The organism is Enterobacter sp. Lyrl_3 (assembly GCF_051948675.1).
Taxonomy (GTDB): domain Bacteria; phylum Pseudomonadota; class Gammaproteobacteria; order Enterobacterales; family Enterobacteriaceae; genus Enterobacter; species Enterobacter cloacae.
Genome location: NZ_JAYJLI010000020.1, coordinates 1 through 56,876, shown reverse-complemented (window position 1 = coordinate 56,876; position 56,876 = coordinate 1). Strand labels below are relative to the sequence as shown.

The following is a 56,876-nucleotide window of genomic DNA, read 5'->3' as shown; positions in this document are numbered from 1 at the left end:
GCCGCCGGGCCGATGAACTCAGGGTTCAGGCCAAACTGTGGACACGCGGCGTAGCAAAGACCGCAGTTGATGCACCCGGAGAACTGATGGTATTTCGCCATCTGGGCGGGTGTCTGGGTATTCGGTCCCTGATCCGGCGTGCGCGGGTTGCCAATGATGTACGGCTTAATGGCTTCCAGGCTTTCGATAAAGTGGGTCATATCGACCACCAGATCGCGCTCAATCGGGAAGTTGCCCAGCGCTTCAACCTTGATGCCTTTGGTGTAATCACGCAGGAAGGTTTTACAGGCCAGTTTCGGTACTTTGTTCACCATCATGCCGCAGGAGCCGCAGATGGCCATGCGGCAGGACCAGCGATAGCTCAGGTCCGGTGCCAGGTTATCCTTGATATAGCCGAGCGCATCCAGCAGAGAGGTTTGCTCGTCATAGGGCACTTCATAGAAAGCGCTGTGTGGCGCGGTGTCCACTTCCGGGTTGTAGCGCACCACTTCAACTTTCAGTGTTTGCATCTCAGCCATTCGCCTTCTCCTTCTTCTCGGCGGCTTCTGCTTCTGCGCCGTAAACGCGTTTAGCCGGTGGCAGCGTTGTGATCTTCACGTCGCTGTAGTCCAGACGAGTGGTGCCATCCGCGTCGCGCCAGGCGAGGGTGTGTTTCAGGAAATTGACGTCGTCACGCTCGGTGCAGCCCTCATCAAGACGCTGATGCGCCCCGCGTGACTCTTTGCGCGCCAGCGCAGAGTGCGCCATACATTCCGCGACGTTCAGGCCGTGACCGAGCTCGATGGTATAAAGCAGGTCGGTGTTGAACACGCTGGAGGTATCGGTGATGCGCACGCGTTTGAAACGCTCCTGCAGTTCCGCCAGCTTATCGACAGTTTTCTGCATCAGCTCTGGTGTACGGTAGATACCGCAGCCCTCTTCCATCGACATGCCCATTTCGTCGCGGATTTTCGACCAGTTTTCGTTGCCTTCCTGGTTGACCAGATCCTTCAGCCGTTTCTCAACGTCAGCGACCTGCGCGTCCAGTGCTGCGCCGTTGGCTTCGCCCGCCGTTGCGGCACGCTCCATCGCGCGTTCGCCCGCCATGCGGCCAAAGACAACCAGCTCCGCCAGCGAGTTTGACCCGAGACGGTTGGCACCGTGCAGGCCGACAGAGGAGCATTCGCCGACGGCGAACAACCCTTTGATGCGCGTTTCACACTGCTGGTCGGTTTCGATCCCACCCATGGTGTAGTGCGCTGTTGGGCGTACCGGAATCGGCTCTTTCACCGGGTCGACACCCACGTAGGCTTTTGCCAGCTCGCAGATGAACGGCAGACGTTCCAGCAGTTTCTTCTCGCCGAGGTGACGCAGATCGAGGTAGACCACATCGCCACGCGGCGTGGAGATCGTGTTGCCTTTGCGCCACTCATGCCAGAAGGCCTGAGACACTTTGTCGCGTGGGCCGAGCTCCATGTATTTGTTTTTCGGCTCACCGAGCGGCGTTTCCGGGCCCATGCCGTAATCCTGCAGATAACGGTAGCCATTCTTGTTGACCAGAATACCGCCTTCGCCGCGGCAGCCTTCCGTCATCAGAATGCCGGAACCCGGCAGGCCGGTAGGGTGATACTGGACAAATTCCATATCGCGCAGCGGTACGCCGTGGCTGAGCGCCATGCCCATACCGTCACCGGTGACGATGCCGCCGTTGGTGTTGTAGCGGTAAACCCGGCCCGCGCCGCCCGTTGCCATCACCACCGCGTTAGCGCGGATCTGCACGAGCGTGCCTTCCATCATGTTCATCGCCACCAGACCACGCGCGTGACCGTCATCGACCAGAATATCGAGGACAAAATGTTCGTCAAAACGCTGGATTTGTGGGAACTGAAGGGAGGTCTGGAACAGGGTGTGCAGCATATGGAAGCCGGTCTTATCAGCGGCAAACCAGGTGCGTTCTATTTTCATTCCGCCGAAGCGGCGAACGTTGACGCTGCCGTCCGGACGGCGGCTCCACGGGCAGCCCCACTGTTCAAGCTGGGTCATCTCCGTTGGACAGTGATGTACAAAGTAGTCAACGACATCCTGTTCGCAAAGCCAGTCGCCCCCTGCAACCGTGTCGTGGAAATGGTATTCGAAGCTGTCATGATCCTGCGCAACGGCGGCGGATCCTCCTTCTGCGGCAACCGTGTGGCTGCGCATCGGATAGACTTTTGAAATCAGTGCGATTTTAGCGTTGGGATTAGCCTGTGCTGCAGCAATCGCAGCACGTAATCCCGCTCCGCCAGCGCCTATTACGGCAAGATCGGCTTGAAAAGTTTGCACGACATTCCTCCAGATTTTTGTTATTTCGCAACGCGATAAACTAAAGGTAGCCCACCTGTCCGCAAGGACGATTGCGAAAGCGTTTCCACTGCTCCTTTATGGGTAAAGAAGTATAACCGCGCGAACGGCAGGGAAATTTGACGTGTTCGATTTTTTTGCTGTTCTGTGCGGTGATTTATCATCGTGAATGATGAATTCCGTCACGTGATAGTTGCCCTAAATGAAATGCGATTTTTATTGCGCAAAATTTGTCTCTGTCCGTGCTAACGAGTAGACTTCGTGCCCTTGTCTGAAATCGGAGAATTACCCATGAGCGAAACGGCCACCTGGCAGCCGAGCGCATCCATCCCCAATCTGCTGAAACGCGCTGCAATTATGGCGGAGATTCGCCGCTTCTTTGCCGACCGCGGAGTCCTTGAGGTGGAAACGCCGTGCATGAGTCAGGCTACGGTAACGGATATTCATCTGGTGCCGTTTGAAACCCGTTTTGTTGGCCCCGGCCATTCACAGGGCATGAACCTCTGGCTGATGACCAGCCCGGAATACCACATGAAACGCCTGCTGGCGGCAGGGTGTGGCCCGGTGTATCAGTTGTGCCGCAGTTTCCGTAATGAAGAGATGGGGCGTCACCATAATCCGGAATTCACCATGCTGGAGTGGTACCGTCCGCATTACGATATGTACCGCCTGATGAACGAGGTAGACGATCTGCTGCAGCAGGTTCTCGACTGCTCAGAAGCGGAAACGCTCTCTTATCAGCAGGCTTTCCAGCGTTATCTGGAAATTGATCCACTGTCAGCGGATAAAACCCAGCTGCGCGAAGTCGCGGCAAAACTGGATCTGAGCAACGTGGCGGATACTGAAGAAGATCGCGACACGCTGCTGCAACTGCTCTTCACCTTTGGGGTTGAACCGCAGATTGGCAAAGATCGTCCGACTTTCGTCTACCACTTCCCGGCAAGCCAGGCTTCTCTGGCGCAGATCAGCACTGAAGATCACCGCGTGGCGGAGCGTTTTGAGGTCTATTACAAGGGCATTGAGCTGGCGAATGGCTTCCATGAACTGACCGACGCCCGCGAACAGCAGCAGCGTTTTGAGCAGGATAACCGCAAGCGCGCCGCGCGCGGTCTGCCGCAGCAGCCTATTGATACTAACCTGCTGGAGGCCCTGAAAGCGGGTCTGCCGGATTGTTCTGGCGTGGCGTTGGGTGTGGATCGTCTGGTGATGCTGGCGCTGGGCGCGGAACAGCTGGGCGATGTGATTGCTTTTACCGTCGATCGAGCCTGACGGCAGTACCCCCTCTCCCATGGGAGAGGGGGTACTGGCTGGCTTACAAACTCCCCGCCGGGCGTTTACGCGCCGCAGAGGTTAATGTTTTTCCTGTCTTAAGTCCGTCCAGGCTTTCCAGACGCATCTGGAACGGTGGGAACGGCATATCAATACCGTGCTCACGGAAGCCAGCCAGAATCAGCTGGTGGATCTCATGGCGTAGCGGCATACGGTGCCCCATTTCGGCGGCGTAAATACGCAATTCGAAAATCTGGATACCCTGCTGGAGATCGACCAGGAACACTTCCGGCGCCGGGTTATCAAGGACCAGCGTGCAGCGTTCGGCGGCGGTGTAGAGGATCTGTGTGACCTCTTCACTATTGGCATCCGAGGGCGCCGGTACCGTCAGTACCACACGCGTGACGGAGTCTGACAGCGACCAGTTGATAAACTGCTCGGTGATAAACGCCTTGTTGGGCACGATGATCTCTTTGCGATCCCAGTCGCTGATCGTGGTGGCGCGGGTGTTGATTTTGGTGATGCTGCCTGTCAGATCGCGGATCGTCACCGTATCGCCAATACGAATCGGTTTTTCAAACAGGATAATCAGGCCGGACACAAAGTTAGCGAAAATCTCCTGCATGCCAAAGCCCAGACCAAACGTCAGCGCGGCAACCAGCCACTGCAATTTAGACCACTCAATACCAATCATAGAGAACCCCACCATCCCGCCAAAGAGCAGAATCAGGTATTTGGTGATGGTGGTAATGGCATAGCCCGTACCAGGAGTTAAATCCAGGTGCTGCAACAGCGCCAGCTCCAGCAGTGCCGGGAAATTACGCACCAGCTGCGTGGTGATGATCAACACCAGAATGGCAATCAGCACCGCACCTAAGGTTATGGGCTCCAGGCTCTCCACACCCTGCACCGTGGACGTCACATCCCACAGCGAGATGTTCTCCAGGAAACCAAACGCGGAGTGGATTTCTGACCACAGGAAGATCACCGACAGCAGCGCAATCAGCATCAGGATGGAGCGTACCAGACGCAGAGACTGGGTGCTGATAGCGTCGAGATCCAGCTCAACCTCGTCCGCATCTATCGTGCCTTCGGTGCTGTTGACGTGGTTTGGCTCATCCTCGCCTCGCGCACGCTGGGCGAGGATCTCTGCCCGACGGTGCTTGGCGCGGTCAAACGCCAGACGGCGTCGCTGGATCAACATCCCCCGGCGGATGACGTGATAGATCACCAGCAGCAGGAACCAGATGGCAACGGAGGTTTCCAGTCGCGCCAGCAGTGCCTGCGAGGTCGCCAGGTAACCCACCGCTGCTGCCAGCATGGCAACCAGGGGGGCGCACAGCAGCAGGTTCCAGAGCATGCGGTTAAACATGTTGTCGCCGCTGCCGGTTTTATCCAGATAGAGCGGTATACCAGCCCGTTTCAGGCTGAGCGTGACGATGGCCAGCGCACCGCATATCAACATAAAGCAGAGACGGCCCAGCGATCCCGAAAACTCCCGGTCATTGAGATTATCAAACATGATCAGTGCCATAATCAGCGGCACAATCAGCCCGATGCTCATCAGGTAGTAACGCATGGCGCGCGCCACGCGGTTACGCGGCCAGCCAAAGTGAGCAATGAACAGACCATTCGGTCGCGCAAACGTGGCGCAAATCATCACTACCCACAGCAGGGGGACGGTAGCGGTCACGCCATCGCCAATGGCGACCGCGAGCGGGTAGGGCCAGGCCTCCCGCAGTCCATAACCGAGCGTCATCCACAGGACCGGCAGCGGCGAGGCGACAAGTATTGACCAGAACACGGTACGCAGCGTCAGCCAGAAGTGATCCTGCGTAACCTTACCCACCCGGGCGCTGGAGCGTTCCAGGAAGCGGGTGAAGTGTCTGCGTGAGTAAATGCTAAAGCCCACCAGAATCAACGCGCCCAGAAGAGGGAAAATGGTCTCTTTGCTGGTGAGCATCATCACGCTGGCTTTTCCAAGCTGGCTAAAGGTATCCAGCGAGATCAAACGGCGCAGATCCTGAACGATCTCGATTGGCCATGAGAAGGTCATTGGGCGCACGTCAGAGGTCCAGAAGAGATAACGGTGCGTTGCCTCGTTCACCTCTTTCAGCGCATCTTCCAGCTGACTGTTGGAGACCTTCAGCTTGGTCAGCTCCAGAATCAGCGTATCCCCGCCCTGTAACAGGGAGTTCAGCAGCTCGCGCTGGGTCCGCAACTGGGCTTCCAGAATACGGTTTTGCTCGCTGGTGAGAGGCTGCCCATCGGCCTGACGGATCTGGCGGATTTGCGGCTGTTTATTGAGAAGGTCTTCATAGTGCAGGCGTTGAACACGCAGCTGCGCCATCTCGGTATCCAGCTGCTGCGGTTTTGGCATCTCCGGCAGGCGTGAAACCTGGGCGCGTAATGCCTCTCCCAGCAGGTTGGACGAGCCCAGCCACTGAGACTGCTCGCGCAGGGTGTTGAGCGCCTGGCGAACCTGAAGGGTTTGATTGGTGGCCTGACGTTGCTGGGACGCCACCAGATCCATACGCTGCGCCTGCTGATTCAGTGCAGCAGAGAGTTCACGGTTAACCTTAAACTGGTCAACGATGCCCGCTGGCAGGTTATCGCTGTTTTCTGCCAGCAGCTCGGTGCTTTCCAGCGCGCGCTCAGCTTCACGCTGGCGCTGGCTGTTAAGTTGATTACGTAAAGCCTGCAGGTAAGCATCGAGCTGTTCGCTCTGCTTTTGCGCCAGTTCGGAGCGCATCCGCGACAGCTCCTGGCGGTTGTTTGCCGAGAGCTGCGCCAGCTCCAGTTCATCGACCAGTGCTTTAAGTCTGGCTGATTCAGCCTGAAGCGACAGATTTTGCGCCTGGTTCTGCGGTGTGTTACCCGTTTGGGTACCGATACGGCGCTCAACCTCGTTGAGCTGACGGCGGGCATCGGTTTGCTGTTGCGGAAGCTGGCTCAGCGAGTCGGCGATTTCACGTGCGCGTTCCTGCTCCTGCTGTGCCAGACGGCTCTTTTCCAGAAGCTGACTGCTAACCTGCAGGATCTCCTGATTCAACGCGTCAGAGGTCATGCCAGCAGGCACATCGCGCGGTTCATCGCGCAGATTGCTCAACTGATTGCGTAGCGTTTGCGAGAGTTTGGGGAAGTTGTCGATAACCTGCTGATATTGCTGAGCGCGCTCGAGGGAGCCTTTCCGCTCCTCAAGCGCATTCAGTGCAGACTGGAGCGACTCCACGGTCTCTGGCTGAGCGGGTTTTGCCGCTTTCGCCTGCTCCAGTTCCTGGGTTATCTGTTTTGCGTCGGGGGCTGTCGCTGCGTACGCCCCCATGCTGAGGCACCAGGCCATCAGTAGTACGATAATCGGGCGCACGTCAGCGTTCCTTCTGTTGTTAGCCTTCGTCTTTTTTGTCGTCAACCAGCGGGCTGGCGTCAAGTTCGGCCTTGATCTCTTCTTCCGGGAGCGGTGCAGGCTCTGCGTCCGGCGTCACGAAAGGTTCAGTCGAGACCGCCAGCGGCTGGCCGAGTTTGGTGACCGACAGGCTCTGGAGCTGTTCAACCAGTTTCACTTTGCCAGGGGCAAAGAGGTTGATAACCGTGGAACCCAGCTTGAAGCGACCCATCTCCTGGCCTTTCAGCAGAGCGACCGCGCCTTCTTCTTCACCGGCAGGCCAGGTCCAGCGTTTGATCACGCCTTCACGTGGCGGGGTGATGGTTCCAGCCCAGACCGTTTCGATGCTGCCGACAATCGTTGCACCCACCAGAATCTGCGCCATTGGGCCAAATTCAGTATCAAACAGGCAGATGACGCGTTCGTTACGCGCGAACAGGTTGGGAACGTTTTGCGCGGTCAGGTGGTTCACGGAGAACAGATCGCCCGGCACGTAGATCATTTCACGCAGGATCCCGTTGCACGGCATGTGCACGCGGTGATAGTCACGCGGAGAGAGATAGGTGGTGGCGAAGGTACCGTTGCGGAACAGATCCGCCATCAGGTAGTTGCCCGCCAGCAGCGCTTCCAGGCTGTAGTTGTGGCCTTTTGCCTGCAGGATTTTGTCGTCTTCGATGTTACCCAACTGGCTAATCACGCCATCTGCAGGCATGACCAGCACGTTAGGATCGGTATCAACCGGGCGGACTTCGTCACGCAGTGGGCGCACGAAGAATTCGTTGAAGGTGCGATAGCTGGCGGTATCTGGCTTCTGCGCCTCTTTCATGTCGACCTTGTAATATTTTACGAAAAGGTCGATGACCAGTTTGGTCAGCCAGCCCGCTCGTTTGCTCGCGCCCCAGCCCGCCAGGCGAGTGAGCCACAGTTTTGGCAGAATGTATTGAAGCGAAAGTTTAAATGCGTTTAACAAGGTAGCCTCCAGGCCATTTTTTGTCGTTCCTGATCCGGCTGTAATCAGCCGGAACCTGAAAAAAGGGGACGATTTTAGCGATGCTTAGCTTAGTTGTCAGTTATCAGAATCAGAAAAGTTTTTACGCGTTTTTACCTGATCCATGCTCTCAAGAATGCGGTGGTAGTTATCAAAGCGGGTCTCCGCAATCTCACCTTTCTCGACCGCTTCGCGGATGGCACAGCCCGGGTCGTTATCGTGTTTGCAATCCCGGTATTTGCAAGCCCCTAAATAATCATGGAATTCGACAAATCCGTTGAAGATTTGTTCCGGTTCAAGGTGCCACAAACCGAATTCGCGCACGCCCGGAGAGTCAATCACATCGCCGCCATGCGGGAAGTGGTAGAGACGAGAAGCGGTAGTGGTGTGCTGGCCCAGGCCCGAGACATCAGAGACATCGTTAGTCAGAATTTCTTGCTGGAGACCGAGAAGATTATTCAGCAGGCTGGATTTCCCCACGCCGGACTGACCCGCAAAGATACTGATGCGCCCGGTCAGCGCTTCTTCTAAGGGTTTCAGGCCATCTTTGGTGTAGCTGGAGACCATCAGCACGCGATAACCGATCTTGCGGTAGATATCCATCTGCTCATTCACGAAGTCCATACCTTCATCATCCAGCAGATCGATCTTGTTCAGAACAATGATTGGCTCAACCTGTAACGTTTCGCAGGCAACAAGGTAGCGGTCGATAATATTGAGCGACAGCTCGGGCAAAATCGCCGAGACGATGACGATCTGGTTGATATTGGCGGCAATGGGTTTTACCCCGTCGTAGAAATCGGGACGGGTAAGTACCGACGTGCGCTCGTGAACCGCTTCAACGATACCTTTGACCGTTACGCCTTCCGCCGCCTCTTTACCTGGACGCCAGACAACGCGATCGCCGGTAACCAGCGAACGAATAGTTCGTCGAATGTTGCAACGGTGGATCTCACCGTCGGCGGATTCCACGTCGGCATGCATACCGAAACGGCTGATGACGACGCCTTCCGTCGGCTCACCAAACAGGTTGTCGTCGTAATCGACCTTCTCCGAAGTGGTTTTAAGACGGCGCTGGTGATTGGCATTCACGCGGCGCTGCTGCCCTTTGGAGAGTTTATTTTTACTCAATCGCGCTGGCTCCTGGTCGCCCGTAAGGGGCAAAACCTCTATGATACACTCTAATTAATACTAGTTAACCTGCTACAGCCGGTTATGCGAGAAGGGTGGAAAATAACATGAGCGCGGATGAAAACAACCTGATTTGGATCGATCTTGAAATGACCGGGCTGGATCCCGAGCGCGATCGCATTATTGAGATTGCCACGCTGGTCACCGATGCAAACCTGAATATTCTGGCGGAAGGGCCAACCATTGCGGTGCACCAGTCCGACGATCAGCTGGCGTTGATGGATGAGTGGAACGTGCGTACCCACACCGGCAGCGGGCTGGTTGAACGGGTGAAGGCGAGCACGATGGGCGACCGCGAGGCGGAGCTGGCGACGCTTGAGTTTCTGAAAAAGTGGGTCCCGGCGGGCAAATCCCCTATCTGTGGTAATAGCATTGGCCAGGATCGTCGTTTCCTGTTTAAGTACATGCCGGAGCTGGAGTCTTACTTTCACTACCGTTATCTGGACGTGAGCACCCTCAAAGAGCTGGCGCGCCGCTGGAAACCCGAAATCCTCGATGGCTTTAAAAAGCAGGGTACGCATCAGGCGATGGACGATATCCGTGAGTCCGTCGCGGAGCTGACGTACTATCGCGAAAACTTTATTAAGCTGTGATTTTGAGACCTGGCGCCTTGCGTGGCCGGGTTTTTGTCGTTAAATTGTTCAGCTTGCCGATTAAATAAGCACTTGAACTGATTTTCGAAAAAATCGCGTTGAGGGGGGTTGCAGCTAAAAGGATTTCTCGTATAATGCGCCTCCCGTAACGACAGAGAAATACGCGTTACGACAGCAACAAAAGCAGTACAAATTTGCGGGAATAGCTCAGTTGGTAGAGCACGACCTTGCCAAGGTCGGGGTCGCGAGTTCGAGTCTCGTTTCCCGCTCCAAAATTTGAAAAGTATCGCAAGATACGCCAGCACCAGAACACCCAAGCGGGAATAGCTCAGTTGGTAGAGCACGACCTTGCCAAGGTCGGGGTCGCGAGTTCGAGTCTCGTTTCCCGCTCCAAAATTTGAAAGTATCGCAAGATACGCACAGCTTCAGAACACCCAAGCGGGAATAGCTCAGTTGGTAGAGCACGACCTTGCCAAGGTCGGGGTCGCGAGTTCGAGTCTCGTTTCCCGCTCCAAATTCTTCTTGATATCAAAAATATCCACAGCGGTAAGATTCGTTGGGGACGTTTTCTATTACTTCCGAAATACTCTTGTAAACAGAGTTATCCACAGATTTTGGGTGTGGCCGAAACCGTGTAAAAAGTTAGCAGGGTGAATAGTATCTCTGTAACTTGCTGTATATGCTTGAGAAAATTTGATTTCAAAATGTTATTGAGATCACTTGACCTCATCTCCAGCCCTGATGCTGCTTGAGTTTGTAATTTTATTCACAGGCTGTGAATAGTTCACGCATCCCGCGGAAGCCCTTTTTCTATCACTCTCACCAGGCGTTGTTTTTGCGGTGGTTGTACCTCAACCACGCAGGCATTTCGCTTCTCGATTTGCTGCGCAATCGCCCATTCTATGTGTTCGTCGAGAAGTGGGTGCTCACCTCTACGGCTCTCAAGCGCCCGGATATTCGCTTCATCCCACGGGGCATTTCCCAGCGCAACGGCGACATTACGCAGCCAGCGCAGATGGCCAATACGGCGAATGGCCGAACCTTCCGTCACTTTCAGGAACCAGGCTTCACTCCAGGCAAACAGTTCAATGAGCTGTGGCGCATGCAGCGCCTTACGCGGGCTAAAATCCTCTTCGTCCGTGAGTTGCGAGTAGCGGTTCCACGGGCAAATTAACTGACAGTCGTCGCAGCCGTAGATGCGATTGCCAATAAGTGGTCGGAATTCTTCAGGGATCGCCCCTTCCAGTTCGATGGTGAGGTAAGAGATGCAGCGTCGGGCATCCACCGTATAGGGCTCAACGATAGCGCCCGTCGGGCAGATAGTCATACAGGCCACGCAGCGCCCACAACCTTCTTCTACCGGGCCGTCTACCGGCAGTGGTAAATCAATCAGCAGTTCACCAAGGAAAAAGAACGATCCTGCGTCGCGGCTCAGAATAAGTGAGTGCTTACCAGTCCAGCCAAGCCCGGCTTTTTCAGCGATAGGGCGCTCAAGAACAGGCGCGGAGTCGACAAACGGTCTAAAATTCAGCGAAACACAGTGCTGCTGAATAGTTTCGCCGAGTTTTTTTAGCCGGTTACGCAGAAGCTTATGGTAATCACGCCCCAGGGCATACCGGCTAACGTAACCGAGAGAGGGGTTTTTTAACGTACGCGCAAAAGCCGCGTTGGCGGGAAGATAATTCATGCGTACGCTGATAACGCGTAACGTACCCGGCAACAGCTCGTGTGGACGGGCCCGCATCATGCCGTGACGCGCCATCCACTCCATTTCGCCGTGGTATTGTTTATCCAGCCAGGCCTGCAGTTTTGGCTCGCTGGCGGAGAGATCGGTGTCGGTGATCCCCACCTTCTGGAAGCCCAGTTCAGCACCCCACTGTTTTATTTTTTGCGCTAACTGATTGAGATCGAGGGGCTGTGACATGACGGACCATACTGTGAAGAAAAACCCCGCAAGTATACCACATTCCATCTGGCATGCGGATGACCTCAGACGCGCCGAAAAAGAGGCTGCAGACAGTCTTGGCATTACCCTTTATGAGCTCATGCAACGGGCGGGCGAGGCGGCATTCAACATTGCTCGTAGTGCGTATCCGCAATCCGGCCACTGGCTCATTTTATGCGGACACGGCAATAACGGCGGCGATGGTTACGTTGTCGCCCGGTTGGCGGTCGCGGCAGGTCTCCGCGTTACGTTACTGGCGCTGGAGAGCGATAAGCCGCTGCCGGAAGAAGCCAGCGCCGCGCGGGAAGCCTGGCTTAATGCAGGCGGAGTGATTCATGCATCCGATATCGTCTGGCCAGAGGATGTTGATCTGATTGTTGATGGTCTGCTGGGCACGGGGTTACGTAGTGCGCCCCGTGATAACGTAGCCGCTCTGATTGCGCGCGCCAATGCCCATACCGCGCCGGTGGTGGCACTGGATATTCCCTCTGGTCTGATGGCGGAAACCGGTGCGACGCCAGGAGCGGTGATCCAGGCCGCGCATACCGTCACGTTTATTGCCCTAAAGCCCGGGTTACTCACCGGGAAAGCGAGGGATGTGGTGGGCTCGTTGCACCATAACGCCCTGGGGCTGGAGAGCTGGCTTGCCGGGCAGGAGACACACCTTTCCCGCTTTGATGCTACTCAACTTAGCCACTGGCTGCCGCCGCGTCGGCCAACGTCGCACAAAGGCGACCACGGCAGGCTGGTCATCATTGGCGGCGATCACGGCACGGCCGGCGCTATCCGGATGACGGGGGAAGCTGCGTTGCGCAGCGGGGCGGGGCTGGTCCGGGTGCTGACACGCAGTGAAAATATCCCGCCCATTATTACGGCCCGACCAGAGCTGATGGTGCATGAGCTTACGCCGCAGACCCTTGAAGAGAGTCTTGAGTGGGCGGATGTGGTGGTGATTGGCCCGGGACTCGGGCAACAGGCCTGGGGTAAGCAGGCGCTGCAAAAGGTCGAGAATTTTCGTAAACCGATGCTCTGGGATGCCGATGCGCTGAACCTTCTGGCAATCAACCCGGATAAGCGTCACAATCGCATCCTGACGCCACACCCCGGCGAAGCCGCGCGGCTGCTTAACTGCAGCGTGGCAGAAATTGAAAGCGATCGCTTACTTTCTGCTCGCCGTCTGGTAAAACGTTACGGAGGTGTTGCCGTTCTCAAAGGGGCGGGAACCGTCATCGCAAGCGATGAGGCACTGGGCATTATTGATGCCGGAAATGCGGGCATGGCGAGTGGCGGAATGGGCGATGTGCTTTCAGGTATCATCGGCGCATTGCTCGGGCAGAAACTTCCCCTTTATGATGCAGCCTGTGCCGGCTGCGTGGCTCACGGTGCGGCGGCTGACAGCCTGGCTGCACGGTATGGCACACGCGGTATGCTGGCCACCGATCTTTTTTGCACGCTGCGGCGTGTTGTTAACCCGGATGTGATTGACGTAGAAAATGACTAATCGAGCGATTCCTTTACCTGATGAACAAGCCACTTTAGAACTCGGCAAGCGCGTGGCGCAGGCCTGTCAGGGGGCGACTGTCATTTATCTTTATGGTGATTTAGGTGCGGGTAAAACCACCTTCAGCCGGGGTTTTTTGCAGGCGTTAGGCCATAACGGGAATGTGAAAAGCCCAACCTACACGCTGGTAGAGCCGTACACTCTTGAAAATCTCATGGTGTATCACTTCGATTTATACCGACTTGCGGATCCTGAGGAGCTGGAATTTATGGGGATCCGTGATTATTTTGCCAATGATGCCATCTGCCTGGTGGAGTGGCCGCAACAAGGTGCGGGTGTGTTGCCTGACCCGGATGTCGAAATTCACTTAGATTACCAGGCACAAGGGCGTGAGGCGCGCATCAGTGCTGTTTCCTCATCAGGCAGTTCCTTACTGGCGCGTTTAGCCGGTTGAGCGTAGGGATGACGGGATGATAAATCGCGTTAAAGGTTGGTTATTGGCTGCCACAGTGCTGCTGTGCGCGCAGGCTGGTGCGGCAAGCCTCTCGGATATTCAGGTGTCTAACGGGGAGAGCCAGGCCCGGATCACGTTCAGTTTTATGGGCGACCCTGAATATGCTTTTTCTCAACCAGACAGCCGCAGCGTGGCGCTGGATATCAAACAGACGGGTGTGATCCAGGGGTTGCCCTTGCAGTTCAGCGGTAACAACCTGGTCAAAAGTATTCGTTCCGGTACGCCAAAAGACAGTCAGTCATTGCGCCTGGTGGTCGATCTGACCGAAAAGGGTAAAACGCGGGCGGTGAAGCAGCAAAACGGCGCGAATTATACGGTGGTCTTTACCATCAATGCCGATGCCCCTCCGCCACCGCCACCGCCGCCGGTTGTGGCGAAACGGGTGGAAGAGCCGGTTTATACCCCGCGCCCGTCTGAACCTGCGCGGAATCCGTTTAAAACCGACAACGATCGCATCACCGGCGTCACCAGCAGTAATACCGTGACACGCCCGGCGGCCAGCGCGCGTCGTGTGGTCAGCGGTGATAAAGTGATTATCGCCATTGATGCCGGTCATGGCGGGCAGGATCCGGGTGCAATTGGTCCAGGTGGTACGCGCGAGAAAAACGTGACCATCGCCATTGCCCGTAAGCTACGGACGCTGTTGAACAATGACCCGATGTTTAAGGGCGTAATGACCCGTGACGGCGATTATTTTATCTCCGTGATGGGACGCTCAGACGTGGCGCGTAAGCAAAATGCTAACTTCCTGGTCTCCATTCATGCGGATGCCGCACCAAACCGTAACGCCACGGGGGCATCGGTGTGGGTGCTGTCAAACCGTCGGGCGAACAGTGAAATGGCTAACTGGCTTGAAGAGCATGAGAAGCAGTCCGAACTGTTGGGTGGTGCGGGCGATGTGCTGGCCAACAGCCAGTCTGACCCGTATCTCAGCCAGGCGGTGCTCGATTTACAGTTCGGTCATTCTCAGCGCGTCGGGTATGATGTCGCCACCAACGTACTGAATCAGCTGCAAGGCATCGGGGCATTGCATAAACGCCGTCCGGAGCATGCGAGCCTTGGGGTTCTGCGTTCGCCGGATATTCCATCGATCCTCGTGGAAACGGGCTTTATCAGTAATAACAGCGAAGAGCGTTTGCTGGGCAGCGACAGCTATCAGCAGCAAATTGCCGAAGCGATTTATAACGGTCTGCGTAAATATTTTGAGGCTCATCCGCTGCAGTCTGCGCCGCAGGGCGGTGCAGCCCAGACGGCCAGCGCCGTGCTGCCGGGTGAGATGACCGCGACCAACTAAGGAGAATTCATGCCGATTCAGGTTCTACCGCCGCAGCTTGCGAACCAAATCGCCGCCGGTGAGGTGGTGGAGCGCCCTGCGTCGGTGGTGAAGGAGCTGGTCGAAAACAGTCTTGATGCGGGAGCCACCCGCATCGATATTGATATCGAACGTGGTGGCGCAAAGCTGATTCGCATTCGGGATAACGGGTGCGGTATCAAAAAAGAGGAGCTGGCGCTGGCGCTGGCGCGTCACGCGACCAGTAAAATCGCCTCTCTGGACGACCTGGAAGCGATCATCAGCCTCGGGTTTCGCGGCGAGGCGCTGGCCAGTATCAGCTCGGTTTCCCGTTTAACGCTAACCTCCCGTACGGCCGAACAGCAGGAAGCCTGGCAGGCCTATGCCGAAGGGCGCGATATGGACGTCACGATTAAACCTGCGGCGCATCCTGTTGGCACGACGCTCGAAGTATTGGATCTCTTCTACAACACTCCCGCCCGCCGTAAGTTTATGCGCACCGAGAAGACCGAATTCGGTCATATCGATGAGATTATCCGCCGTATCGCGCTGGCGCGTTTCGATGTCACCATCAACCTCAGCCACAACGGCAAGGTGATGCGCCAGTACCGCGCAGTAGCGGAGGGCGGGCAGAAAGAGCGTCGTCTGGGGGCAATCTGCGGCACGCCGTTTCTGGAACAGGCGCTGGCCATTGAATGGCAGCACGGTGATTTGGCCTTACGCGGTTGGGTTGCCGACCCGAACGCCAGCAGCGCCGCCTTCGCGGAGATCCAGTATTGCTACGTAAACGGCCGCATGATGCGCGACCGTCTGATCAACCACGCCATTCGTCAGGCCTGTGAAGATAAGCTCGGCGCGGATCAGCAGCCTGCGTTTGTGCTTTATCTGGAAATCGACCCGCATCAGGTTGATGTTAACGTCCATCCTGCCAAGCATGAAGTTCGGTTCCATCAGTCGCGGCTGGTGCACGATTTCATCTATCAGGGCGTGCTGAGCGTTTTGCAGCAGCAGGTTGAACCCACGCTGCCGCTGGAAAAAGAAGAGCCCGCTCCGCGTCCAATACCGGAAAACCGTGTTGCGGCGGGGCGTAACCATTTTGCCGAGCCCGCTGTCGCGCGTGAACCGGAAGCGCCACGTTTCTCGTCGGCAGGAAGCGCGCCGCGACCCACCGGTGCGAACTATCCCAACGCTCAGCCCGGCTATCAAAAGCAGCAGGGGGCGTTGTACCGTAAACTGCTGGAAACCCCCGCAGTCACGCGTAAAGAGCACAGTGAGGTACAAGCGCCTTCGCTGGAAGGGCATAGTCAGAGCTTTGGCCGGGTGCTGACGATTATTGCGCCGGATATGGTGTTACTCGAACGCGAGGGCAAGCTCATGCTCCTGGCCCTGCCGGTTGCTGAACGCTGGCTAAAACAGGTGCAACTGACCCCAGGAGAAAACGCGGCTTGTGCGCAACCGCTTTTGATCCCGGTTCGACTAAAAATATCCACTGAAGAAACAAGGGTACTGCAGCGCGCAGAGGCCCAACTGGCGCAGATGGGGATTGAAATGGTACTGGAATCACAGCATGTGACAATTCGCGCAGTGCCTTTACCCTTACGCCAACAAAATTTACAAAACTTGATTCCTGAACTGATAGGCTACCTGGCGCAACAAACAATGTTTGATGCCGCCAACACCGCGCAGTGGATCGCCCGCCATTTGGCCAGCGAACATACACCGTGGAGTATGGCGCAGGCGATTAGCGTGCTGGCAGAGGTGGAACGCCTTTGCCCGCATCTGGTGAAAGCACCGCCGGGTGGATTATTACAACCTGTTGATTTACAAACGGCGATGACTGCCCTTAAAGATGATTGATGTCAGTAAGGCGAGCCTGCCTAAGGCGATTTTTTTGATGGGCCCTACGGCCTCCGGCAAAACGGCGTTAGCCATTGAGCTACGTAAAGTTTTGCCCGTAGAGTTGATTAGTGTCGATTCTGCCCTCATCTACCGAGGAATGGACATTGGTACGGCGAAGCCCGACGCAGCCGAACTGCGCGCGGCTCCGCATCGTTTGCTGGACATTCTCGACCCGGCGCAGGCCTACTCCGCAGCGGATTTTCGCCGCGATGCCTTAGCCGAGATGGCCGAGATAACGGCGGCGGGACGTATACCGCTGTTGGTTGGCGGCACCATGCTCTATTTCAAGGCGTTGCTGGAGGGGCTCTCTCCTCTGCCATCGGCGGACCCTGAGATAAGAGCAAAAATTGAACAGCAGGCGGCAGAGCAGGGATGGGACGTTTTGCATCAGCAACTGGCAGAGATTGACCCGGTTGCCGCAGCACGGATCCATCCAAATGATCCGCAAAGGCTTTCCCGGGCACTGGAAGTTTTTTTCATTTCGGGTAAAACTTTAACGGAACTGACGCAAACGTCAGGAGACGCTCTGCCGTATCAGGTGCATCAGTTCGCTATCGCCCCGGCGAGCCGTGAACTGCTCCATCAACGAATTGAGCAGCGTTTTCATCAGATGTTGGCTTCAGATTTTGAAGCAGAAGTGCGGGCGTTATTTGCCCGTGGAGATTTGCATACGGACATGCCTTCCGTTCGTTGTGTGGGATACCGCCAGATGTGGTCATATCTTGAAGGCGAGATTTCATATGATGAAATGGTTTATAGAGGTGTTTGCGCCACGAGACAGTTAGCGAAGCGCCAGATCACCTGGTTGCGCGGTTGGGAAGGGGTTCACTGGTTAGACAGCGAAAAACCGCAACAGGCGCTAAACGAAGTGATTGAGGTTATTGGTGATATCGCTCACTGAATGTGTACAATTGAGACGTATCGTGCGCAATTTTTCAGAATCGCAAGGTTCTAAGTACAAAACAAGCATATAAGGAAAAGATAGAATGGCTAAGGGGCAATCTTTACAAGATCCGTTCCTGAACGCATTGCGTCGGGAACGTGTTCCAGTTTCTATTTATTTGGTGAATGGTATTAAGCTGCAAGGTCAGATTGAGTCTTTCGATCAGTTCGTGATCCTGTTGAAAAACACGGTCAGCCAGATGGTCTACAAGCACGCTATTTCTACTGTTGTTCCGTCCCGTCCGGTATCTCATCACAGCAATAACGCTGGCGGCGGCACTGGTAGTAACTACCATCATGGCAGCAACGCGCAGGGTTCTTCTGCTCCTGCGCAGGACAGCGACGAGACCGAATAAGGTTTCGCACTGTTATCCACACGGGGAGCCAGGGATCCTGCGTTCCCCGCTGATATTTTTAGAGGGTTTTACGCTTGTTTGACCGTTATGATGCCGGTGAGCAGGCGGTGCTGGTACACATCTATTTTTCGCAAGACAAAGATATGGAAGACCTCCAGGAGTTTGAATCTCTGGTCTCTTCCGCCGGTGTCGAAGCAATGCAGGTGATTACCGGTAGCCGTAAAGCGCCGCACCCAAAGTATTTTGTTGGTGAAGGTAAAGCAGTAGAAATTGCGGATGCCGTAAAAGCAACCGGTGCGTCAGTCGTGTTGTTTGATCATGCGCTGTCTCCGGCTCAGGAGCGTAACCTGGAAGCGCTTTGCGAATGCCGTGTTATCGATCGCACGGGGTTGATTTTAGATATTTTTGCTCAGCGTGCACGTACCCACGAGGGTAAGCTGCAGGTTGAGCTGGCGCAGTTGCGCCATCTGGCCACGCGTCTTGTACGTGGCTGGACCCACCTTGAACGACAAAAAGGCGGGATTGGTTTGCGCGGTCCGGGTGAAACCCAGCTCGAAACCGACCGCCGTTTGCTGCGCGGCCGTATTACTCAGATCCTCTCTCGTCTGGAAAGAGTCGAGAAACAGCGTGAGCAGGGACGTCGGGCGCGTACGAAAGCCGACATCCCGACGGTGTCGCTGGTGGGGTATACCAACGCCGGTAAATCCACCCTGTTTAACCAGATTACCGAGGCCCAGGTCTATGCCGCAGACCAGCTGTTTGCGACCCTGGACCCGACGTTGCGTCGTATCGACGTGGCGGATGTGGGTGAAACCGTGCTGGCGGATACCGTAGGGTTTATTCGCCACCTTCCGCATGATCTGGTGGCCGCGTTTAAAGCCACCCTGCAGGAGACGCGTCAGGCGACCCTGCTGCTGCACGTGATTGATGCTGCAGATGTCCGCGTGCAGGAAAACATCGACGCGGTGAATGTGGTGCTCGAAGAGATCGAGGCCCACGAGATCCCAACGCTGTTGGTGATGAACAAGATCGACATGCTGGATGATTTTGAGCCGCGTATCGATCGTGATGAAGAGAACAAACCAATTCGGGTCTGGCTTTCCGCCCAGACCGGTATTGGCGTGCCACTGCTTTTCCAGGCTTTGACAGAACGTCTTTCCGGTGAGGTAGCCCAGCACACGCTGCGACTGCCACCACAGGAAGGCAGGCTGCGCAGCCGGTTTTATCAGCTTCAGGCGATAGAAAAAGAGTGGATGGAGGATGACGGCAGCGTGGGGATGCAGGTGCGTATGCCGATCGTTGACTGGCGTCGCCTCTGTAAACAAGAACCTGCGCTGGTCGACTATATCGTCTGATCGGAAAGGGGATGCCTGAATAATTCGCCCTTGCATAACAAATATGGAGCATATACATGGCGTGGAATCAGCCCGGTAATAACGGACAGGACCGCGACCCGTGGGGAAGCAGCAATAATCAAGGCGGCAACTCTGGGGGAAATGGCAACAAAGGTGGTCGCGATCAGGGGCCGCCGGATCTGGATGATATCTTCCGCAAGCTAAGCAAGAAGCTTGGTGGGCTTGGTGGAGGAAAAGGGTCTGGCTCGGGTGGCAATTCTACCCAGGGTCCGCGCCCGCAAATGGGTGGTCGCATCGTGGGCATTGTGGCCGCTGCCGTGGTCATCATCTGGGCTGCCAGCGGGTTCTACACCATTAAAGAAGCCGAGCGCGGCGTGGTCACCCGTTTTGGTAAGTTCAGCCATCTGGTTGAGCCGGGCCTGAACTGGAAACCGACCTTCATTGACGACGTCACTGCTGTGAACGTGGAGTCGGTGCGTGAGCTGGCCGCTTCCGGCGTGATGCTGACCTCTGATGAGAACGTAGTGCGCGTTGAGATGAACGTGCAATATCGTGTTACGGACCCAGAACGTTATCTGTTTAGCGTGACCAGTGCCGATGACAGCCTGCGTCAGGCGACCGACAGCGCCTTGCGTGGCGTGATCGGTAAATACACCATGGACCGCATTCTGACTGAAGGTCGTACCGTTATTCGTAGCGATACCCAGCGTGAGCTGGAAGAGACCATTCGTCCGTACAACATGGGTATCACCCTGCTGGACGTCAACTTCCAGGCTGCTCGTCCGCCGGAAGAGGTGAAAGCCGCGTTTGATGACGCGATTGCCGCGCGTGAGAACGAACAGCAGTACATCCGTGAAGCGGAAGCGTACGCCAACGAAGTTCAGCCACGTGCTAACGGTCAGGCGCAGCGTATTCTTGAAGAAGCACGCGCGTATAAGACCCAGACCATCCTGGAAGCGCAGGGTGAGGTGGCTCGTTTCGCGAAAATCCTGCCGGAATATAAAGCGGCTCCGGAAATTACCCGCGAGCGTCTCTATATCGAAACCATGGAAAAAGTGCTGAGCCATACACGTAAAGTGCTGGTTAACGACAGCAAAGGTGGAAACCTGATGGTACTGCCGCTGGATCAGATGCTGAAAGGCGGTTCTGCACCGGCAGCAAAAGATAACAGCGGTGCGAATAACCTGCTGCGTCTGCCACCTGCATCGTCCGGTAGCTCCAGCGCAACAACCACGCCTTCTTCGAACGATGGTGACATTATGGACCAACGCCGTGCTAACGCGCAGCGTAACGACTACCAGCGTCAGGGGGAATAAGGATGCGTAAGTCAGTTATTGCGATCATCGTCATCGTACTGGTCGTACTTTATACCTCTATCTTTGTGGTGAAAGAGGGCGAGCGCGGGATTAAGTTCCAGTTCAGCAGCGTCGTCCGTGACAGTGACAAGCGTCCGGTGATTTATGAGCCGGGTCTGCACTTCAAGGTTCCTTTTATCCAGTCAGTGAAGACGCTTGATGCGCGTATCCAGACCATGGATAACCAGGCCGACCGTTTCGTGACCAAAGAGAAGAAAGACCTGATCGTTGACTCTTATATCAAGTGGCGTATCAGTGATTTCAGCCGTTACTTCCTGGCAACGGGCGGCGGTGATGTTTCTCAGGCGGAAGTGCTGTTGAAACGTAAATTCTCTGACCGTCTGCGTTCTGAGATTGGTCGTCTGGATGTGAAAGACATCGTAACCGACTCTCGTGGTCGTCTGACGCTGGAAGTGCGCGATGCGCTGAACTCCGGCACCGCGGGTACGGAAGACGAAGTTGAAACGCCAGCAGCGGACGATGCAATTGCTAAAGCTGCGGAACGTGTTCAGGCTGAAACCAATGGTAAAGTGCCTGTAATCAACCCGAACAGTATGGCGGCGCTGGGTATCGAAGTGGTGGATGTGCGTATTAAGCAGATCAACCTGCCGGCTGAAGTGTCTGAGGCGATCTACAACCGTATGCGCGCCGAGCGTGAAGCGGTAGCCCGTCGTCACCGTTCACAGGGTCAGGAAGAAGCGGAAAAACTGCGTGCAGCCGCGGACTACGAAGTGACCAAGACGCTGGCGGAATCTGAGCGTCAGGGCCGTATCCTGCGTGGTGAAGGTGATGCGGAAGCCGCGAAGCTGTTTGCCGATGCGTTTAGCCAGGATCCAGACTTCTACGCCTTTATCCGTAGCCTGCGTGCTTACGAGAATAGCTTCAAGAGCAACCAGGATGTGATGGTGCTCAGCCCGGACAGCGATTTCTTCCGTTATATGAAGACGCCGACTAACGCAACGCGATAAACTCAGTCTCGTTTGAGTATTCAAACCACCGCTCTTAACGGAGCGGTGGTTTTCTTTTATAAGGATTAAAAATGAATTCAACGATCTGGCTGGCACTGGCGCTAGTTTTGGTCCTGGAAGGCCTGGGCCCGATGCTCTATCCGCGCGCCTGGCGTCGCATGATCGCCACCCTGAGCCAGTTGCCGGATAATATTTTGCGCCGATTCGGCGGCGGTCTTGTGGTTGCTGGCATTGTTATCTACTACATGTTGAGGAAAACGATTGGCTGATCAAAAAGTGATCGGTTTCGGCATATTTTGGGGTCAAAAAGTGCTGTATATCTGAAAAAGCGATGGTAGAATCCATTTTTAAGCAAACGGTGATTTTGAAAAAAATGGGTAACAACGTCGTCGTACTGGGCACCCAATGGGGTGACGAAGGTAAAGGGAAGATTGTTGATCTTCTGACTGAACGGGCTAAATATGTTGTACGCTACCAGGGCGGTCACAACGCAGGCCATACTCTCGTAATCAACGGTGAAAAAACCGTCCTCCATCTTATTCCATCAGGCATTCTCCGCGAAAACGTCACCAGCATCATCGGTAACGGCGTAGTGCTGTCTCCGGCTGCGCTGATGAAAGAGATGAAAGGTCTGGAAGACCGTGGTATCCCGGTTCGCGAGCGTCTGCTGCTCTCCGAAGCCTGCCCGCTGATCCTTGATTATCACGTGGCGCTGGACGTTGCGCGTGAAAAAGCGCGTGGCGCGAAAGCGATCGGCACTACCGGTCGTGGTATCGGCCCGGCTTATGAAGACAAAGTGGCTCGTCGCGGTCTGCGCGTGGGCGACCTGTTCGATAAAGCCACCTTCGCTGAAAAACTGAAAGAAGTGATGGAATATCACAACTTCCAGCTGGTGAACTTCTACAAAGCAGACGCTGTTGACTACCAGAAAGTGCTGGATGATGTCATGGCGATTGCAGACATTCTGACCGGCATGGTAGTTGATGTGTCCGATCTGCTGGACCAGGCGCGCAAGCGTGGCGATTTCGTCATGTTCGAAGGTGCGCAGGGTACGCTGCTGGATATCGACCACGGTACCTATCCGTACGTAACCTCCTCTAACACCACCGCAGGTGGCGTGGCGACCGGCTCTGGCCTGGGTCCACGTTATGTGGATTACGTTCTGGGCATCATCAAAGCGTACTCCACTCGCGTGGGTGCGGGTCCATTCCCGACCGAGCTGTTTGATGAAACCGGCGAGTTCCTGTGCAAGCAAGGTAACGAGTTTGGCGCGACCACCGGTCGTCGTCGTCGTACCGGCTGGCTGGATGCAGTGGCTGTGCGTCGTGCAGTGCAGATCAACTCCCTGTCTGGCTTCTGCCTGACCAAACTGGACGTCCTGGACGGCCTGAAAGAGGTGAAAATCTGCGTCGGCTACCGCATGCCAGATGGCCGTGAAGTGACCACCACTCCGCTGGCTGCTGACGACTGGGAAGGTATCGAGCCAATCTACGAAACCATGCCAGGCTGGTCTGAGACCACTTTCGGTGTGAAAGAGCGTAGCGGCCTGCCACAGGCAGCGCTGGATTACATGAAGCGCATTGAAGAACTGACCGAAGTGCCGATCGACATTATCTCTACCGGCCCGGATCGTACTGAAACGATGATCCTGCGCGACCCGTTCGACGCATAATCTTCGTGACTGCTGGCCTGCGGGGAAACCCGTAGGCCGGATAAGCGTAGCGCCATCCGGCGACCGCTCCTGGATATCCGCTTTTTCGCCCCGTCTGTCAAATAAATTAGCCCCTAACTATCTGGCTGGTTTATCATCATTAATGAATATCTCTGCGGTTTTACCGCGTTTTCCCTTTTTTCCTGAGGTTGATGTGCAGTTAACAAGTTTCACCGATTACGGCTTACGCGCGCTAATCTACATGGCGTCGTTACCCGATGGGAAAATGACCAGTATCTCTGAAGTGACAGAGGTCTACGGCGTGTCCCGTAATCATATGGTCAAAATAATCAATCAACTTAGTCGTGCCGGATACGTTGCTGCCGTCCGCGGGAAAAATGGTGGGATCCGTCTCGGTAAACCGGCGCAAAGTATTCGTATTGGGGATGTGGTGCGTGAACTGGAGCCTTTGTCTCTGGTGAACTGCAGCAGTGAGTTCTGCCACATTACACCCGCTTGTCGCCTGAAACAGGCGCTTTCTCTGGCCGTGCAAAGTTTTCTTAAGGAACTGGATAACTACACGCTGGCCAATTTGGTTGAAGAGAATCAACCGCTTTATAAATTATTGCTGGTGGAATGAAGAAAATTTCCACCGGAGCTGACAACGGAGGAACCGATATGTCACATGATCCTTTCCAGGAACGCGAAGCTGAAAAATACGCGAATCCTATCCCCAGCCGCGAGTTCATCATTGAACACTTAACAAAACGCGAAAAACCCGCCAATCGTGAAGAACTTGCTGTTGAATTAAACATTGAAGGTGAAGAGCAAACTGAAGCCCTTCGCCGCCGCCTGCGCGCCATGGAGCGCGACGGGCAACTGGTCTTTACCCGTCGCCAGTGCTATGCGCTGCCAGAACGCCTCGACCTGTTGAAAGGGACCGTCATTGGTCACCGCGACGGTTACGGTTTTTTGCGCGTAGAGGGCCGCAAAGACGACCTCTACCTCTCATCCGAACAGATGAAAATGTGTATTCACGGCGACCAGATCCTGGCGCAGCCGCTGGGTGCCGATCGTAAAGGCCGTCGCGAAGCACGCGTGGTTCGCGTGCTGGTGCCAAAAACCAGCCAGATCGTTGGCCGCTACTTTACCGATGCCGGTGTAGGCTTTGTGGTACCGGATGACAGCCGTCTGAGCTTCGATATCCTGATCCCGCCTGAAGAGGTGATGGGCGCGCGCATGGGCTTTGTGGTAGTAGTGGAGCTTACCCAACGTCCAACGCGTCGCACCAAAGCGGTAGGTAAAATCGTCGAAGTGCTGGGCGATAACATGGGTACCGGCATGGCTGTTGATATGGCCCTGCGTACACATGAGATCCCCTACATCTGGCCAAAAGCGGTTGAAGAGCAGATTGTGGGTCTGAAGGAAGAGGTTCCGGAAGAGTCCAAAGCGGGACGCGTGGATCTCCGCAGTTTGCCGCTGGTCACCATTGATGGTGAAGATGCCCGCGACTTCGATGACGCCGTATACTGCGAGAAAAAACGCGGTGGCGGCTGGCGTCTGTGGGTTGCTATCGCCGACGTGAGCTATTACGTTCGTCCCCATACGCCGCTCGATAACGAAGCGCGCAGCCGTGGTACGTCGGTTTACTTCCCGTCTCAGGTGGTACCGATGCTGCCGGAAGTGCTTTCCAACGGCCTCTGTTCCCTGAACCCGCAGGTTGATCGCCTGTGTATGGTTTGCGAGATGACCATCTCCAGTAAAGGTCGCTTAACCGGTTATAAATTCTACGAAGCGGTAATGAGCTCCCATGCGCGTCTGACCTACACCAAGGTCTGGCATATGCTGCAGGGCGATCAGGATCTGCGTGAACAGTATGCGCCGCTGGTGAAGCACATCGAAGAGTTGCATAACCTCTACAAAACGCTGGATCAGGCGCGCGAAGAGCGTGGCGGGATCTCGTTTGAGAGCGAAGAGGCGAAGTTCATTTTCAACGCTGAACGCCGCATTGAGCGTATTGAACAGACCCAGCGTAACGATGCGCATAAGCTGATCGAAGAGTGTATGATCCTGGCGAACATCTCGGCGGCCCGTTTTGTCGAGAAAGCTAAAGAGCCGGCGCTGTTCCGTATCCACGATAAACCGTCGACGGAAGCCATTACCGCGTTCCGCTCCGTACTGGCTGAACTCGGTCTGGAGCTGCCTGGCGGTAACAAGCCAGAGCCGCGCGATTATGCTGAGCTGCTGGAATCCATTGGCGATCGTCCGGATGCAGAAATGCTGCAGACCATGCTGCTGCGCTCCATGAAGCAGGCGATTTACGACCCGGAAAACCGTGGTCACTTCGGTCTGGCGCTGCAGTCTTACGCGCACTTTACATCGCCGATCCGCCGTTATCCGGACCTGTCTTTGCACCGTGCGATCAAGTATCTGCTGGCGCAGGAGCAGGGCCATAAAGGGAACACGACTGAAACCGGCGGGTACCACTATTCAATGGAAGAGATGCTGCAGCTTGGCCAGCACTGTTCCATGACCGAACGCCGTGCCGATGAAGCGACGCGCGAAGTCTCTGACTGGCTGAAATGCGACTTTATGCTGGATCAGGTCGGTAACATTTTCAAAGGTGTTATCGCCAGCGTGACCGGGTTTGGTTTCTTTGTTCGCCTTGACGAGCTGTTTATCGACGGTCTGGTGCATGTCTCCAGCCTCGATAATGACTATTACCGTTTCGACCAGGTTGGACAACGTCTGATTGGTGAATCGGGTGGACAGACCTATCGCCTTGGCGATCGGGTGGAGGTCAAAGTCGAAGCCGTCAACATGGACGAGCGTAAGATTGACTTCAGTCTGATCTCCAGCGAGCGCGCGCCACGTAACGTAGGTAAAACCGCGCGTGAGAAGGCGAAAAAAGGCGGTAACGGCAACGCGAGCGGCAAACGTCGTCAGGCGGGTAAGAAAGTGAACTTCGAGCCAGACAGCGCCTTCCGCGGTGAGAAAAAGCAGAAGCCAAAAGCGGCGAAGAAAGAGGCTCGCAAGGCGAAAAAGCCGTCCGCGAAAACGCAGAAAATTGCTGCTGCGACCAAAGCGAAGCGCGCAGCGAAGAAACAGCAGGCGGAGTAAATTCTCCCCTCACCCTGACCCTCTCCCCACTGGGGAGAGGGGGAAATACCTATTATGAGAATCATCAATGAGTGAAATGATTTACGGCATCCACGCGGTGCAGGCCCTGCTGGAGCGCGCACCGGAGCGTTTTCAGGAAGTGTTCATTCTGAAAGGGCGTGAAGACAAACGTCTGATGCCGCTGATCCACGCACTGGAAGCGCAGGGCGTGGTGATCCAGCTGGCCAACCGCCAGTTCCTGGATGAGAAAAGTGAAGGCGCGGTTCACCAGGGGATTATTGCCCGCGTGAAGCCAGGCCGTCAGTATCAGGAAAACGATCTGCCGGATTTGATCGCTGCACTGGATAACCCGTTCTTCCTGATCCTTGATGGCGTAACCGATCCGCACAACCTCGGCGCGTGCCTGCGCAGCGCCGATGCGGCGGGCGTGCACGCGGTGATCGTACCGAAAGATCGTTCTGCACAACTGAACGCAACGGCGAAGAAAGTGGCCTGCGGTGCAGCGGAAAGCGTTCCGCTGATCCGCGTCACCAACCTGGCGCGCACCATGCGTATGCTGCAGGAAGAGAATATCTGGATCGTCGGTACCGCCGGTGAAGCGGATCATACTCTGTATCAGAGCAAAATGACCGGCCGTCTGGCGCTGGTAATGGGTGCGGAAGGTGAAGGCATGCGTCGCCTGACGCGTGAGCACTGCGACGAGCTGATCAGCATCCCGATGGCGGGCAGCGTGTCGTCCCTGAACGTTTCTGTTGCAACGGGTATTTGCCTGTTTGAAGCGGTACGTCAGCGCGGCGAATAAACAGCAAGGCCGTCCTGTGGACGGCCTTTTGTGTTTTATCTCTCTCCCGGTGGGTGAGGGCACCAGACGGTGACAACCTTACTCCTCTAACGCCCGCAAATGGTCATCCTTCCTGAGCGTCATCAGCGCCACAATACTCACGACCGCCGTCGCCATCACGTAATATGCCGGAATGTCGAGGTTTCCCGTCTCCTTAATCAACCCGGTAATAATAAGCCCCGCACACCCCGAGAAAATGGCATTCGACAAGGAATACGCCAGACCAAGCCCGGTATAGCGTACACGCGTCGGGAACATCTCTGAGAGCATTGCCGGCCCTGGACCTGCCAGCATGCCCACCAGACCGCCAGCTATCAATACCACGATCGCTTTTACCGCGAGGGTACTGGACTCCGCCTGCAGAATTTTCAGCAGCGGCAGGGCGAGGATCAGCAGTAACGCGGTGGCGATAATCATCACCGTGCGGCGGCCAATCCTGTCGCTCAGGATCCCCGACGGAATAATGGTGAGCGCAAAGCCGACATTCGAAATCACGGCTATCAACAGTGCCTGGTTAAATCCGGTGTGCAGTGCCGATTGCAGATAGGTTGGCATAATCACCAGATAGGTATATCCCGCCGCCGACCAGACCATCACCCGGCCAATTCCCATCACGATCGCTTTAATTGTGGCGACGGTACTGGCCTGCGCGATCAGCGGTTTTTCCTGCTGCTGCACGAAGCTCGGCGTCTCTTCCATACTCACCCGCAACCAGAGCGCCACCACCCCCATAGGCAGGGCCAGGAAAAATGGGATACGCCAGCCCCAGTCATGCAGGGCTTCCGGTGTCAGTAAGGCAGAAAGCAAGGCGACAATACCCGCGCCCGCTAATAGCCCCAGCGCCACCGTGAACGATTGCCATGCGCCATACAGACCACGTTTACCGCGTGGTGCAAATTCCGTCATCAAGGAAACCGCACCACCGTACTCACCCCCCGCGAACAATCCCTGCAGGATGCGCAGCAACGTAACGATCAGCGGCGCAGCGATACCGATGCTGGCATAGACTGGCACAACACCGATGGCGGCGGTGGCGAGCGTCATCAGCACCAGCACAATAATCAGCGTCGGTTTGCGGCCAATCCGGTCACCGATGCGGCCAAACACCACCGCCCCCAGTGGGCGGAAAAAGAAAGCGATGGCAAATGAGGCATAGGTGAGGATCAGGCTGGTCAGCCCCGACTCGCCTTCAAGCTGGAAGAAGTTTTTCGCAATCACGGTGGCCAGAAAGCCGTAGACCGCAAACTCATACCACTCGATGAAATTACCAATGGAGCCTGCAATTAACGCACGCTTATGCGCATTCGGTTGCATAACTTTCCTCACTGAAAGGGGTAAGAATAAATTATTCAATAAAAGTGAAGTGATGAAATAGTTTATTCTTATGTTCTGTGAGCTATTTCACGAATGATATCAGCGGGATCGCTACCGTGTGACCTTACTCCCATGCAGCGTGCACAGGGTCTGTCCATACTTATCTTCATTGCCACTGAAGGAGGGAGACAGCATGCACTGGCAAACACATACCGTTTTTAACCAACCCGCACCGCTTTCGAACAGCAACCTTTTTCTCTCTGATTGTGCCCTGCGTGACGCGGTGGCCCGCGAAGGCGCGGAGTGGGATAGCGAACTGCTGGCCAGTATAGGCCAGCAGTTAGGTACGGCGGAGTCGCTGGAGCTTGGCAGGCTGGCGAACGTCAATCCGCCGGAGTTACTTCGCTATGACCCTACCGGTGAGCGGCTGGATGATGTCCGTTTTCACCCCGCCTGGCATCTTCTGATGCAGGGGCTGTGCGCTAACCGGGTGCATAACCTGGCGTGGGAAGAGGAGGCGCGTAAAGGCTCCTTTGTCGCTCGCGCCGCGCGCTTCGTGTTGCATGCTCAGGTTGAGGCCGGAACGCTGTGCCCCGTGACCATGACGTTTGCCGCCACGCCGCTGCTGCAACAGGCGCTCCCTGAACCTTTCCAGAACTGGCTCACGCCGCTACTGAGCGATCGTTATGATCCTCACCTTGCTCCTGGAGCCCAAAAGCGCGGCCTGCTGATCGGCATGGGGATGACGGAAAAACAGGGCGGCTCGGACGTGCTCAGCAACACTACCAAAGCAGAAAAGTGCAGCGACGGCAGCTACCGGCTGGTGGGTCATAAGTGGTTTTTCTCCGTGCCACAAAGCGATGCGCATCTGGTGCTGGCGCAGGCGAAAGGCGGGTTGTCCTGCTTTTTTGTTCCTCGCTTTTTGCCTGACGGGCAGCGCAACGCCGTGCGCCTGGAGCGGCTGAAAGACAAGCTCGGCAACCGCTCTAACGCCAGCAGTGAAGCGGAGTTTCTGGATGCGTCCGGCTGGCTGTTAGGGGAAGAGGGGGAAGGGGTACGACAGATCCTTCGCATGGGCGGGTTAACGCGTTTTGACTGCGCTCTGGGCAGCCATGGGTTGATGCGTCGGGCATTATCCGTGGCGCTGTACCACGCCCATCAGCGGCAGACGTTCGGAAAAAACCTCATCGATCAGCCGCTGATGCGCGACGTCCTGAGCCGCATGGCGCTGGTGCTGGAGGGGCAAACGGCGCTGCTGTTTCGTCTTGCCCGGGCGTGGGATAAACGCGCCGATCCGCAGGAGGCGGCCTGGGCGCGGCTTTTCACACCAGCCGCGAAATTCAGCGTCTGCAAAGCGGGTATCCCGTTTGTGGCAGAGGCGATGGAGGTGTTGGGCGGCATCGGGTACTGTGAGGAGAGTGAACTCCCCCGGCTGTATCGCGAGATGCCGGTGAACAGCATCTGGGAAGGCTCAGGGAACATCATGTGTCTGGATGTTCTGCGCGTTCTGGCGAAGCAGCCGGGTATGTTCGATCTGCTTGCAGAGGATTTTGCGCAGGTGAAAGGTCAGGACAGACACTTCGATCGCAGCTGGCGGCAGCTGCAGCAAAAACTGCGTAAACCGCAGGAGGCGCAGGGGCGGGAGATTGCGCATCAGCTATTCCTGCTGGGCGCCGGAAGCCAGATGCTGCGGCACGCCTCTCCGCCCGTCGCGCAGGCGTGGTGCCGCATGATGCTGGATACCCGTGGCGGCACGCTGATGACAGAGCAGGTTCAAAGCGATCTTCTGCTACGCGCCACGGGCAGGGTAGGCTAGTTTTTAAGCTGGAACAGGCTCACCAGTTGAGTGAGGTGCGACCCTTTCTCGCGCAGTGATTGTGCGGTTTGCTCGCTGCGCGAGACGCGATCGGCGTTGATGTGGGAGGCTTCACCAATATGGGTCATGGCCAGATTCACCTGACGGATCCCCGCCGACTGTTCGCGGGATGCATGGTTAATCTCGGTCACCAGTTGGTTGATGTTATCGATGTGCGCGATGATGGCATCCATCGCCAGACGCGTCTGCTCTGAGAGCGCATGGCCTTCACTCACCTTGTTCAGCGTGTCGCCAATCAGCTGCTCAATCTCTTTCACCGCATTAGCGCTGCGTGCCGCCAGGGCGCGCACTTCCTGCGCGACCACAGCAAACCCTTTTCCGTGTTCGCCGGCGCGTGCTGCTTCAACCGCTGCATTAAGCGCCAGAATGTTAGTCTGGAAAGCAATCGACTCAATCACGCGCGTGATGTCCTCGATGCGCTTTGAGGCGTCGCGAATATCGTCCATGGTGGAGACTGCGTTCGTCACCGTCTCGCCCCCCTGATGCACCGCGCGTGAGGTTTCCCCCACCAGCTGCTGCGTCTGTTCCATATTGGCCGCGTTTTGCTGCACGGTTGCGGCGAGTTGTTCCATACTCGCGGAGGTCTCTTCAACGCTACTGGCCTGTTTGTTGATCTGCTCTGAGATCTCACCGGTATCAGAGGCCAGGGCGTTAGTGCCCAGATGGATCTCGCCTGCGGCCTCGCGTACCTGCAGGACAATCTTTTGCAGACCGCCGCCGATCCCGTTGATGGCGTCGATAAGCTGGCCAACCTCATCCTGGCGGGTAACGGACAGGCTGGCACGCAGATCGCCTGCCGCATATTGTCGGGCAAGGTGAATGACGTTACGCAGCGGACGCGTCAGCATGCGACGAATGATGATGACAAACAGCGCGGCAAACAGGACTGACAGCGCCACGCCTGCCAGCAGGAAGCGATCCCGCATCGTGGTGACGCTTGAAAGCAGGACCGATTTATCCACTTCCCCCACAATGGTCCAGTTCCAGCCTGGCAGCGGCGTATAGGCCATTTTCAGTATGCGACCATCCTCACTTGCGCGTTCCAGCGTGCCCGGGGTATTGTTCAGCAACTGCTGCTGGATGGCGCTGTCCCACTCAGGAAGCTGGCCTTCCCGGTTCGAGTGGAACAGGAACTGTCCGCGCGTTTTACCGTTGCTGCGATCCAGCACGAAGAAGTGTCCGCTGTCACCTAAACGACGATTGAGGATTTTTTCGCGCATCACGTTCCAGGAGTGGGTAATATCCACACCAACAAAAATGATCCCAATGACCTGGCCTTCTGCGTTTTTGAACGGCTGATACTGGGTGATATAGCGCTTGCCGAACAGCAACGCCAGACCGCGATAGACCTCGCCTTTGGTGACGGCCGCATAGGCCGGGCTGGCAGTGTCCAGAATGGTACCCATTGCCCGATCGCCGTTCTCTTTGCGCAGGGAGGTGGCGACACGGACAAAGTCATTACCGCTGCGCACAAACAGGGTCGAGATTGCCCCTGTACGCGTCAGGAAGTCGTCAGAAAGTGCATTGTTTTCATGCAGGCCTGTTTCACCCCCTTTCAGAAGGGGAACGCTAAGCCCGTTAATGGTCTGGAGTTGACTGCTGTCGACGCTCAAAGGCTGCGGTAAAAATGTGGTGAACAGCCGGGTATAGCTCTCGACCTCTTCGCTCAGGCTGGTGTTAAACATCTGTACCATATCAACCATACCGGTGGACTGGTTATGCAGGTCTTCTACCGCAAGGGCTTCAAGCTGCTGGCTGGCTTTATGGCTGAGCAGAAAAGTGAAAAGCAGAAACAGCGTGGCGACACTCACGCCGGTAAGAAGCGATAGCTTTGCGCCCAGACCCGCACGGCGAAAAAAGGTGATCATAAATTGCTCATTATTGAAAAGGTATGGCTTTTCAACGGCAGGACAGAACTAACATTTACTTAAATAATGTAACAAAATGTTATTGAATTGTTTTTAATGGGGTTGAAAGAAGATAAAAAATTTGCAAAAACGAAAAGCCACTAAAAATAAGTGGCTTTTATCGGAGGTGATTAGACGTAGAGAATAGCCTGTACGCGCCAATGATCGCTGCGGTTATCTTCCTGCATCTGAATAATTCGATACCAGGAAGCGCCCTGTTCATCGGCTTTTAGTGCCACGACACGTTCAACATCTTGCGGGCTCCCCGAAATGTTATTGACGGAGATCTGGCCAATTTCATTAAGGCCAGTGACGCAATCAGCACTGGCGAATTCTGCTGACTGTGCAGTCGTGCTCACAAGGCCTACTGAGAGCAACAGAGAGGTCAAAGCAAGAGTTCGTTTCATTGTCAGCTCCATTTCACATTTCTCCGGTATCCGCCGGGCACTCCTTCGCAAATAAACTCACTTCCATTGTCGCGGGCATGGAGTTTATTGTGGACAGGAAAATGTCTATGGACGCAAAGCAGTGTAAATGTCGTTCAAATGAAGATCGTTATTTACGGTACAAAATAGCCTGTGAATACCACTGTCCCGTAATGATGGTTTCATCGATCATAATGATGACGTAGTAATCTGCTTTGGCGGCGGCAGCTTGCGCCTTTATTGACTCCTCTGCGTCATCCGGGGATCCGCGAACCAGCGCGGAGACGGTACCCATTCGTTGTAATCCTTCCGTCTGATTACGACGAATCTCCTGCGGATGGTCGGCGACCGGGGGAGCGGGTTGCGGTGTCCCCTGTAGCGCACTACAGCCACTGAGCAGTAACAGCAACAATAAAGTAGCAAACCTGCGCATAACCATATCTCGTTTCCTGATAGCCATAGTGTAGTTGTCTGCGAATTTAGTTTTGGGGGAATGTTCCCGAAGTGTTATCTGGTACGTATATTTCGAATGAAAATATCGTGAAAGCGTAATCCAGTTCTCAACATTATGAATCATTCATCAGCACAGGGTCGACAATGATTGAAATTGAAACTCGCCGCCTCGGCAATCATGAAATATTACACGCTATCCCTGCGGGAAAAAGTGCACACCCGCTGCCTGTTGTGGTTTTTTATCATGGCTTTACTTCATCGAAGCTGGTGTACAGCTACTTTGCGGTGGCGCTGGCGCAGGCCGGTTTTCGGGTAGTTATGCCGGATGCGCCCGATCACGGTGCACGTTTTACCGGTGATGAACAGGTGCGACTGGGGCAGTTCTGGCAGATTTTGCACGGTAGCCTTACCGAATTTGCCGGGCTGCGCGATGCGCTTTACCAGGCGGGGCTGGTGGCGAATCAACGGCTGGCGGTGGCCGGCGCATCGATGGGGGGAATGACGGCGCTCGGGATCATGGCTCGTCACCCTGAGGTGACCTCCGTGGCGTGCCTGATGGGCTCGGGCTATTTTACGTCATTGTCAAAAACGCTGTTTCCACCGCAAGACGCGACGGAGATTGATGCGTTGCTGGCCGAATGGGAAGTGACCCGGGCGTTACCGCGTCTGGCCGATCGCCCGTTGCTGTTGTGGCATGGTGACGCGGATGATGTGGTGCCCCCTGGCGAAACCTTCCGTCTCCAGCAGGCACTACAGCGCGAAGGGCTGGACGGCAACCTGACCTGCCTGTGGGAAGCGGGGGTTCGCCACCGTATCACGCCAGCGGCGCTGGACGCGACGGTGGACTTTTTCCGCCAGCATCTTTAAACGCGCAGAATTTTGACGCCCTGATCTTCCAGCTTCTGCAGGATCTCTGGATTGGCATGTTTGCCGGTGATCACCATGTCAATCTGTTCGGCGCGGCTGAACAACATGCCAGCTCGCTCGCCGACTTTGCTGCTGTCGACCAGTACGACGAGCTTGCCCACGACGTTAAGCATATTTTGCTCTGCCATCGCGGTTAACATGTCGGTTTTGTAGAGCCCGTCCGCTGTCAGGCCTTTGCCGCTGGTAAACATCCAGTGCCCGGCATAGAGGCTGTTTTCGCTATCCTGGGGACTGAGGGTAATGGACTGGCTCTTATTATACTGGCCGCCCATGATCACCACGCTTTCATGTTCCTGATCGATAAGATAGTTAGCCAGCGGCAGATAGTTGGTGATGATTTGCACCGGTTTACCGCACATCTCGCGGCCCAGCAGAAATGCCGTGGAGCCGCAGTTGATCACCACGCTCTCACCCGGGTTGACCAGCTGTGATGCGGCTCTGGCAATGCGCACTTTTTCATCGTGGTTTTGCGCCTGATGGATGTTCATCGGCGTCCAGCGGGGGCGCTGCTGGCTGATGGCTTCCGCGCCGTTACGGACTTTTTTCAGCTTACCGCTCTCATCCAGCTTGTTGATATCTCGTCGTGCCGTCGCGGGGGAAATCCCTAAACGTTCGATCACTTTCTCGACGGTGATAAACCCTGTTTGCGCCAGGAGTTCCAGTAATATTTGATGCCGTTGCGCTTCCGTCATGAGCTATTCCGATAAGAATTGATTTGAAAAGATGATATTTGAAATAGCGTGAAATTACTAAAATAAATATGAAATCGCCAGACGCAAGGTCTGGCGATGGGGTTTCACAATCAGAGGAATGACTTGAACGGCAGGTCTGGCTCAATGGTGAAGCAATCATCGAAACCGCGTGGGTAGTGATACTCGAGATTGTCTTTGTCCAGCGGCCAGGTGAACTTGCCGCCAACCTGCCAGATAAATGGCTTGAAGCCATACTTCAGACGGTCTTTTTTCATCTCCCACAATACGCGGATTTCCTGCGGATCGGCCTGGAAGTTTGACCAGATATCGTGGTGGAAAGGAATCACCACTTTGGTGTTCAGTGCTTCCGCCATGCGCAGCATATCGGCGCTGGTCATTTTGTCGGTGATGCCGCGTGGGTTCTCGCCGTAGGAGCCCAGCGCCACGTCAATCTGATGCTCGTTACCATGCTTCGCATAGTAGTTGGAGTAGTGAGAATCACCGCTGTGATACAGGGAACCGCCAGGGGTTTTAAACAGATAGTTCACTGCTCGCTCATCCATGCCGTCTGGCAGGACGCCTGCGGCTTTCTGGTCAGCAGGCAGGGTGATCAGCGCGGTGCGGTCAAAGGCGTCCAGCGCATGGATTTCAATGTCTTTAATTTTCACCACGTCGCCTGGCTTCATGACGATGCAGCGCTCTTTCGGCACGCCCCAGCCAATCCAGAGATCCACGCAGGTCTGCGGCCCGATAAACGGCACGTCGTCCGCGCAGTTTTGCATCACCGCTGCCGCCACGTTTACATCGATGTGATCGTTATGATCGTGGGTGGAAAGGACGGCGTCGATCTGGCGAATGGCAAAAGGATCAAGAACAAACGGCGTGGTACGCAGGTTCGGCTGCAATTTTTCTACACCTGCCATGCGCTGCATCTGATGACCTTTTTTCATCAGTGGATTGCCGTGGCTCTGTTTGCCGGTACCGCACCAGAAATCAACGCAAATATTGGCGCCACCCTCGGATTTCAGCCAGATGCCGGTGCAACCCAGCCACCACATTGCAAACGTACCAGGAGCAACCTGTTCCTGCTCAATCTCTTCATTCAGCCAGCTGCCCCATTCCGGGAAGGTGCTCAGAATCCATGATTCACGGGTGATGGTGTTCACTTTACTCATCGTTTTGACTCCTGGTTTAATCAAAAGTAATCATTTGGTGATTTGTTATGATTAATGCTGGCACTCTTTGAATCGGTTTGCAACGAGTAAATTGAGGAAATTTATCTTCGCCATGTCACAGATAATCCATTTCTACGTTGTTAGAATATCCGCTATCAATGATTAATTGTATGAATTATAAGAAATAATTTATGCGTGGGAATCGGTAGTGAAAATCATTACTAACACCATGGAAATAATTTGCGTGATACGTCACAAATAATCAAATGCAATCTTGTGGTGATTATTTGTGATTAATAGAGTGATGGCACCAACCGAACAGGGATTACCCCCTCGTGTTCTCATTTCTGGAGAGAGTTATGGAGATCCTCTACAACGTCTTTACCGTGTTCTTTAATCAGGTAATGACTAACGCCCCGCTTTTGCTGGGTATCGTGACGTGCCTGGGCTACATCCTTCTGCGCAAAAGCGTCAGCGTCATCATCAAAGGCACAATCAAAACCATCATCGGTTTCATGCTGTTGCAGGCGGGTTCAGGCATTCTGACCAGCACCTTTAAGCCTGTGGTTGCGAAGATGTCGGAGGTGTATGGCATCAACGGCGCCATCTCTGACACCTACGCGTCGATGATGGCCACCATTGACCGCATGGGAGATGCCTACAGTTGGGTGGGGTACGCGGTACTGCTCGCGCTGGCGTTGAACATCATTTACGTTCTGCTGCGCCGCATTACCGGCATCCGCACCATCATGCTGACTGGCCACATTATGTTCCAGCAGGCCGGGCTGATTGCGGTGTCTCTCTATATCTTCGGCTACCCCATGTGGACCACGATTATCTGCACCGCCGTGCTGGTATCGCTCTACTGGGGTATCACCTCCAACATGATGTACAAGCCGACGCAGGAGGTCACCGACGGCTGCGGTTTCTCCATCGGCCATCAGCAGCAATTCGCCGCCTGGCTCGCTTACAAGGTCGCACCGTACCTGGGTAAAAAAGAGGACAGCGTGGAAGATCTCAAGCTGCCGGGCTGGCTGAATATCTTCCACGACAACATCGTTTCAACCGCCATTGTGATGACCATCTTCTTCGGCGCCATTCTGCTCTCCTTCGGGATTGATGTGGTGCAGGCGATGGCGGGGAAAACGCACTGGACGGTTTATATCCTGCAGACCGGTTTCTCCTTCGCGGTAGCCATTTTCATCATTACCCAGGGCGTCCGTATGTTTGTTGCCGAACTGTCTGAAGCCTTTAATGGGATCTCCCAACGCCTGATTCCTGGTGCGGTGCTGGCCATTGACTGTGCGGCTATCTACAGCTTTGCGCCAAACGCGGTGGTCTGGGGCTTCATGTGGGGCACCATCGGCCAGTTGATTGCGGTAGGCATTCTGGTCGGCTGTGGCTCATCCATTCTGATTATTCCTGGCTTTATCCCAATGTTCTTCTCTAACGCCACCATTGGCGTCTTTGCTAACCACTTTGGCGGCTGGCGCGCGGCGCTCAAGATCTGTCTGGTGATGGGCATGGTGGAGATCTTCGGTTGCGTGTGGGCGGTCAAGCTCACCGGCATGAGCGCCTGGATGGGCATGGCGGACTGGTCAATCCTGGCACCGCCAATGATGCAGGGCTTTGCGTCCGTCGGGCTGGTCTTTATGGCCGTCATCATCCTGATTGCTCTGGCTTATATGTTCTTCGCTGGCCGTTCTCTGCGAGCTGAAGAAGATGCGGAAAAACAAACAGCAGAAGTTTCTGCTCACTAAGGAGTTTCGATTATGACCGTACGTATCCTGGCTGTGTGTGGCAATGGGCAAGGTAGCTCCATGATCATGAAGATGAAAGTGGACCAGTTTTTAACCCAGTCAAACATTGACCACACGGTGAACAGCTGCGCGGTGGGTGAATACAAAAGTGAACTGAACGGCGCCGATATCATCATCGCGTCTACCCATATCGCCGGTGAAATTAGCGTTTCTGGCAACAAGTATGTCGTGGGGGTACGCAATATGCTCTCCCCTGCGGATTTCGGCCCAAAACTGCTGGAAGTGATCAAAGCGCACTTCCCCCAGGACGTGAAGTAAGGACGTCACATGAAACTACGTGATTCGCTGGCAGAGAATAACTCCATCCTTTTACAGGCCGAGGCCAGCACCTGGCAGGAGGCGGTCAAGCTGAGCGTGGACCTGCTGGTTAAGGCTGATGTTGTCGAGCCGCGGTATTACCAGGCCATTCTTGATGGTGTGGCGCAGCATGGTCCTTATTTTGTCATCGCGCCAGGCCTTGCAATGCCGCACGGTCGCCCGGAAGAGGGCGTGAAGAAAACCGGCTTCGCGCTGGTAACGCTGAAAACGCCTTTGGTGTTTAACCATGAAGATAACGACCCGGTCGACATCCTGATCACCATGGCGGCCGTCGATGCCAATACCCATCAGGAGGTTGGCATCATGCAGATCGTTAACCTGTTTGATGACGAAGCGAATTTTGATCGTTTACGCGCCTGCCGCACTGAGCAGGAAGTGCTGGATTTAATTGATAACGCCACAGCGGCGGCAGTTTAAGAAGGAATTGAAAATGTCATTACCAATGTTGCAGGTTGCGCTGGATAACCAGACTCTGTCCGATGCGTATGAAACCACCCGCTTGATTGCGGAAGAGGTGGATATTATCGAAGTTGGCACCATTCTGTGCGTAGGCGAAGGCGTGCGCGCCGTTCGCGATCTGAAAGCGCTCTACCCGCATAAAATCGTGCTGGCCGATGCCAAGATTGCCGATGCAGGCAAAATTCTCTCCCGCATGTGTTTTGAAGCCAATGCCGACTGGGTCACTGTGATCTGCTGTGCAGATATCAACACCGCGAAAGGCGCGCTGGATGTGGCGAAAGAGTTCAACGGCGATGTGCAGATTGAACTGACCGGTTTCTGGACCTGGGAACAGGCCCAGGCGTGGCGCGATGCTGGCATTCAGCAGGTCGTTTATCACCGCAGCCGTGATGCGCAGGCCGCCGGCGTGGCGTGGGGAGACGCGGATATCAGCGCCATTAAACGTCTTGCTGACATGGGCTTTAAAGTGACCGTTACCGGTGGCCTGGCACTGGAAGATCTGCCGCTGTTTAAAGGTATCCCTATTCACGTCTTTATCGCGGGTCGCAGCATTCGTGATGCCGCGTCTCCGGTGGAAGCGGCACGTCAGTTCAAACGTTCAATCGCTCAGCTTTGGGGCTAAGGAGCGGGTATGTTGTCTAAACAGGTCCCGCTTGGCATCTATGAAAAGGCACTCCCTGCGGGGGAGTGCTGGCTGGAGCGGCTGAAACTGGCGAAACAGTTGGGCTTCGATTTTGTCGAAATGTCCGTGGATGAGACCGATGAACGTCTTTCTCGCCTCGACTGGAGCCAGGAGCAGCGTCTGGCGCTGGTGAGTGCGGTCGCCGAAACGGGCGTACGCGTGCCGTCCATGTGCCTCAGTGCCCACCGTCGTTTTCCGCTTGGCAGTGAAGATGATACGGTGCGCGTGCAGGGGCTGGAGATCATGCGTAAAGCCATTCGTTTTGCGCAGGATGTGGGTATTCGCGTGATACAGCTTGCCGGGTATGACGTTTACTATCAGGAAGCCAATGACGAAACGCGTCGTCGTTTTCGTGATGGCCTGAAAGAGAGCGTTGAGATGGCTAGCCGCGCGCAGGTGACGCTGGCGATGGAGATCATGGACTATCCGTTAATGAACTCGATCAGCAAGGCGCTGGGCTACGCGCATTACCTGAACAATCCGTGGTTCCAGCTCTATCCTGATATCGGTAACCTGTCGGCGTGGGATAACGACGTACAGATGGAACTGCTGGCGGGGATGGGCCATATCGTCGCGGTTCATGTCAAAGATACGCGTCCTGGGGTATTCAAAAACGTTCCGTTCGGCACCGGGGTGGTGGATTTCGAACGGTGCTTCCAGACGCTCAAACAGGCGGGGTATTGCGGACCTTACCTGATTGAGATGTGGAGCGAAACGTCAGATGACCCGGCAGGTGAAGTGGCTAACGCTCGCGGCTGGGTACGGGAACGTATGGCACGGGCCGGCTTACTGGAGGCTGAATATGCTTAAGCTTAAGCAGCAGGTCTTTGACGCTAATATGGATCTCCCGCGCTATGGGCTGGTGACCTTCACCTGGGGAAACGTCAGTGCTATCGACCGAGAGCAGGGACTCGTGGTGATTAAGCCTAGCGGCGTGGCATATGACGCTATGAGCCCTGACGATATGGTGGTGGTTGATCTTGAGGGTAACGTTGTCGACGGCAAATGGCGCCCTTCTTCAGATACAGCCACCCATCTGGCGCTCTACCGGCGTTACCCTTCTCTGGGCGGCGTAGTGCATACGCACTCTACGCATGCCACAGCCTGGGCACAGGCGGGGCGGGCCATTCCGGCTCTGGGAACCACGCATGCGGATTACTTCTTTGGTGACATTCCGTGCACGCGGGCACTCACGCAGACAGAAGTGGAAGGCGAGTACGAGCTCAACACCGGCAACGTCATTATCGAAACGCTGGGTGAGAGCGAACCGCTGCATACGCCGGGCATTGTGGTCTATCAGCACGGTCCGTTCGCCTGGGGAAAAGATGCGCATGACGCTGTCCATAACGCGGTAGTCATGGAGGAGGTGGCACGTATGGCGTGGATCGCTCGCGGCATCAACCCACAGCTTCAGGGCATTGATGATTACCTGATGAACAAGCATTTCATGCGCAAGCACGGTCCAAACGCCTATTACGGGCAGAAGTGAATAAGTGCTCTGGAATACCGAAAACAGTTGTAACCGGTGGTATTTCAGAGCCATTCATAAAAAAAAGCCCCCGGGCAGGGGGCAAGTAAAACGATGGCTATATTCTTTTTGTTGGCTTTCCTGGTGCTAGCGTCAAAGCGTTATCGGTAAATATCTGCACTGGCGTGCATGTTGCCGTTGCTGCCGGGCTCACGCATCAGAATAACGTGGTAGTAATTTGCCCCCTGAGCATCGGTTTCTTTATTAAGCGCCTGATCTGCTTCGCTCTCTGTGGCGAAATGGTGATTGATGTAAATAACGCCTAAGCTCTGCACATCATCCATGTTTCTGGCCTGTCGGCCGTCTATCTTGATGGCTGCCATCGCGTTTGCACTGAGCAAAAGCGCAGCCATTACGGCAATTGCGATTTTTTTCATGATATGCGCTCCACGACTGGGTGCTGTGAGACGGTTGTTTGCTCCCCTCCGGTATTTATATGGTCTCTGATTAAAGTGTAATCACTTATCCGGCGAGGATGCGTGACCATTTCTGATGCAGTTGTTCAAAAAAACAACGCTTCCTGATGTGGTTAATTTTAAATCACCCACTTAGACCAGCTTTGCGGTTTGTGCGAATTATTTGTGCAATCAGCTTGAGTTTCCTGGGGGGCGCAAGTATTATGACGCGTCAATTTTTCAGCCGACCTTTAACACGTTCCTTGCCTCCCCGGGCCTCGGCTGACCCAGACAGGAGGCTGAATAATCCGTAAGGAGCAATTCGATGCGTCATTACGAAATCGTTTTTATGGTCCATCCTGACCAGAGCGAACAGGTTCCGGGTATGATCGAGCGTTACTCTGCTGCCATCACTGGTGCAGAAGGTACGATCCACCGTCTGGAAGACTGGGGCCGCCGTCAGCTGGCTTACCCGATCAACAAACTGCACAAAGCACACTACGTTCTGATGAACGTTGAAGCTCCGCAGGAAGTGATCGATGAGCTGGAAACTACCTTCCGCTTCAACGATGCCGTTATCCGCAGCATGGTTATGCGTACCAAACACGCAGTTACCGAAGCATCTCCGATGGTTAAAGCGAAAGACGAGCGCCGTGAGCGTCGCGATGATTTCGCAAACGAAACCGCAGATGATTCTGATGCTGGGGATTCTGAAGAGTAATTTCTGATGACCAACCGTCTGGCGTTGTCCGGCATCGTATGCAGGGCTCCCCTTCGAAAGGTCAGTCCATCAGGAATTCCGCATTGCCAGTTCGTGCTTGAGCATCGTTCTGTGCAAGAGGAAGCCGGGTTTCACCGGCAGGCGTGGTGCCAAATGCCCGTTATCATTAGCGGACACGAAAACCAGGCCATTACTCACAGTTTAACGGTCGGTAGTGCAGTAATCGTTCAGGGGTTCATCTCTTGCCACAAGGCAAAGAACGGTCTGAGCAAAATGGTTCTGCATGCCGAGCAGATTGATTTGATAGATTCTGGAGACTAGCCATATGGCACGTTATTTCCGTCGTCGCAAGTTCTGCCGTTTCACCGCGGAAGGCGTTCAAGAGATCGACTATAAAGATATCGCAACGCTGAAAAACTACATCACCGAAAGCGGTAAGATTGTCCCAAGCCGTATCACCGGTACTCGTGCAAAATACCAGCGTCAGCTGGCTCGCGCTATCAAACGCGCTCGCTACCTGTCTCTGCTGCCGTACACTGATCGTCATCAGTAATCGGGCACGGTCCATTAATACGACTTTAAGAGGATAAGGTAATGCAAGTTATTCTGCTTGATAAAGTAGCAAACCTGGGCAGCCTGGGTGATCAGGTAAACGTTAAAGCGGGCTACGCTCGTAACTTCCTGGTTCCACAGGGCAAAGCTGTTCCTGCTACCAAGAAAAACGTAGAGTTTTTCGAAGCACGTCGTGCTGAACTGGAAGCCAAACTGGCTGACGTTCTGGCGGCTGCTAACGCTCGCGCTGAAGCAATCAACGCACTGGGCACTGTTACCATCGCTTCCAAAGCTGGCGACGAAGGTAAACTGTTCGGTTCCATCGGTACCCGCGATATCGCTGATGCAGTTTCTGCAGCAGGCGTTAAAGTGGCTAAGAGCGAAGTTCGTCTGCCGAACGGCGTCCTGCGTACCACTGGTGAGCACGAAGTTGACTTCCAGGTTCACAGCGAAGTGTTCGCTAAACTGGTTGTTAACGTTGTAGCTGAGTAATTTTTTACTCTGCTCGCGTCGAAGCGCCGGCCTTGTGCCGGCGTTTTGCTTTTTAAAACCTGACGAACCTCTCTTTTAGCTTGTATGGTCGCGATTCCTGACGCATTCTCTGATAATAAAATGAAACGCAATTTTATCTTTGAGATTTGCCATGGAAACCGCTCTGTCTACGCCTGTCTTTGCCCGTCGCAATGTGGCCTACGCCTGCGCCACACTCTGCTGTCTGCTCTGGGGTAGCTCTTACCCGGCCATTAAAAGTGGCTATGAACTCTTTCAGATCGCAACCGATGATATTCCGTCAAAAGTCGTCTTTGCCGGATACCGTTTTCTGTTTGCCGGAGCACTGCTGCTGCTGTTTGCGCTGGCACAGCGTAAACCCATCGCCAGGCTCACGCCCACGCAGTTTGGCCAGCTTACTATCCTGGGACTGACGCAGACCACCATTCAGTACACCTTCTTTTATATCGGGCTGGCATACACCACGGGCGTTAATGGCTCGATCATGAACGCCACCGGCACCTTCTTCAGCGTACTGCTGGCGCATTTTATCTACCACAACGACAAGCTCAGCTATAACAAAACGCTGGGCTGTATTCTGGGGTTTGCAGGGGTGATGCTGGTGAATTTCCACAGTGGTATTCGTGATTTCCGCTTTGTCTGGAATGGTGACGGGTTTGTGGTGCTGGCGGCGTTCATCCTCTCCGCCGCCACGCTTTACGGCAAACGGATTTCCCAGACGGTTGATCCCACGGTGATGACCGGCTGGCAGCTGGGCATTGGTGGTCTTGCGCTGGTGGCAGGGGGATATGCCACGGGCGGGACGCTGGAGGTGCATAGCCTTACCGCGGTGGCGGTATTAGGGTATCTGACATTGCTCTCATCCGTCGCCTTCGCCCTGTGGAGCGCGCTACTGAAAGTGAACCGCGTCAGTATGATTGCCCCGTTCAACTTTGTGATTCCCGTCGCCGGGACGGTACTGTCCGCTATTTTCCTTGGCGAAAACATCCTTGAGATTAAATACGCGATTGCGCTGGTGCTGGTCTGCTCGGGGATCTGGTGGGTGAATAAACGGAGTGCCTGAGAACAAAAGTGCCGGGTGGCGGCTTTGCCTTACCCGGCCTACGCCATTACCGTGCTCTGATAAAACTGCCGTCTGGCTGGCGGGTAAACAGCACCTGTTGGCCATTACCCGTATCAATCGTTAGCCCGGTGACCACGCCGCTGGCATTCTGGCGGATCTGCACCATCTGGCCGTTCTGCAGGTTACTGAGCGGCTTGCCCGCACCTTCAACCTGAGCCATCGCATAGACATCGGTTGGCGGCAGGTTATGGTCGCGGAACAGCTGAGCAAGCGTTTTGCCCGCCTCCACGCGGTAGGAACGCCATTGCTGCTCAATGCCGGTTGGCTGCTGCGTCTGCGGTTCAGACGGGGCTGCGGCCTGCTCCTGCGGCTGTTCTTCCTGAATAGGCTCTGGCTCAACCGGTGCAACCTGTCCCGGATCGTTAGACGGCGTCACAAGCTGTGTCTGCATGGGTTGCGTGTCAGGCTGCGGGCGCGTTTGCGACTGAAGATCCAGTTGCGCATTGCGGGTAACCGGTGCGGTATCGACATCATCGCCGCCAGAAGGGAGCAGGAAACCGACGATCACCAGCAGCGCGCCTATGATAATCCCTCTGCGATGCAGAGGAGGTAGCGGGTCCATAATGCGAAAATTGTCCGGCGCATGCCAGATTTTCGCCAGGGTAGGTTTCAGTTCAAATCGCCCGGGCATGGCTCTCCTCCTGCTCCGCGTCTTTTTTATCCTGTGCTCCGAAGTATAGTTCGCTAACTGCCTGAACGGCGTAGCAAACCCGACATCCGTGACATCCATTCGGGATTAATCCTGGTTACCTCTATTGTTTCTGTTTCGTCGCAGTTTGTCACCTTAACTTCAGACAAAGTTTTACCCATAAGGGCATGGCTGCTATGCTGCCCGCTACTTTAAATGTGATGGAAGGAAAACCCATGACCACCCCGACTTTTGACACTATCGAAGCGCAGGCAAGTTACGGTATCGGCCTGCAGGTAGGACAGCAACTGAGCGAATCCGGCCTGGAAGGTCTGTTACCAGAAGCGCTGGTGGCGGGTATCGCTGACGCGCTGGAAGGCAAACAGCCAGCCGTTCCGGTTGATGTTGTGCACCGTGCGCTGCGTGAAATCCACGAACGTGCGGACGCTGTGCGTCGCGCGCGCTTCGAAGAGATGGCGGCAGAAGGCGTGAAATATCTGGAAGAGAACCGTGAGCGTGAAGGCGTGAACAGCACCGAGTCTGGCCTGCAGTTCCGCGTGATCAACCAGGGCGACGGCGCTATCCCGGCACGCACTGACCACGTTCGCGTGCACTACACCGGTAAGCTGATCGACGGTACCGTGTTCGACAGCTCTGTTGCACGCGGCGAACCGGCTGAATTCCCGGTTAACGGCGTTATCGCAGGCTGGATTGAGGCTCTGACCCTGATGCCAGTCGGCTCCAAATGGGAACTGACTATCCCACACAACCTGGCGTACGGTGAGCGTGGCGCTGGCGCATCCATCCCACCATTCAGCACCCTGGTGTTTGAAGTCGAGCTGCTGGAAATCCTGTAATCGGCTTTTCTTATTTCCTCTCTCCGTCCGGGGAGAGGAAAATAGTGTTAAAACCTATAGTTACGTCGGAATCAATATTTTATCTTGCAAACGAAACTGTTGCGTGTATTTTTGTGAGCTGTTTCGCGCTGTATGAGTGATATGACACTCACTTCCAACATATTATTAACATAATATCTAAATCATAGTATTCATCCCGCCGATTCTTACCTAATATCGATAAACCCTTACAAAGGGACCGTCATTTATTTGACGTTTTTAAAGGCCAGAAGAGCCTTAACAACACAGACAGGCATAAACAGGAAAATTACATGGTAGATCAGGTCAAAGTCGCCGCGACAGAAGAGGCGACGTCTGAACAGTCGCTACGGCGCAATCTCACAAACCGTCATATTCAGCTTATCGCCATCGGGGGTGCCATCGGTACCGGGCTGTTTATGGGCTCAGGCAAAACCATCAGTCTTGCCGGGCCGTCGATCATTTTTGTTTATATGATCATCGGTTTTATGCTCTTTTTTGTGATGCGTGCAATGGGTGAATTGCTGCTCTCCAACCTCGAATACAAATCTTTCAGTGATTTTGCTTCCGACCTGCTCGGTCCCTGGGCGGGTTATTTCACCGGCTGGACCTACTGGTTCTGCTGGGTCGTAACCGGCATGGCGGATGTCGTCGCCATTACTGCCTATGCGCAGTTCTGGTTCCCGGGGCTGTCGGACTGGGTCGCCTCGCTGGCGGTGATTATTCTGCTGCTGAGCCTCAACCTCGCCACCGTTAAGATGTTCGGTGAGATGGAGTTCTGGTTCGCGATGATCAAGATTGTCGCTATTGTGGCGCTGATTGTGGTGGGCCTGGTAATGGTGCTGACGCACTTCCAGTCGCCAACCGGCGTACAGGCTTCGTTTACCCATCTGTGGAATGACGGCGGCTGGTTCCCGAAAGGCATCAGCGGCTTCTTTGCCGGCTTCCAGATTGCAGTGTTTGCCTTTGTGGGGATTGAGCTTGTCGGAACCACCGCTGCGGAAACCAAAGACCCGGAAAAATCCCTGCCGCGTGCAATCAACTCCATTCCGGTTCGTATCATCATGTTCTACGTCTTTGCGTTGATCATTATTATGTCCGTGACGCCGTGGAGCTCGGTTGTGCCAAGCAAGAGCCCATTCGTTGAACTGTTCGTGCTGGTGGGACTGCCTGCGGCAGCGAGCCTGATTAACTTCGTGGTGCTGACATCTGCAGCGTCATCGGCGAACAGCGGTGTGTTCTCAACCAGCCGCATGCTGTTTGGCCTGGCGCAGGAAGGCGTTGCGCCGAGCGCGTTCGCGAAGCTCTCTAAGCGTGCTGTTCCGGCGAAAGGGCTGACGTTCTCCTGCATGTGCCTGTTGGGTGGGGTGGTAATGCTCTACGTGAACCCGAGCGTTATCGGTGCGTTCACCATGATCACCACCGTTTCGGCGATCCTGTTTATGTTCGTCTGGACGATCATCCTCTGTTCGTACCTGGTGTATCGTAAACAGCGTCCGCATCTGCATGAGAAATCGATCTATAAGATGCCGCTGGGCAAGCTGATGTGCTGGGTGTGCATGGCGTTCTTCGCGTTCGTTCTGGTTCTGCTGACGCTGGAAGATGACACCCGTCAGGCGCTGATCGTCACGCCGCTGTGGTTCATCGCCCTGGGGCTGGGCTGGATGTTTATCGGTAAGAAACGAATGGCAGGCGTAAGGTAAAAGCAAAACGGCAACTTCGGTTGCCGTTTTTAGTTTTTGCACCCTCTCCCCGTGGGAGAGGGCCGGGGTGAGGGCATCAGGCTTCATTGGCCTTTTTATTCACCCGCTAATGCACGCGGGAACAGAACGTTATTCTCAAGACTGATGTGTTCCATCAGGTCATCGATCATCTCGTTAATGCCGTTGTACATCGCTTTCCATGTGGTGCAGGCTTCTGGCGGCGGCGTGACGTTATTGGTCGTGTGTTTGATGACTTCCAGCAGTTCACCCGCGTCGTCATGTTCGCTTTCCATCACGCTAATTGGCCCCATCGCCTGGCTGCCCATTCCCTGTTTAATCATCGGGAAGAGGATCTGCTCTTCTTTCATCATGTGGCTGGTGAGTTCTTCATGCAGCATGGTCAGGTATTTCGCCAGGCCGCGCGGCACGGAAGGCTTGTCGGCATGAACGCGCTCCACTTTGGTGGCCTGCAGGATCAGCTCCGGCAGTTGTTCGCGGTGGCGATCGTGGTAACGCACGATAATGTGGTCGATGATTTCGGCAAGCGGGGCCGTGCGCCACTCTTTGTCGATGGGTTGCTCTGCCAGCAGAGCCAGCTCCGCTTCAATAACCTTTACATCCAGCTCTTTGCGCGAGGCCGCACGTGCCAGGGTTTGCTTACCGCCGCAGCAGTAATCCATGTCGTATTTACGAAACAGCGCAGAAGCGCGAGGGATGGAGAGCGCCAGCTCGCCGAGGGGTTGGTCGCGGAAGGCCATAGCAGTTACCTCATCATCAAGAATATAAGATGCATATTAAATGCATCTTTAAGGCGGCGCTATAACCCTTTAGAGGCAAGGGTGAAAATGAGATGTAAGTCACAAAAAATTAGCGTGTTTAACTCACTGAATGAATGCAGAAAATAACTTTAGAAACTTTTTTAACGTGGAGAAACAGTAAACAACCCGCCGCGCCTGCCGATATATCCACGTCAGACAAACCTGCATATTACAAAGGCAACGCATGTTTAAACGTATAAAAGTCATTACCCTTTTGATTTCGGTGCTGCTTGTGCTCGGCATCATGCAACTCGTTTCCGCCGGTATCTTTATCAACGCGCTGAATAACGATAAAGACAATTTCACCGTGTCGCAGCTATCCAGCAAGAACGTGGCGGAGTTTACCGATGCATGGATCAGCCTGAACCAGGCGCGCGTCACCCTGAACCGCGGCATGCTGCGTCTGCAAAGCAGCATGGCCTCGCAGATTAACGGCGGACAGCTCAATGAGCTGGTAAACACGGCGAAAAACCTGCTGGCCAATGCCCAGTCTCATTACGACAAATACTATGCTTTGCCGAATACCCCAGGGCTGGATCCCAACCTGGCAAATCGCCTGGAAGAGCAGTACCGCAATTACTCCGCGACGCTGACCCAAATGAACGTTTTGCTCTCTCAGGGCAATCTGGAAGAGATGTTCAAGCAGAATGCAGAGCAGAAACAGACCGCGATGCAAAACGTTTACCGGGAATGGCGTGAAGCCCAGGCCGTGCTTACGGATAAAGGGATCAAAGATAACGAAAGTGATTACAAGCGTATCCTGTGGATCCTCTCTGCGGTTATGCTGCTGGTGATTATCGTGATTATCTCCAGCTGGATTGCCATGCGCCGCGTGCTGCTGTTGCCGCTGCAGGATGTGATAAGCCATATCCGCGCCATTGCCGCCGGTGATTTAACCCAGCCGATCCATGCAGAGGGTAAAAACGAGATGGCCGTGCTGGCGCAAAACGTCCAGGAGATGCAAACCGCGCTGGCAAACACCGTGGGCGTGGTTCGTGAAGGTGCGGATACCATTTACACCGGTGCGGGGGAAATCTCTGCGGGCAGTAACGATCTCTCTTCCCGTACCGAGCAGCAGGCTGCCTCGCTGGAAGAGACGGCTGCCAGCATGGAGCAGCTGACGGCAACGGTGAAACAAAACGCCGACAATGCCCGTCAGGCTTCCCGTCTGGCGCTTGATGCCTCTTCAACGGCGAAGAAGGGCGGTAACGTTGTAGAAGGCGTGGTGCGCACCATGGACGAAATCGCCACCAGTTCCAGCAAAATTGCGCAAATTACCAATGTCATTGACGGCATTGCCTTCCAGACGAACATCCTGGCTCTTAACGCGGCAGTTGAAGCGGCGCGCGCAGGTGAGCAGGGGCGTGGCTTTGCGGTGGTAGCCGGAGAAGTGCGTACGCTCGCTCAGCGCAGCGCCCAGGCGGCGAAAGAGATTAAAGCGCTGATTGATGACTCTGGTGAGCGAGTTAACGCAGGCTCGCAACTGGTGAACGAAGCCGGGGCCACTATGGCGGAGATTGTTAACGCTGTTACTCGCGTCACCGACATTATGGGTGAAATTGCCTCTGCGTCTGATGAGCAGAGCCGCGGGATCGACCAGGTGGGCCAGGCGGTGGCAGAGATGGATCGGGTTACCCAACAGAACGCCTCGCTGGTGGAAGAGTCTGCTGCCGCAGCGGCCGCGCTGGAAGACCAGGCGGCACGCCTGAACGACGCGGTGGCGGTGTTTAAAATTGCCCGCAGCCAGGCAGTGAAGGCGGCTCCGGCGAAAACCTATGCGCCAAAAACGCAGCCCGTTGCTTCTGCGTCTGAAGCCAACTGGGAAACGTTTTAAAAGCTTGCCCGGAGGCGGCTACGCCTGACCGGGCCTACGTTTTTGCAGGCCCTGCAAACGCCTCACATCTCCGACGCCGGAACGACCATCGGTTTTTCCGGCTTAGCTCTTACCGCCATCACTACCCCCATCACCAGCAGCACTATTCCACAGGCCGTTAACAGCGGCGGTACGCTCTGGCGCATCAGGAAGGTGTACAGCAACCCGGCCAGCGTTTCGAAGACAATCAGCGGCCCTAAGATCACCGTTGGCAGTTTCTGGCTGGCGATATTCCAGCACAGCGCGCCCACCCAGGAACAGAGCACAGCGATAGCGATCATCAGCCCGACAAAGACCCATGGCCGCGGTCCGAAGGGCAGGGCGAAGTCTGGCTGTTGCTGCGCAGACCATAAGCACGCCCCGGCATAGCCCACCAGCGAGACCGGCAGCGTTACCAGCGCCTGTGCCGTTGCCCACATCATCGGATGTTTATCCGGGTTCTCCCGCAACCATCGCGCATTACGCAGGGCATACCAGGCCCAGCAGGCGACGGAAATAAATGCTAAACCGATCCCCGAACCGTAACGCCAGACGCTGAAATCAGCGAGCCCGTGGCGAAGCTCGGCAATATTCACACAGACCAGCCCGACGCCCGTGCAGATCAGCGCGGGCACCATTTTTGACCATGCCAGTTTGCCATCGCGCTGGCTGTACAGCAGGTTCGCAAAGACGGGGATAACGACAGGCAGCGTGCCGATAATCATGGTCGATACCGGCGCGCCGGTACGCTGAATGGCGCTCGCCAGGCAGACGTAATAGATAAGGTTGCCCATCATGGTCAGCGCCAGCGCGGTCATCCAGTCCTGGCGGTTGAGCTGACGTAAACGCGTACGACCGAGCCAGGCCAGCGGCAGGGCAATCAGCCCCAGCGCCAGATAGCGTCCGGTTGACTGCAGGGCCGCCGGATACTCGGGCACAATCAGCGGGCCGACAAAAATCAGCCCCCACATCAGCCCTGCCAGCAGGGCATACAACACGCCACTAATCATTATTCCATCCACATCAATTGACTTTGTACTCAGTGTAGAAGGGGGGATTGCGCGCGTATTGTATGAGATTGCGCATCAGCGCCCGATAACTTGTTTCTGGTAGCGGACAGGCGTAATCCCGTAGCGGCGGGTAAACGCGCGGGTTAAATGCGACTGGTCGGTCAGCCCGGTCGCGGCGGCCACTTCGGCGGCGGGCATACCGTGCGTAAGGAAGCCTTTGGCGCGCCACAGGCGAATAGCCATCAGCATCTGGTGCGGCGTGACGTGGAAATGGGCTTTAAACTGGCGCTGAAAATGGTATGGGCTGAGAGAAACCACGTTGGCCAACTCGTCCAGCGTCACGGCGTGCATGTAGTTGTCGTGCAGATATTCGCGTACCCGTTCGAACCGGTGCGCGCCTTCCTTAATTATTGGGGCGTGATGGGCCAACGGCTGGAAGGTCTCAATCAGATCTAGCAGCAGTCCTTTTTGCGCAAGCGGGTCCTGGGTATGCCACAGGCCGTAGATCAGCTGGCCGATTTGCTGCGAACGCAGCGGGTCGTGGCGGGTCACGTCGCTGAACCACCAGTGGCGCAGGCCAGTCACCTCTTCCAGTAAAGCGGGTTCGATGTAAACCATCCGGTAGCGCCAGCCGCCTTCGGTGGCCGATTCACCGGTGTGGATCTCGTCCGGGTTCATGGTGACAACGGATTTTTCAGCGGCCAGGTGCTGGGTACCGCGATAGCGAAAGCGCTCGGCACCGGTTTCGATGGTGCCGATGCCGAAGGCTTCATGAGTGTGAGGCTCAAAGGCGTAGTCAGCGATATGCGCGTGATAAAGTTCCAGACCCGGCAACTGCGCCAGATGGCGAAAGCGCGCGCTGTCTCTCTCATCGCTAAATTGTTCCGGTACGCCTTGCACACTGATTCTCCTCGGGGGCTATCTTGTGATTATCAGAGATGATCCGGGATTATGCACTAAACATCTTTGCGCGAACGGTCTTACGGTAATCCCCCGGTGAAACCGTGGTTTTATGTTTAAACTGGCGATTAAAGTGCGCAATATCCTGATACCCAACCGCGTTGGCGATCTCCTGAATACACAGGTTGGTTGATTGCAACATATTCATGGCTAACTCAATTCTGGCGGTTAATAAATATTGCAAAGGGGACATGTCAGTGGCGTTTTTAAAACGACGATTAAAGTTGCGCAAACTCATGCCAGCCATATCGGCAAGATTTTGCATTGATATATCTGAGGCGCAGTTGGCTTTAATCCAGGTCTGAATTTGTACAATATCTTCATCGGGATGGGGTTTGTTTTCTTCGCTGTAGCACTGACGATCAAACTGGCTACGAATTTCATGGAAAAATGTCCGTTGAGTATGTGTGGCTACCCGTTTTCCATATATCGTTTCAATAAAATGAATTGTCAGATCTGACAAGGCCTTAACGCTGGCGGCGCAGTAAATATTTTCGGCCTGGGTGAGAAAATGTTTAGTTTGTAATTTAACGCTGGGGTAATCGCGTGAGAATTGCCGGAAGTAGTGCCAGTGGGTGGTGGCGGGTTTCCCGTTAAGCAACCCTGATTCCGCCAGAAAACAACAGCCGGTTCCGACGGCAGCGATGCGGGTGCCTCGTGCGGCCTGCTCAGAAAGCCACGCCAGCAGCTCAGGCTGTTGTCTGACTACCGCGCGAGGGTTGCGCCACAGGGCCGGAATATAAATAACATCGTAGTGTCTGTCGTCGGCAAGTGTGGTGTCGGCAGTAATACTGAAGCCACTGTGCGTGCGGATCGGCAAACTGTTTATGCCGATGGTATTGACCTTCAAAATGCTTTCCGGTCGACAGAGCCTGAAACGCGATCGCTTTGCCGGGGACGTATCTGTGTTGGCGTTTGTTTTTTGCTCAGCTAAATAGCTACTGGCCGCTGATTTCCACATTTCAATCGGTAGACTGAGGCCGGAACTTAGCATGCGTTCGCATAACACAAATCCTATTTGTGTATTTGTCATTTTTGATTAATACCTGTTTTGACTATTATTTTTGGTAGCTCATCTTTAACCTGGCCAAAAAAGTCAGCATTTTGGCTGGATTTTCATATTAGCTTTTGTTGGCGATTTGTAAACTAATATCTGTAAATTGTCTTAGCTTGATAACAAAATAAATTCACGACCAATACAGGATGGATTATGGTGAAATTACCCGTAATAACAGCATTTGGTGGCTATGGTCCGGCTGGTCGTAGTTCTTCACATCATGCATTTCGCCGAATGGTTATAGAGTCATTATCCGAAGAGGAACGGCAGCAGACGTTATTATCGCTCGCCATCCTGATGGGCCTTCTTAAATATGATGAAGGCGGATATTGTGACATTTCCGGTAAAAGATTCACACCCGATCAGGCTGCCGCGACGATAAAGAACGAGGCGCTTGAAGGATCCCTTATCAGAAAAATCACGGACGATTATTTTGATGTTGATGCCATCGTTAGTCATGCAAAATTGAATATGGCTTCGGACAAAAACGGTTTTAGTTTTAATATCTCTTCCAGACAATTACCTCAACCCTTACCGCAGGGATGGCATGCTGAGGAATTAACGGATCAGCGCGTGCGCATTACCGTCCGGGGTGATATGGACTGTAGAATTGAGACGCTGTTGCGCACGGAAGTTCAGGCCGCAGGTTTGCTACCACAAGGATTCCGGCCGGGTGACTATTACAATTCACAGTTTCACCCGCGGGCGTTGCAAATGGCCGTTGTCGGGGCGTCAGATGCGATCAACGCTTTGGGGATCCCGTGGCGGGATATACAGGCGAAAATTTCGCCGGATCAGCTGGGTATCTACTCGGGCAATATTATGGGACAGCTCGACGAGTATGGCTTTGGCGGAATGTTGCAGTCGCGTCTCAAGGGCCATCGCGTCAGCGCCAAGCAGTGTCCGCTGGGCCTGAACAGCATGTGCGCTGATTTTCTCAATGCCTATGTGCTGGGTAGCGTGGGCCACACCAGCGCCACGCTGGGAGCATGCGCCACGTTTCTTTATAACCTGAACGCGGCCGTCGAAGACATAAAAGCAGGGCGCATTCGCGTGGCCGTGGTAGGCAGCGCAGAAGCACCGGTTACGTCAGAGGTGATTGAAGGTTTTGATGCCATGGGCGCGCTGGCGACAGAGAGTAAACTCAGGCATATCGATCAGACGGAGACGGCCGACTGGCGCAACAGCAGCCGTCCGTTTGGCAACAGCTGTGGGTTTGTGATCGCCGAGTCCAGTCAGTATATCGTGTTGATGGACGACAAACTGGCGATGCAGCTCGGCGCAGAGATTCACGGTTCTGTGGGAAACATCTTTATCAATGCTGATGGCTATAAGCGTTCGATTGCTTCACCGGGGCCGGGGAATTACATCACTATGGCGAAAGCTGTCGCCTCTGCAGTGTCGATGGTTGGACTGGAGACGGTGCAAAAGGGATCGTTTATCCAGGCCCATGGTTCAAGCACGCCGAAAAATTGTGTCTCGGAAGCGGATATTTTTGACCGTGTTGCGCAAGCCTTTTCGATTCACGACTGGCCGGTGACGGCGGTGAAATCTTACCTGGGACACTCCCTGGGGCCTGCCAGCGGGGACCAGTTGATAAGCTGTCTCGGTGTCTTCCGCTATGGCATTTTACCGGGCATTAAAAGTGTGTCGCACATCGCGCCACAGGTGAATAACGCGCGTTTACACATCCCTGTTAAGGACTGCAAATTAGAGGATGAACAGGGGCAAATTGCGTTTATTAATTCAAAAGGCTTCGGCGGTAATAATGCCACGGGGGTGGTTTACTCGCCGAAGCTTACTCAACAATGGTTGCGCAAACGCTATGGCGAACCGGCCTTTGCAGATTATCAGCAGCGTAACCGCCAGGTGCAACGACAGGCCCGTGCTTACGATGAAGCTGCCTCTCACGGCGAATTAAACGTTATTTATCTGTTTGGGCAGCAGGGGATAAATGAAGACGATATCAATATTGATATGAATGGCATCACTATTCCCGGCTTTGAAAAGCCTATTTCGTTTGCGAGGAAAAAAGAATATAGCGATTTTTAATTTCTACCTGCGACGTAAGCGGGGTTAACAGGAGTCACATTTATACAGGCGCAAATTAATTTGAATACTATGTCAGCGGCAGGATTGAGTGCTTTATAGCGACTCTCTTTCGCAAAAGAATAGATTGAGCTGTGCTCTTTAAGCCCTAATCGAGTCGGTGGCGAGGTATTCCGCTTTTTATTTTACCCCGCCATCCGTAATAATAGTCTTCCCGTTACAAAATGGTTTTAACGCTTTCAGCCAGTGACGTGGTTGCTCGCCCAATCAGTTTGCTCAGCGTATGGCTATCGTCAAAGAGTCCGCCTTTAGATGCGCCCACATCAGAGTCCGCCAGCATATCCGCCAACCCGGCAGGCAGGCCGACACTCTTCAGCGCAGCGGCGAAATCCGCTTCGCTCATGTTCTGATAAACTACCGGTTTACCGCTCTGCTTGCTCAGTTCAGCCGCCAGATCGCTCAGCGTCCACGCGCTGTCGCCTGCCAGTTCATAGACCTTGCCAGCGTGGCCCTCTTCCGAAACCACTTTTGCCGCCGCCGCCGCGTAATCCGCACGGGTGGCTGAGGCGATTTTGCCTTCACCTGCGGCACCGATAAACACGCCGTGTTCCAGCGCAGGCGGCGCGCTCGCCAGGTAGTTTTCGGTATACCAGCCGTTGCGCAGCAGGGCATAAGGAATGCCGGATGTTGCCAGCGCTTTTTCCGTAGCAACATGCTCAACGTGCAGGCCCAGCGGTGAGTTATCTGCATGTAGCAGGCTGGTGTAGGCGATAAATGTCACGCCAGCCGCTTTGGCAGCGTTGATGACGTTCTGGTGCTGCGTGGCGCGCTGACCCACTTCGCTGGATGAGATCAGCAGAAGTTTCTTCACACCCTTCAGCGCTGTGGTCAACGCGGCCTGGTCGGTGTAATTGCCCTGACGAACCACAATACCCTGCTGGCTCAGGGCTTCCGCTTTCGCCGGGTTACGCACAATGGCGACAATCTGGTTTGCCGGGACGGTTTTTAACAGCTGTTCGATAACGAGGCGGCCAAGCTGGCCGGTAGCGCCGGTAATCGCGATCATGATCAATCTCCTTCGTGTTTGTCTGGTGTTGTGGCACACTAGCACCATAACTAACTTTTAGTAAGTACGTACAAAAAGGTAAGTATTAAATGACGATACCGACACTCAGCGAACAAATGCGCGATGGTAACCTCTTCGCGGAGCAGTGCCCGTCCAGAGAGGTGCTCAAACATGTCACCAGCCGCTGGGGGGTTCTGATCCTGGTGGCGCTACGTGAGGGAACGCATCGCTTCAGCGATCTGCGCCGTAAAATGGGCGGCGTGAGCGAGAAGATGCTGGCCCAGTCGCTGCAGGCACTGGAGCATGACGGTTTTGTCGATCGCGTTTCGTATCCTGTTGTACCGCCGCACGTTGAGTATAGCCTGACGCCGCTTGGCGTAGAGGTGAGCGAGAAAGTGGCCGCGCTGGCGGACTGGATAGAGGTGAATACGCCAAAAGTAATGGCGAACCGGGATGAGCGGGCAGCGTAAAACCCGGGAATGTGCGGTCTGATGCCCC

The 56,876-nt window shown here is 54.9% G+C and carries 53 protein-coding genes and 3 tRNA genes (1 of these 56 running past the window's edge); 37 read left to right on the top strand and 19 right to left on the bottom strand.

The window, feature by feature from the left end:
* Positions 1-518: the 5' portion of a fumarate reductase iron-sulfur protein gene (frdB, locus tag VF709_RS22330; RefSeq protein ID WP_013095274.1), read on the bottom strand. The gene continues 217 nt to the left of window position 1, outside the view; 518 of the gene's 735 nt are visible here — the first part of the coding sequence; it begins with the start codon at positions 516-518; its stop codon lies off the left edge, out of view.
* The gene (gene frdA / locus VF709_RS22325; protein ID WP_013095275.1) at positions 511-2,301 is read right to left on the bottom strand and encodes a fumarate reductase (quinol) flavoprotein subunit; all 1,791 of its coding nucleotides are present in this window, start codon (positions 2,299-2,301) and stop codon (positions 511-513) included. Before frdA ends, frdB begins: the two co-directional genes overlap by 8 nt.
* 309 nt (positions 2,302-2,610) lie before the next feature.
* Between frdA and epmA the strand changes: the two genes are divergently transcribed.
* A complete protein-coding gene (epmA, locus tag VF709_RS22320) occupies positions 2,611-3,588 on the top strand; it encodes an elongation factor P--(R)-beta-lysine ligase (protein ID WP_014830371.1) in 978 nt (325 codons plus the stop codon).
* Between the two features lie 43 nt (positions 3,589-3,631).
* On the opposite strand, the gene mscM is transcribed toward epmA, so the two are convergent.
* From mscM to rsgA, 3 genes are all read right to left on the bottom strand, one after another.
* Positions 3,632-6,955 carry a miniconductance mechanosensitive channel MscM gene (gene mscM, locus VF709_RS22315; protein ID WP_029883866.1) on the bottom strand — a complete coding sequence of 1,108 codons (3,324 nt, stop codon included), beginning with the start codon at positions 6,953-6,955 and terminating at the stop codon, positions 3,632-3,634.
* Between the two features lie 19 nt (positions 6,956-6,974).
* On the bottom strand, positions 6,975-7,943 hold the full coding sequence (asd, locus tag VF709_RS22310; RefSeq protein ID WP_038984051.1) for an archaetidylserine decarboxylase: 969 nt from the start codon (positions 7,941-7,943) through the stop codon (positions 6,975-6,977).
* A gap of 96 nt (positions 7,944-8,039) precedes the next feature.
* A complete protein-coding gene (gene rsgA, locus VF709_RS22305) occupies positions 8,040-9,092 on the bottom strand; it encodes a small ribosomal subunit biogenesis GTPase RsgA (protein ID WP_013095279.1) in 1,053 nt (350 codons plus the stop codon).
* A gap of 107 nt (positions 9,093-9,199) precedes the next feature.
* Here rsgA and orn point away from each other — a divergent pair, with 107 nt between their 5' ends.
* The 4 genes from orn (at position 9,200) to VF709_RS22285 (ending at position 10,259) form a co-directional block, all read left to right on the top strand.
* The gene (orn, locus tag VF709_RS22300; RefSeq protein ID WP_029883867.1) at positions 9,200-9,745 is read left to right on the top strand and encodes an oligoribonuclease; all 546 of its coding nucleotides are present in this window, start codon (positions 9,200-9,202) and stop codon (positions 9,743-9,745) included.
* A gap of 196 nt (positions 9,746-9,941) precedes the next feature.
* Positions 9,942-10,017: transfer RNA gene (locus VF709_RS22295), tRNA-Gly, on the top strand.
* A gap of 45 nt (positions 10,018-10,062) precedes the next feature.
* A tRNA-Gly gene (locus tag VF709_RS22290) sits at positions 10,063-10,138 on the top strand.
* 45 nt (positions 10,139-10,183) lie between these two features.
* Positions 10,184-10,259, top strand: a tRNA-Gly gene (locus tag VF709_RS22285).
* Positions 10,260-10,529: 270 nt separating this feature from the next.
* On the opposite strand, the gene queG is transcribed toward VF709_RS22285, so the two are convergent.
* Positions 10,530-11,669 (bottom strand): tRNA epoxyqueuosine(34) reductase QueG, encoded by a 1,140-nt coding sequence (queG, locus tag VF709_RS22280; protein WP_013095281.1) that lies wholly within the window; start codon positions 11,667-11,669, stop codon positions 10,530-10,532.
* Between queG and nnr the strand changes: the two genes are divergently transcribed.
* From nnr to rlmB, 14 genes are all read left to right on the top strand, one after another.
* A complete protein-coding gene (nnr, locus tag VF709_RS22275) occupies positions 11,668-13,191 on the top strand; it encodes a bifunctional ADP-dependent NAD(P)H-hydrate dehydratase/NAD(P)H-hydrate epimerase (RefSeq protein WP_023619488.1) in 1,524 nt (507 codons plus the stop codon). The two genes, queG and nnr, sit on opposite strands and share 2 nt — an antisense overlap.
* Positions 13,184-13,645, top strand: coding sequence for a tRNA (adenosine(37)-N6)-threonylcarbamoyltransferase complex ATPase subunit type 1 TsaE (gene tsaE, locus VF709_RS22270; protein WP_013095283.1), 462 nt, complete (start codon positions 13,184-13,186; stop codon positions 13,643-13,645). The genes nnr and tsaE overlap by 8 nt, the downstream gene beginning before the upstream one ends.
* A 16-nt stretch (positions 13,646-13,661) precedes the next feature.
* Entirely contained in the window at positions 13,662-14,999 is a 1,338-nt protein-coding gene (gene amiB, locus VF709_RS22265) for an N-acetylmuramoyl-L-alanine amidase AmiB (RefSeq protein WP_149896988.1), read from the top strand.
* 9 nt (positions 15,000-15,008) lie between these two features.
* Positions 15,009-16,853 carry a DNA mismatch repair endonuclease MutL gene (mutL, locus tag VF709_RS22260; RefSeq protein WP_440232301.1) on the top strand — a complete coding sequence of 615 codons (1,845 nt, stop codon included), beginning with the start codon at positions 15,009-15,011 and terminating at the stop codon, positions 16,851-16,853.
* On the top strand, positions 16,846-17,796 hold the full coding sequence (miaA, locus tag VF709_RS22255; RefSeq protein ID WP_020688973.1) for a tRNA (adenosine(37)-N6)-dimethylallyltransferase MiaA: 951 nt from the start codon (positions 16,846-16,848) through the stop codon (positions 17,794-17,796). The genes mutL and miaA overlap by 8 nt, the downstream gene beginning before the upstream one ends.
* A gap of 85 nt (positions 17,797-17,881) precedes the next feature.
* On the top strand, positions 17,882-18,193 hold the full coding sequence (gene hfq, locus VF709_RS22250) for an RNA chaperone Hfq (protein WP_013095287.1): 312 nt from the start codon (positions 17,882-17,884) through the stop codon (positions 18,191-18,193).
* A gap of 74 nt (positions 18,194-18,267) precedes the next feature.
* Positions 18,268-19,548, top strand: a complete 1,281-nt coding sequence (hflX, locus tag VF709_RS22245; protein ID WP_013095288.1) for a ribosome rescue GTPase HflX — start codon at positions 18,268-18,270, stop codon at positions 19,546-19,548.
* A gap of 56 nt (positions 19,549-19,604) precedes the next feature.
* Positions 19,605-20,864, top strand: coding sequence for an FtsH protease activity modulator HflK (gene hflK, locus VF709_RS22240; protein ID WP_013095289.1), 1,260 nt, complete (start codon positions 19,605-19,607; stop codon positions 20,862-20,864).
* A gap of 2 nt (positions 20,865-20,866) precedes the next feature.
* On the top strand, positions 20,867-21,871 hold the full coding sequence (gene hflC, locus VF709_RS22235) for a protease modulator HflC (RefSeq protein WP_014830383.1): 1,005 nt from the start codon (positions 20,867-20,869) through the stop codon (positions 21,869-21,871).
* A 71-nt stretch (positions 21,872-21,942) separates the two neighbouring features.
* Positions 21,943-22,140 (top strand): DUF2065 domain-containing protein, encoded by a 198-nt coding sequence (locus tag VF709_RS22230; protein ID WP_013095291.1) that lies wholly within the window; start codon positions 21,943-21,945, stop codon positions 22,138-22,140.
* A 104-nt stretch (positions 22,141-22,244) separates the two neighbouring features.
* The gene (locus tag VF709_RS22225) at positions 22,245-23,543 is read left to right on the top strand and encodes an adenylosuccinate synthase (RefSeq protein WP_149896993.1); all 1,299 of its coding nucleotides are present in this window, start codon (positions 22,245-22,247) and stop codon (positions 23,541-23,543) included.
* Between the two features lie 193 nt (positions 23,544-23,736).
* Positions 23,737-24,162, top strand: a complete 426-nt coding sequence (gene nsrR / locus VF709_RS22220; protein WP_038420861.1) for a nitric oxide-sensing transcriptional repressor NsrR — start codon at positions 23,737-23,739, stop codon at positions 24,160-24,162.
* Positions 24,163-24,200: 38 nt separating this feature from the next.
* Complete coding sequence (gene rnr, locus VF709_RS22215) at positions 24,201-26,642, top strand: ribonuclease R (RefSeq protein WP_013095293.1); 2,442 nt, start codon at positions 24,201-24,203, stop codon at positions 26,640-26,642.
* Between the two features lie 67 nt (positions 26,643-26,709).
* Positions 26,710-27,444, top strand: coding sequence for a 23S rRNA (guanosine(2251)-2'-O)-methyltransferase RlmB (gene rlmB / locus VF709_RS22210; protein ID WP_038418525.1), 735 nt, complete (start codon positions 26,710-26,712; stop codon positions 27,442-27,444).
* Positions 27,445-27,522: 78 nt separating this feature from the next.
* On the opposite strand, the gene VF709_RS22205 is transcribed toward rlmB, so the two are convergent.
* Positions 27,523-28,797 (bottom strand): MFS transporter, encoded by a 1,275-nt coding sequence (locus VF709_RS22205; RefSeq protein ID WP_020688968.1) that lies wholly within the window; start codon positions 28,795-28,797, stop codon positions 27,523-27,525.
* 193 nt (positions 28,798-28,990) lie between these two features.
* On the opposite strand from VF709_RS22205, the gene VF709_RS22200 reads away from it, so the two are divergent.
* Positions 28,991-30,613: an isovaleryl-CoA dehydrogenase gene (locus VF709_RS22200; protein WP_013095296.1), complete on the top strand. Its 1,623-nt coding sequence runs from the start codon at positions 28,991-28,993 to the stop codon at positions 30,611-30,613.
* Here VF709_RS22200 and VF709_RS22195 read toward each other — a convergent pair.
* From VF709_RS22195 to bsmA, 3 genes are all read right to left on the bottom strand, one after another.
* Positions 30,610-32,541, bottom strand: a complete 1,932-nt coding sequence (locus VF709_RS22195) for a methyl-accepting chemotaxis protein (RefSeq protein WP_038418528.1) — start codon at positions 32,539-32,541, stop codon at positions 30,610-30,612. The genes VF709_RS22200 and VF709_RS22195 overlap by 4 nt on opposite strands.
* A gap of 170 nt (positions 32,542-32,711) precedes the next feature.
* Entirely contained in the window at positions 32,712-32,999 is a 288-nt protein-coding gene (yjfN, locus tag VF709_RS22190; RefSeq protein ID WP_013095298.1) for a DUF1471 family protease activator YjfN, read from the bottom strand.
* 136 nt (positions 33,000-33,135) lie between these two features.
* The gene (gene bsmA / locus VF709_RS22185) at positions 33,136-33,465 is read right to left on the bottom strand and encodes a biofilm peroxide resistance protein BsmA (RefSeq protein WP_071843255.1); all 330 of its coding nucleotides are present in this window, start codon (positions 33,463-33,465) and stop codon (positions 33,136-33,138) included.
* 137 nt (positions 33,466-33,602) lie between these two features.
* On the opposite strand from bsmA, the gene yjfP reads away from it, so the two are divergent.
* The gene (gene yjfP / locus VF709_RS22180; protein ID WP_023619720.1) at positions 33,603-34,325 is read left to right on the top strand and encodes an esterase; all 723 of its coding nucleotides are present in this window, start codon (positions 33,603-33,605) and stop codon (positions 34,323-34,325) included.
* Here the strand turns inward: yjfP and ulaR are convergent.
* Positions 34,322-35,077 carry an HTH-type transcriptional regulator UlaR gene (ulaR, locus tag VF709_RS22175; RefSeq protein ID WP_013095301.1) on the bottom strand — a complete coding sequence of 252 codons (756 nt, stop codon included), beginning with the start codon at positions 35,075-35,077 and terminating at the stop codon, positions 34,322-34,324. The two genes, yjfP and ulaR, sit on opposite strands and share 4 nt — an antisense overlap.
* Positions 35,078-35,187: 110 nt before the next feature.
* Positions 35,188-36,252 carry an L-ascorbate 6-phosphate lactonase gene (ulaG, locus tag VF709_RS22170; RefSeq protein ID WP_010427455.1) on the bottom strand — a complete coding sequence of 355 codons (1,065 nt, stop codon included), beginning with the start codon at positions 36,250-36,252 and terminating at the stop codon, positions 35,188-35,190.
* 359 nt (positions 36,253-36,611) lie between these two features.
* Between ulaG and ulaA the strand changes: the two genes are divergently transcribed.
* From ulaA to VF709_RS22140, 6 genes are read left to right on the top strand one after another with little or no spacing between them, the layout of a single operon-like run.
* Positions 36,612-38,012: a PTS ascorbate transporter subunit IIC gene (gene ulaA / locus VF709_RS22165; protein WP_013095302.1), complete on the top strand. Its 1,401-nt coding sequence runs from the start codon at positions 36,612-36,614 to the stop codon at positions 38,010-38,012.
* A 12-nt stretch (positions 38,013-38,024) separates the two neighbouring features.
* On the top strand, positions 38,025-38,330 hold the full coding sequence (gene ulaB / locus VF709_RS22160; RefSeq protein WP_004109091.1) for a PTS ascorbate transporter subunit IIB: 306 nt from the start codon (positions 38,025-38,027) through the stop codon (positions 38,328-38,330).
* Between the two features lie 9 nt (positions 38,331-38,339).
* A complete protein-coding gene (gene ulaC, locus VF709_RS22155) occupies positions 38,340-38,807 on the top strand; it encodes a PTS ascorbate transporter subunit IIA (protein ID WP_013095304.1) in 468 nt (155 codons plus the stop codon).
* A gap of 13 nt (positions 38,808-38,820) precedes the next feature.
* Positions 38,821-39,471, top strand: a complete 651-nt coding sequence (gene ulaD, locus VF709_RS22150; protein WP_013095305.1) for a 3-keto-L-gulonate-6-phosphate decarboxylase UlaD — start codon at positions 38,821-38,823, stop codon at positions 39,469-39,471.
* 9 nt (positions 39,472-39,480) lie between these two features.
* Positions 39,481-40,341 (top strand): L-ribulose-5-phosphate 3-epimerase, encoded by an 861-nt coding sequence (locus VF709_RS22145; protein WP_038418535.1) that lies wholly within the window; start codon positions 39,481-39,483, stop codon positions 40,339-40,341.
* A complete protein-coding gene (locus VF709_RS22140; RefSeq protein WP_013095307.1) occupies positions 40,334-41,020 on the top strand; it encodes an L-ribulose-5-phosphate 4-epimerase in 687 nt (228 codons plus the stop codon). The genes VF709_RS22145 and VF709_RS22140 overlap by 8 nt, the downstream gene beginning before the upstream one ends.
* Before the next feature lie 140 nt (positions 41,021-41,160).
* Here the strand turns inward: VF709_RS22140 and yjfY are convergent, their stop codons facing one another.
* The gene (gene yjfY, locus VF709_RS22135) at positions 41,161-41,436 is read right to left on the bottom strand and encodes a DUF1471 family protein YjfY (RefSeq protein ID WP_038418536.1); all 276 of its coding nucleotides are present in this window, start codon (positions 41,434-41,436) and stop codon (positions 41,161-41,163) included.
* Between the two features lie 343 nt (positions 41,437-41,779).
* On the opposite strand from yjfY, the gene rpsF reads away from it, so the two are divergent.
* The 5 genes from rpsF to VF709_RS22110 all read left to right on the top strand — a co-directional run bounded on the left by rpsF (position 41,780) and on the right by VF709_RS22110 (position 44,300).
* Complete coding sequence (gene rpsF / locus VF709_RS22130; RefSeq protein ID WP_003856034.1) at positions 41,780-42,175, top strand: 30S ribosomal protein S6; 396 nt, start codon at positions 41,780-41,782, stop codon at positions 42,173-42,175.
* Between the two features lie 6 nt (positions 42,176-42,181).
* On the top strand, positions 42,182-42,496 hold the full coding sequence (gene priB / locus VF709_RS22125; protein WP_008502895.1) for a primosomal replication protein N: 315 nt from the start codon (positions 42,182-42,184) through the stop codon (positions 42,494-42,496).
* A 4-nt stretch (positions 42,497-42,500) separates the two neighbouring features.
* Positions 42,501-42,728: a 30S ribosomal protein S18 gene (gene rpsR / locus VF709_RS22120; protein WP_000135199.1), complete on the top strand. Its 228-nt coding sequence runs from the start codon at positions 42,501-42,503 to the stop codon at positions 42,726-42,728.
* A 41-nt stretch (positions 42,729-42,769) separates the two neighbouring features.
* Positions 42,770-43,219, top strand: coding sequence for a 50S ribosomal protein L9 (rplI, locus tag VF709_RS22115; RefSeq protein ID WP_008502894.1), 450 nt, complete (start codon positions 42,770-42,772; stop codon positions 43,217-43,219).
* A gap of 151 nt (positions 43,220-43,370) precedes the next feature.
* Entirely contained in the window at positions 43,371-44,300 is a 930-nt protein-coding gene (locus VF709_RS22110; protein WP_013095309.1) for a DMT family transporter, read from the top strand.
* Positions 44,301-44,346: 46 nt separating this feature from the next.
* On the opposite strand, the gene VF709_RS22105 is transcribed toward VF709_RS22110, so the two are convergent.
* On the bottom strand, positions 44,347-44,991 hold the full coding sequence (locus VF709_RS22105) for an OapA family protein (protein WP_023619713.1): 645 nt from the start codon (positions 44,989-44,991) through the stop codon (positions 44,347-44,349).
* 233 nt (positions 44,992-45,224) lie between these two features.
* Here VF709_RS22105 and fklB point away from each other — a divergent pair, with 233 nt between their 5' ends.
* On the top strand, positions 45,225-45,845 hold the full coding sequence (gene fklB, locus VF709_RS22100; protein WP_008502892.1) for an FKBP-type peptidyl-prolyl cis-trans isomerase: 621 nt from the start codon (positions 45,225-45,227) through the stop codon (positions 45,843-45,845).
* Positions 45,846-46,156: 311 nt separating this feature from the next.
* On the top strand, positions 46,157-47,566 hold the full coding sequence (cycA, locus tag VF709_RS22095; RefSeq protein ID WP_038418537.1) for a D-serine/D-alanine/glycine transporter: 1,410 nt from the start codon (positions 46,157-46,159) through the stop codon (positions 47,564-47,566).
* 95 nt (positions 47,567-47,661) lie between these two features.
* On the opposite strand, the gene ytfE is transcribed toward cycA, so the two are convergent.
* A complete protein-coding gene (ytfE, locus tag VF709_RS22090) occupies positions 47,662-48,324 on the bottom strand; it encodes an iron-sulfur cluster repair protein YtfE (protein ID WP_038418538.1) in 663 nt (220 codons plus the stop codon).
* Between the two features lie 244 nt (positions 48,325-48,568).
* Here ytfE and VF709_RS22085 point away from each other — a divergent pair, with 244 nt between their 5' ends.
* A complete protein-coding gene (locus VF709_RS22085; protein WP_020684395.1) occupies positions 48,569-50,218 on the top strand; it encodes a methyl-accepting chemotaxis protein in 1,650 nt (549 codons plus the stop codon).
* Positions 50,219-50,280: 62 nt separating this feature from the next.
* On the opposite strand, the gene VF709_RS22080 is transcribed toward VF709_RS22085, so the two are convergent.
* The 3 genes from VF709_RS22080 to VF709_RS22070 form a co-directional block, all read right to left on the bottom strand.
* On the bottom strand, positions 50,281-51,246 hold the full coding sequence (locus VF709_RS22080; RefSeq protein WP_023619710.1) for a DMT family transporter: 966 nt from the start codon (positions 51,244-51,246) through the stop codon (positions 50,281-50,283).
* A 75-nt stretch (positions 51,247-51,321) separates the two neighbouring features.
* Positions 51,322-52,146, bottom strand: coding sequence for an AraC family transcriptional regulator (locus VF709_RS22075; protein WP_013095315.1), 825 nt, complete (start codon positions 52,144-52,146; stop codon positions 51,322-51,324).
* A 49-nt stretch (positions 52,147-52,195) separates the two neighbouring features.
* Positions 52,196-53,239, bottom strand: coding sequence for a GlxA family transcriptional regulator (locus VF709_RS22070; RefSeq protein ID WP_038418539.1), 1,044 nt, complete (start codon positions 53,237-53,239; stop codon positions 52,196-52,198).
* Positions 53,240-53,416: 177 nt separating this feature from the next.
* Between VF709_RS22070 and VF709_RS22065 the strand changes: the two genes are divergently transcribed.
* Positions 53,417-55,315 carry a beta-ketoacyl synthase gene (locus VF709_RS22065; protein ID WP_038418540.1) on the top strand — a complete coding sequence of 633 codons (1,899 nt, stop codon included), beginning with the start codon at positions 53,417-53,419 and terminating at the stop codon, positions 55,313-55,315.
* A gap of 214 nt (positions 55,316-55,529) precedes the next feature.
* Here VF709_RS22065 and VF709_RS22060 read toward each other — a convergent pair whose 3' ends face one another.
* Complete coding sequence (locus VF709_RS22060; RefSeq protein ID WP_038418541.1) at positions 55,530-56,378, bottom strand: SDR family oxidoreductase; 849 nt, start codon at positions 56,376-56,378, stop codon at positions 55,530-55,532.
* Positions 56,379-56,467: 89 nt separating this feature from the next.
* Here VF709_RS22060 and VF709_RS22055 point away from each other — a divergent pair, with 89 nt between their 5' ends.
* A complete protein-coding gene (locus tag VF709_RS22055; protein WP_028027891.1) occupies positions 56,468-56,848 on the top strand; it encodes a winged helix-turn-helix transcriptional regulator in 381 nt (126 codons plus the stop codon).
* Positions 56,849-56,876: the final 28 nt, after the last annotated feature.

Coding starts and splice junctions, on each gene's coding strand:
- ulaD (WP_013095305.1), top strand. CDS start 38,821: ATGTCATTACCAATGTTGCAGGTTGCGCTGGATAACCAGACTCTGTCC.
- VF709_RS22105 (WP_023619713.1), bottom strand. CDS start 44,991: ATGCCCGGGCGATTTGAACTGAAACCTACCCTGGCGAAAATCTGGCAT.
- rplI (WP_008502894.1), top strand. CDS start 42,770: ATGCAAGTTATTCTGCTTGATAAAGTAGCAAACCTGGGCAGCCTGGGT.
- hflC (WP_014830383.1), top strand. CDS start 20,867: ATGCGTAAGTCAGTTATTGCGATCATCGTCATCGTACTGGTCGTACTT.
- VF709_RS22110 (WP_013095309.1), top strand. CDS start 43,371: ATGGAAACCGCTCTGTCTACGCCTGTCTTTGCCCGTCGCAATGTGGCC.
- VF709_RS22065 (WP_038418540.1), top strand. CDS start 53,417: ATGGTGAAATTACCCGTAATAACAGCATTTGGTGGCTATGGTCCGGCT.
- ulaA (WP_013095302.1), top strand. CDS start 36,612: ATGGAGATCCTCTACAACGTCTTTACCGTGTTCTTTAATCAGGTAATG.
- VF709_RS22060 (WP_038418541.1), bottom strand. CDS start 56,378: ATGATCGCGATTACCGGCGCTACCGGCCAGCTTGGCCGCCTCGTTATC.
- hfq (WP_013095287.1), top strand. CDS start 17,882: ATGGCTAAGGGGCAATCTTTACAAGATCCGTTCCTGAACGCATTGCGT.
- hflK (WP_013095289.1), top strand. CDS start 19,605: ATGGCGTGGAATCAGCCCGGTAATAACGGACAGGACCGCGACCCGTGG.
- ulaC (WP_013095304.1), top strand. CDS start 38,340: ATGAAACTACGTGATTCGCTGGCAGAGAATAACTCCATCCTTTTACAG.
- rpsR (WP_000135199.1), top strand. CDS start 42,501: ATGGCACGTTATTTCCGTCGTCGCAAGTTCTGCCGTTTCACCGCGGAA.
- miaA (WP_020688973.1), top strand. CDS start 16,846: ATGATTGATGTCAGTAAGGCGAGCCTGCCTAAGGCGATTTTTTTGATG.
- VF709_RS22070 (WP_038418539.1), bottom strand. CDS start 53,239: ATGACAAATACACAAATAGGATTTGTGTTATGCGAACGCATGCTAAGT.
- ulaG (WP_010427455.1), bottom strand. CDS start 36,252: ATGAGTAAAGTGAACACCATCACCCGTGAATCATGGATTCTGAGCACC.
- VF709_RS22145 (WP_038418535.1), top strand. CDS start 39,481: ATGTTGTCTAAACAGGTCCCGCTTGGCATCTATGAAAAGGCACTCCCT.
- VF709_RS22080 (WP_023619710.1), bottom strand. CDS start 51,246: ATGATTAGTGGCGTGTTGTATGCCCTGCTGGCAGGGCTGATGTGGGGG.
- orn (WP_029883867.1), top strand. CDS start 9,200: ATGAGCGCGGATGAAAACAACCTGATTTGGATCGATCTTGAAATGACC.
- cycA (WP_038418537.1), top strand. CDS start 46,157: ATGGTAGATCAGGTCAAAGTCGCCGCGACAGAAGAGGCGACGTCTGAA.
- rlmB (WP_038418525.1), top strand. CDS start 26,710: ATGAGTGAAATGATTTACGGCATCCACGCGGTGCAGGCCCTGCTGGAG.
- VF709_RS22055 (WP_028027891.1), top strand. CDS start 56,468: ATGACGATACCGACACTCAGCGAACAAATGCGCGATGGTAACCTCTTC.
- yjfN (WP_013095298.1), bottom strand. CDS start 32,999: ATGGAGCTGACAATGAAACGAACTCTTGCTTTGACCTCTCTGTTGCTC.
- mutL (WP_440232301.1), top strand. CDS start 15,009: ATGCCGATTCAGGTTCTACCGCCGCAGCTTGCGAACCAAATCGCCGCC.
- VF709_RS22230 (WP_013095291.1), top strand. CDS start 21,943: ATGAATTCAACGATCTGGCTGGCACTGGCGCTAGTTTTGGTCCTGGAA.
- priB (WP_008502895.1), top strand. CDS start 42,182: ATGACCAACCGTCTGGCGTTGTCCGGCATCGTATGCAGGGCTCCCCTT.
- rpsF (WP_003856034.1), top strand. CDS start 41,780: ATGCGTCATTACGAAATCGTTTTTATGGTCCATCCTGACCAGAGCGAA.
- queG (WP_013095281.1), bottom strand. CDS start 11,669: ATGTCACAGCCCCTCGATCTCAATCAGTTAGCGCAAAAAATAAAACAG.
- amiB (WP_149896988.1), top strand. CDS start 13,662: ATGATAAATCGCGTTAAAGGTTGGTTATTGGCTGCCACAGTGCTGCTG.
- VF709_RS22140 (WP_013095307.1), top strand. CDS start 40,334: ATGCTTAAGCTTAAGCAGCAGGTCTTTGACGCTAATATGGATCTCCCG.
- VF709_RS22205 (WP_020688968.1), bottom strand. CDS start 28,797: ATGCAACCGAATGCGCATAAGCGTGCGTTAATTGCAGGCTCCATTGGT.
- fklB (WP_008502892.1), top strand. CDS start 45,225: ATGACCACCCCGACTTTTGACACTATCGAAGCGCAGGCAAGTTACGGT.
- yjfP (WP_023619720.1), top strand. CDS start 33,603: ATGATTGAAATTGAAACTCGCCGCCTCGGCAATCATGAAATATTACAC.
- ulaB (WP_004109091.1), top strand. CDS start 38,025: ATGACCGTACGTATCCTGGCTGTGTGTGGCAATGGGCAAGGTAGCTCC.
- ytfE (WP_038418538.1), bottom strand. CDS start 48,324: ATGGCCTTCCGCGACCAACCCCTCGGCGAGCTGGCGCTCTCCATCCCT.
- rnr (WP_013095293.1), top strand. CDS start 24,201: ATGTCACATGATCCTTTCCAGGAACGCGAAGCTGAAAAATACGCGAAT.
- VF709_RS22200 (WP_013095296.1), top strand. CDS start 28,991: ATGCACTGGCAAACACATACCGTTTTTAACCAACCCGCACCGCTTTCG.
- VF709_RS22225 (WP_149896993.1), top strand. CDS start 22,245: ATGGGTAACAACGTCGTCGTACTGGGCACCCAATGGGGTGACGAAGGT.
- VF709_RS22085 (WP_020684395.1), top strand. CDS start 48,569: ATGTTTAAACGTATAAAAGTCATTACCCTTTTGATTTCGGTGCTGCTT.
- epmA (WP_014830371.1), top strand. CDS start 2,611: ATGAGCGAAACGGCCACCTGGCAGCCGAGCGCATCCATCCCCAATCTG.
- yjfY (WP_038418536.1), bottom strand. CDS start 41,436: ATGAAAAAAATCGCAATTGCCGTAATGGCTGCGCTTTTGCTCAGTGCA.
- VF709_RS22195 (WP_038418528.1), bottom strand. CDS start 32,541: ATGATCACCTTTTTTCGCCGTGCGGGTCTGGGCGCAAAGCTATCGCTT.
- nnr (WP_023619488.1), top strand. CDS start 11,668: ATGACGGACCATACTGTGAAGAAAAACCCCGCAAGTATACCACATTCC.
- tsaE (WP_013095283.1), top strand. CDS start 13,184: ATGACTAATCGAGCGATTCCTTTACCTGATGAACAAGCCACTTTAGAA.
- ulaR (WP_013095301.1), bottom strand. CDS start 35,077: ATGACGGAAGCGCAACGGCATCAAATATTACTGGAACTCCTGGCGCAA.
- bsmA (WP_071843255.1), bottom strand. CDS start 33,465: ATGGCTATCAGGAAACGAGATATGGTTATGCGCAGGTTTGCTACTTTA.